Source organism: Rhizobium phaseoli, assembly GCF_003985125.1.
Classification (GTDB): domain Bacteria; phylum Pseudomonadota; class Alphaproteobacteria; order Rhizobiales; family Rhizobiaceae; genus Rhizobium; species Rhizobium phaseoli.
On record NZ_ML133566.1, the window covers coordinates 1 to 53,873 of the forward strand.

The window sequence follows — 53,873 nt, forward strand, 5'->3', positions numbered from 1 at the left end:
GTGTTCCCTATCAGAGCCGTGGAAGACGACCACGTTGATAGGCCGGGTGTGGAAGTGCGGCAACGCATGAAGCTTACCGGTACTAATAGCTCGATCGGCTTGATCGTTCTCATTGACTGTGCTCATCCCCCGGCGACCGCATAGCGGTCGTCCGGATGATGCTTGACCTTTGTCCTGACGCGCCAATGGCGCTGCGGACGGCCCGCCAAACGATTGGCGACGGCCTCTGGCCTGTATGGGTGCCACAAGCGCCCTCGGGTGGAAAAGATCGAAGACGTGTTTAAACAAGCAGGCCTTCGGCCTGCACCAGCTTCTCAAACAAAAGTTGCGCTTTGCCGACCTGGTGGTTATGGCGGGGTGGCTGCACCCGTTCCCTTTCCGAACACGGCCGTGAAACGCCCCTGCGCCCATGGTACTTCGTCTTAAGACGCGGGAGAGTAGGTCGCTGCCAGGTCTGCAAAACGCAACTTCTTCAAAATCTTCTCAGCACATCCAACGGCCAAAAGCCGTCAAAAGGCCGCCCACAAAGCGGCCTTTCGTGTTACAATATCCCGCGGGGTGGAGCAGCCCGGTAGCTCGTCAGGCTCATAACCTGAAGGCCGCAGGTTCAAATCCTGCCCCCGCAACCAAACTTCCCCTTCCTCCATATCTCCGAAAACACAGATAGCAGTTATCGCTGGCGTGAAAGCTTCGCTTCCACTGGCGATGGTAGCTCGTCGTCCTGCGGACCATAACCTGAAGGCCGCAGGTTCAAATCCTGCCCCCGCAACCAAATCTCAAAAAAAGCCCGCCGCAAGCGGGCTTTTTCGATTCCAAAGCACGTCTGTGCGAGCACTCAGTTCCAGAGGACCGGGTTCGGATCCCTGACGTCGAGCGCATTCCGTGCCAGGAATTCCGCGGTCCGGACCGTCTCCAGAGCGCTCGCCGCCTCCCTGAAATATGGCAGGGTTTGCCAAAGCGCATGATCGCCGACGATGTAGAAGCGGCGCTTGGCGCGCGTGAGCGCCACGTTCAGGAGGTTTGGCTTGGAGGCGGCCCAGCTCGCCGCTCCACGATGATCGGCGTCGGCGCCGAGTACCATGAAAACGATATCCTCTTCCTTGCCCTGGAACGTATGCACGGTGCCTATCCGATCCTGAAGCCACTTCTGCAGTTTCGGCGGAGATGCGCCCGTATATCCGTCTTGCTCGATCCAGCGCGCCTGGGCCAAAGCCCGTCTCAGGCTGTTCTTCACTTCCTTGAACGGCGAGATGATGTAGAGGTCCGGCAATGCACCGGACCGGCGCCAGGTCGCGGTGAGGAGATCGACGATGAAGTTCGTCTGCTCCGCAACGGCCTGTTTGCCCGACACCTTGCCCTTGACGTCGATCCAGGCGCTGTCGCCATAGAAGGGCGGCGCGTCGCCGGCCGGGCGGCGCTCTGCCAGCCCGAAAATCATCTTGTTCTGGTAAGCGATCTGGTTGGCAAGGCTGAACATCGGATCGATGCAGCGTCGATGCACTCTGAGGGGGCTGCCGATCCAGAGTCCATCTGCTTCCTCGTCTTGAAGCGTTGTTCCGTAGCGATTGGCGGCATCGGCCAGCATCTGCACCGACACCCTGTTCGGCGAATATTGGCCTTGCGCCGTGTGAGGTGAGAGAGCCGATGCGGCGCCGATCAGTGCGCTCGGAAGGGTAAAGACCGGTTCGATCTGCTGGGGATCGCCGATCACCATGACGTGATGCGCCCGCAACAAAGCCCCGACGGCCGCCTGCGGCGCAGCCTGACCGGCTTCATCGATGAAGACCCAGCCGATCGAGCCGGCGTCGAGCCCGCGGAACTGCCGAGCGAAGGAGGCGAATGTCGTCGAGACGACGGGAACGACCATGAAGAGGCTTTGCCAGATCGATGCGATGTGTTTGTCATCGACGGGATTGTTGTTGGAAAGCAGCTTGCTGATGGCAACGATATTTCCACCGAAACCTCCGCCCTTCCGGCCGACCTCAGCCAGCCACGCTTCATGCAGCGTCAACGCTGCTTCGAACAATGCCGAACGCAGAGCCGCCAGTTCGTCGCCATGCCAGAGGCCGTCAATCTGCACCTGATCACCGTCGAGGTCGGCGAGGTGTTCCGGCGCGGCCGGATGATCGAGAATTTCTCCCAGCCGCTCGAGTTCTTCTGTCTTTGCAATCCAGATTTTTCGTCGCGACCGCAATGCCCGTTCGGCTTGGTCATGCGCCCGCAAAGCGCGTTCCAGCACGGGTTTCTCCGCCTTCGCGAGCCGATATTCGCATTCTGCCAGCGCCTTGCGCAGGTCCAGCTGCTTGCGCGCATTGGCGACGACTTCTTGCCGATGCTGCCGGGCAGGGTTGGTCGCGAGCATTCTCTTCCATCGCGCAGGCGCGCTGCGGTCGAGCAACTGTTTCTCCTCCTTCAAAAAAGACAAACTGTCCTTGATCCGGCCCATTTCGGCCACGACTTCGTCGCATCGGTGTTGTGCATGGCGAAGGTCGCCAGCGGCGGCAGCCAGCTTTTCCAGCGTTTCCCGGCAGAATGCATCCTGCGTCACCAGCGCAATTTCATCGCGGAGATCGGCATAGCGCGCATATTGGCCGATCTTGTCGCGAACCACGTCGTCAGCGGCATGGAAGGCGGCCGATGCTTCGGCGAAGGTCGGTCCCTCATAGCTCTTCAGCCATTCCCAGATGGTCTGGGGTTTTTCGGCGCCCGACCAGCCGGGTTTCGGCCTGTCGGGGATCTCCATGAAGGCGAAACGCTCCTTGAACGCTCGGCGATTCCTGGAATTGCCGAGCGCGCAGGCGATCAATCCCCAAGGGCGATCGCCGTCGGAGAGTTTGATCACGCCGCCATTGTCCTTCTGGCAGGCGACTTTATGAGCGACCGTCTGCAGATAGTGGAAGGACGACGTTTGCGAAATCGAGCTCTGCTTGGGAAGGTCGCGGGAGATGTTCTCGACGGCGGCGTTGTTGGAGGAAGCGACGATCATTTCGAATCCGGCGAGCGCCGGGATCAGCACCGATATCGAGGCTGTGCTGCGGTCGGCAAAAGTGATGCGGCGCGGCGCACCATCAAAGGCATCGCGTGCCGTCTCGAGGCGTCCCAAGATCCGGGCGCGCCGAACGATATTATCCGCGAACATGTCGCGCAGCAGGGTGGTCTTTCCGGTGCCGGGCGGACCGTTGACCGAGAACAGCCCAGTTTCCGACCGGTCGCCGATGGCTGAATTGATCGCGAACTGTTGCATGAGGCTCATTGTGTGGTGAGATTCGCTCAGCCAGCGTCCGCGATTGAGATTGGCGGGATGCAGGGCCCGAACGATTGCGGCGCGCCCATCCTGCGAATAGAGGTCGATGCGCTTTTCACGGGCCAGCGGGGTGAGATATCGCCTGAGCGGCTCCGGGACATTGCCCTGCTTGACGCGGACCATCGCCCGTTCGATGTCCTCGACGAAGAAGCTGTTCAGGATGCCGATGTCTTCTTCAACGTCTGCACTCTCGTCTTCCGCGTCGTCGGCATTGGGGGCGTTGTCCTCCAGTTGCGGCTGTAGCGAGATGAGATCGGGTCTCTCCGCTTTGTCCCGGTAGCGTATTTCGACGGCGGCAACCGGCATTTCCTGGCGCGAGGCAAAACCCGCCCAATCGCAGAGCATTTCGTGCAGCGCCAGAATTTCGGCGGCATCGATCGGCTGATCGGTGCTGGCCTCGAAGGATGAGGATGCCAGCTGTCGCTGCGCCCGAAAGTTTTGAAGCAATTCCGCCAGCTGCCGTTTGCTGTCGGCAAATGCCTCATGGCTGAGCGAGGCGAGCCCGGATTTCTGCACGCGGCCAAGAGCCCATGGAAGCGTGGAAACCGCAAAGGTTTCGAACATCGGCTGTCCCGGGGGAGTGAGCTGCAGGCTGGCAAAGCAGGTATCGCCGTCCAGATCGCTGCGTTCGGCATCCTCGTATTCGGCAATATCAGCCGCAACGCCATCGAAATGCCTGCGGATATCGGCAATTTCGGATTTGCTGAAAACGCCGAGGAACAAGGTAAAGCCGGTAATCTGCTTCTCCTCGGGTATTACAGGACGGCTGAGTGCAGCACCATCCTGCAACAGCGTTTTTGCGTGCAGCCAGAAAACGGTCCGCCCTTCCGCTGGGACAAGACGACGGGAGAGATCGTAAGGGATGAAAAACTCGATTTTGTGCCAGAAATCGAGAATGGCCAGAAGCCGTTCCCGTTCCGCCCTGTCTGCATCAGTCTGCATGACGTCTCGCTGAGGAGTTACGAAGTGGCTCTCTCCTGTTTTAGCAATGATTGCAGCTGAAAATCAAAGCATTCGGCCTCCGACCGACGCTTCCGCCTCTTGGCGCGGGGTGAGAAACAACTTGCGAGGGATTATCCGCCTTCACACACGTATAGCAAAGATGATATAAATATTACAATTGTACTGAAACACTACATTCCTTTGATTATCTATAGTGAGAGCAAATATAATCCTATAGTAACATCATAAACAAAATACAACCAAGGCGCGGTAATGTATCGCTTTTCGCCCCCCAATACTAATCACTTTGGGCCATTTCCTTCCTTCTCAATCCGTATTAACATAATTAAGAAATGTCTAAAGAAGACGGCGGTGACATCATGGGGGCGGCATTTCATACTATCTTATACCCGCCATCGCCTCACGTTTGAGTAAAGTGTAACGCTAGGGGAGGCGTATATGTTGATGACAGGCTCAGCAATGGAGAATACCGACCAGGTAATAAAGTCTAGCGCTTCCAGAGATAATATCGTTGTAGTTGCCAAGGCGGATCTTTTTTCAGAATGCATGGTAGAAGCGCTGGCAAAAAAATTCCCAAATTGTGACGTGCCAAGCATATCAAATACGAATCCGATGCTGGAAAAGGATACCAGCGATCTGAAGCTCGTTTTATTCTATCACATTCCGCAGCCTGAGCTTCAGGGGGCGTTGAAGGCGGTACGGGAAAATCACCCGGAGGCCTCGATCGGACTTGTGGTCGAGGCCATCGACATGTTGGAACCCTATGTCAGCCGTTTGGTGGAGGGAAGGATCATTGACGGTGTCCTGCCGCTCAACCTTCGGCTTGATGTCTTCATGGCTGCGGTGGATCTGCTGATGAAGGGCGGGGAGCATTTTCCTTCGGCGCTTCTCAATCGTCTCGCCAACAAGAACGCCCAGCTGGAGCCGTCACTCTATCAGACGAAATCGGTCGATGTTGCGCGCAACAACGCGCTCAAGCTGAGGCGCGACAGCATCTCCGCTTTGACGACCCGCGAGGTTCAGATCCTCGATCTCATCTGCAAGGGGACGCAGAACAAGATCATCGCCGACAAGCTGCATCTTTCCGAAAACACCGTGAAGGTTCATGTGCGCAACATCTATAAGAAGATGAACGTCCGAAACCGCACGGAAGCTGCGTCTCGCTTCTTCAATGAACATCCCGCCGGCGATGACGAGATGTCCAGCCGCTGGCGCAACTGATCGGCAGCGCAGCGCCTCTATTCAGACGCACAAGGGACGCTGCGCACGTTGAACCGCGCGATCATTTTATCCTTGCACTGGAGCCGATTCCGAGGATTCTCTTCAGATCGACGGACGCGCGAAGCAGCGCGACTTCTGTCCGAAGCCACTCGGAGAGCAGATATACGGGGCTGATCCGTGATAGGCGACGACGCCGGCCGGCGCCGCGGCCGGCCGTACGGCCCGGTTTTCCGGGTAGGCGTATGCCTTCGAGACGCGTGGCGCCTCGACGACGACGACATTCTTCTTCGCGACGGCGGCTATGTCCTCGTTAACGACCGCACAGGCTGTCGGTCCGACCGCAAGAAGCATCGTTCCCCAAGCAAACATCGCCATATGAAATAGACGCCGGCCTTTCGGCTGCGCTGCAGCTTGTTTTTTCGACATGGCCAACCCCTCGCATATGGCGCTTTCGGATGCAAGACCGGCCATACAGTTCCGCGCGGCCAGCCTTCAGTTCTTTTGTATCCCTTCTTTATTGAGCAAAGCTTGAGTGACGTGTGGATTCCCGTTCTACGTGAAAAAATATAGAAAATGATTAATCATTTGTTAGTTAAAAGAACAATTGTGTAGCTATATTGGATTGATGCTATTTTTAAAGTTGACCACGCTAACAATCTTAATATCATTAAAATAGTAATTCGGTTATCGAAAGAATAACTATAAAGTTATTCAAGATAAGATACTCGACAAGCCGAATATATATCAGGGTAATGAAGGTGCTCGGCGCCTGAATAAAATCAAAAGACTAAAATATGGGAAGGGGTTTGTAATGCGTAGTTTCGTTCCCGGCGCAGGCTATTCTGAAGTAGAAGACGTGCCGGTGCTCAAGAATCTGGGCACTGCTCTCGTCAATGGCGGAGCCGGTTTTCTTGGCTCGCATCTCTGCGAAAGGCTTTTGCTACGCGGTCACAGCGTCATATGCCTCGATAATTTTTCGACCGGCCGCCGTGTGAATGTCGATCATCTCCAGTCGAACCCCCGCTTCCGCATCATCGAGCACGATGTCCGTCAGCCTTTCGATATCGCAGCGTCGCTCATCTTCAATTTTGCCTCGCCCGCCTCTCCGCCCGATTATCAGCGGGATCCGGTGGGCACCTTGCTCACCAATGTGCTTGGTGCCGTCAACACCCTGGACTGTGCGCGAAAGACCGGCGCGATCGTCGTTCAATCGTCGACCTCGGAGGTTTATGGCGATCCGACCCAGAGCCCGCAGCGCGAAACCTATTGCGGCAATGTCAATCCGATCGGGCCGCGCGCCTGCTACGACGAAGGCAAGCGCAGCGCCGAAACCCTGTTCTTCGACTACCACAGGACCTACGGTCTCGACATCAAGGTCGGCCGCATCTTCAACACCTATGGACCGCGCATGCGCTTGGATGACGGCCGGGTTGTCTCCAATTTCATCGTGCAGGCGCTGCGCAATGCCGACCTGACGATCTACGGCGACGGCCAGCAGACCCGCTCTTTCTGCTATGTCGACGATCTGGTCGAAGGTTTTCTGCGTTTCTCGGCAGCCGGCAGCGCATGCCACGGCCCGATCAATCTCGGCAATCCGGGCGAATTCACCGTCCGGCGCCTGGCGGAAATCATCCGCGATCTCACGAATTCGCGTTCCCGCATCGTTCATTTGCCGGCTGTCGTCGATGATCCGCGCCAGCGGCGGCCGGATATTTCCCGGGCCATGACCGAACTGGGGTGGCAGCCTCAAATCGAGCTCGAAGCCGGCCTGGCGCGCACCGTCGAATATTTCGACGGCCTGCTTGCCCGGACAGAGAGGGCGGAGGCCGTATGAGATGTCCCGCTACATTCTCGTTACCGGCGGGGCCGGTTTCATAGGCAGTCATATCTGCAAAGCGCTGTCGCGCGCCGGGATGATCCCGGTGACTTACGATAACCTGTCGACCGGACATGCCGACAGCGTGCGCTGGGGCCCGCTCATCCGGGGCGAGCTTGGCGATGCGGTCGCGCTGCGCCGGACGATGGCCGAATTTTCGCCCGATTGCGTTATCCATTGCGGCGCCAACGCCTATGTCGGCGAATCCGTCGAGATGCCGAGGAAATATTACCGCAACAACGTCGTCGGCAGCCTGACGCTGCTCGAAGCCTGCCTCGATCAGGATATTGACCGGATCGTCTTTTCGAGCACTTGCGCCACCTATGGCGTTCCCGCCTCGTTGCCGATACGCGAAGAAACCCCGCAGCAGCCGGTCAATCCCTATGGCCGCACCAAGCTGATCTTCGAGATGGCGCTCGAGGATTTTGCCGCGGCCTATGGCATCCGCTTCGCCGCGTTGCGTTATTTCAACGCCGCCGGCGCCGATCCGGATGGCGAGCTTGCCGAGCGTCACGAGCCCGAGACCCATCTCATTCCCCGCGCCCTTCTCGCCGCCGCCGGCAGGCTGGAGCGGCTCGATATCTTCGGCACCGATTATTCGACCGCGGATGGAACCTGCGTTCGCGACTATATCCATGTCAGCGACCTCGCGCAGGCGCATTTGGCCGCCGTCAATCACCTGATGGCAGGCGGCGACTCGCTCAGCGTCAATCTCGGTTCCGGCCGCGGCACTTCGGTGCGCGAGATCCTAGCAGCCATCCATCGCACGACCGGCCGTGAAGTGCCGGTGCGCTATCGCTCCCGCCGCGCCGGCGACCCGCCGATCCTTTTCGCCAACACGGCAAGGGCAAAGGCGGAACTTGGCTTTGCGCCGACGCTCTCGGATATCGATACGATCATCCGCACCGCCGGTCCCACCTTCGGGCTGCAGGTGACGGCATGAGCGGCGCTTCGCCTATCGGCTATGGCCTCGCGCCGGCGAAAGCCGCCACCAGCACGCAAGCATTCGATCCGGTTTTCACCGGCCACAAACGCGTCGCCTATGGTTTCGGCATCCTCTGCTGGCTGGCCGCGCTCGGGTTTTTCTGGATCTGGTGGTGCCAGTCCGCCCATATCATTTCCTGGACTGCCTTCGCGCTCATCACTGCCGTGCTCGCCTGGATCACGCTCGTCCCGGCCTATTTCATTCTGATCTTCCTCGATGCAAGGACGATCAGTTCGCGCGTACGGCCGCCGGAAGGGCGGGTGGCGATGGTCGTCACCAAGGCGCCGTCCGAGCCCTTTGCCGTCGTCCGCGCCACGCTGCAGGCGATGCTCGATCAGGTCGGCGTCGAGTTCGATGTCTGGCTGGCCGACGAGGATCCCTCTGCGGAAACAAGGCGTTGGTGCGGGGAGCACGGCGTGCTGATCTCCACGCGAAAGGGCGTAGCGGAATATCATCGCACGATCTGGCCGCGCCGGACCCGGTGCAAGGAAGGCAATCTTGCCTATTTCTACGACCATTTCGGCTATGCGCGTTACGATTTCGTCGCCCAATTCGACGCCGACCATGTACCGACGCCGACTTATCTGCGGGAAGTCCTGCGCCCCTTTGCCGATCCTGACGTCGGTTATGTCTCCGCGCCCAGCATCTGTGACGCGAATGCGGCGGCAAGCTGGGCGGCGCGCGGCAGGCTCTATGCGGAGGCAAGTCTGCATGGTTCGTTGCAGACCGGCTACAACAATGGCTGGGCGCCCCTTTGCATCGGCTCCCACTATGCGGTTCGCACATCAGCGCTTCGTGAGATCGGCGGCCTCGGCCCCGAACTTGCCGAAGATCATTCGACGACGCTGATGCTGAATGCCGGCGGCTGGCGCGGCGTCCATGCGGTCGATGCGATCGCTCACGGCGACGGTCCGGCGAATTTCGTCGATCTCGCCGTCCAGGAATTTCAATGGTCGCGCAGCCTCGTCACCATCCTGCTACAGCATTCCCGTCGCTACCTCACCCACCTACCCTGGCGGCTGAAATTCCAGTTCGTGTTTTCGCAACTGTGGTACCCGCTTTTCTCCGCCGCCATGGCCGTGACGTTCCTGTTGCCGGTTGCCGCCTTGCTGACAGGTCATGTGTTCGTCAACGTAACCTATCCGGATTTCCTCCTGCATTTCGCGCCGATATCGATTGTGCTGACGCTGTTTGCCTTCTTCTGGCGGGCGACGGCAACCTTCAGGCCGCATGATGCGAAGCTGTTCGGCTGGGAGGGACTTGCCTTCATCTTCCTGCGTTGGCCGTGGTCGCTCGCCGGCAGCCTGGCAGCTGTTCGCGACCATATCTTCGGCTCTTTCGTCGACTTTCGCATCACGCCGAAAGGCCAGCAGCAACAGCAGTATTTGCCGCTGCGTATTGTGGCGCCCTATATCGGCCTCGCCGGTCTTTGCGCCGCCGCCATGGTGTTTGCCACCGATGTCGCCGCCGCCCAGGGCTTTTATATTTTCGCCGCGATGAATCTTTCGATCTATCTGCTGCTGACCGTGCTCATCGTCCTTCGCCATGCAATCGAGAACGGCCTGCCGCTGCTGCCGCAGTCTCGCGGGCTATGGTTGGCGACGGCGACGGGGCTCGCGATCTGCATCACCGGCGGCATGCAGGCTGGCAGCCATGGACTGCGCAGTCTCGAGGCTCTTTCTCACGGTCAGTCGTTCATCAGCTTCAGCCAATCGCAATATGCCGTAGCCGGGGCCGGTCTCGGTGGCGGCAAAACCCGGATCGTCAAATTCCGCCTGAGGTGGAATGGATTCGGACGAATGGGACGGGACGAACAGGGTGTTTGAGCCGGGAAACCGGCCAGTGTCGAGGAGGATGTCATGCGTATCGGATCGAGACTCTATGGGGCGGCCCTTGCTCTCAGCCTGTGCCTGCCATTGGCAGCGCAGGCTGCCGAGATCGCGAAGAAGAATGAGCCCACGCCGCTCAGCGCCTATGAGCTCTATCGGATCTATGGCGACAGGACCTGGACCTGGGACACCGGCGGCGGGCGCTTCATCGAGGATGGGCGGCGGTTTGTCGCCTGGGTGAACGACAAGGGCAAACAGTCCTTCGCCGAAGGCAAATGGGTCGTTGACGATCTCGGTCAGCTCTGCATGCGCGCCACCTGGACGAATGCCGAGGGTGCCGCGCGCGCCAGCACCTGTTTCGGTCACCGCAAGATCGGCAACACGATCTATCAACGGCGCCAACCGAACGGCAACTGGTACGTCTTTCGTCATTCATCGGTGCATCAGGATGACGAATTCCGCAAGCTTGTTGCGGCGGATACGGTCAGCGCCAAGGCACACGATCTGAAGCAGCTCCTGTTGGACCAGGAACTTGCCCGAAAAGGAGGGTGAGCCATGAAGAAGCTAAAGAAAAACCACCTCTCGACCGCCGCGATCGCGCTGCTGCTAGTGTGCCTCGCGGATCTGCCGGGCCGAAGCGAGGTGCAATATGCCGGCATTGCCCCAAATCAGGCATCCAGCATGCGAGAGATCATCGACAAGCGTCCGGTGGTTCATGCCGACGGCATCAAGTTCGGCGCCTATGACCCGCATGGGGATTTCGGCGCCCAGACGAATGTGACGACCGAAGCCCTGTTCCTGCCATGGGAAGACGTTGACCTGGAGACGCTGCGTGTCGCCGATGCCTATGCGCAGGCCAGAGGCCGCAATCTGCTGATAACCGTCGAGCCGTGGTCCTGGGACGTCGACTGGCGGCTGACCTCCGATCAGCTTCGCCGCAAGGTGCTGCGGGGCGATTACGACGTCAACATGCGGGCAATCGCGCAGATGATCTCTCAGCTGAAGAGTCCCGTCATCCTTCGTTGGGGCCAGGAGATGGAGGACAAGTCGGGCCGCTTTTCATGGTCCGGCTGGAATCCGGCCGATTACATCGCAGCCTACAAGCGGATGATGGATATCGTTCGCGACGAGGCGCCCGCCACCGAGCTCATGTGGTCGCCGAAGGGGGAGCCTGGCCTTGATGCCTATTATCCCGGCGATGATTACGTCGATCTCGTCGGTCTCTCGGTTTTCGGGCTCCAGCGCTATGACGAGCTTGCCTATAAGAAACATCGGACCTTTTCGGAGGCGTTGAAGCAGGGCTATGATCTTGTCGTCGGCTATGGAAAGCCCATCTGGGTCGCCGAGCTCGGCTACGAAGGCGGCGACGCCTATATGAGACCCTGGATCGAAACCGCGACGCTGAAACAAAGCGCCTTCCCGAACCTTCGGGAGGTGGTCTATTTCAATGACCGCGACGTGCATGCCTGGCCCTTCAATTTGGGCCGGCCGGACTGGCGCGTAGTCGAAAGCCTGGCAGCCAATTGAAGCATCTGAAGCGCTAATCCTTAAGATCGCACCGCGCTTCAATCAGGAGACCAGAAAGGCCCGCCGGGGTTTTGCGGGCCTCTCCATCCAGAGCACGATGCCGAAAAGTGTAAACGGTTTTCGGACGATATCATGCTCTAATCCTTTGATTGTGAATAGGATTCAGATTTTAGGCCAACCAGGCCTGAGATCATCCTGTTGTGGGGCAGGCGATCGATCATCCCTTGATCGTCGCTTTACCTTCTTCGACGAGCCGGGCCGCCGCATCGGCCGGCGAGGTCCGTTCGAAGGCGAGTTCGTCGCAGATCGGCCGCAGCACGCGCTGGTCGAACTGGGTCGCACCCATCGGCACCGGCGGCGGATATTCGCCGACCTGATCCTTGAGAAGATTGACGTATTTGACCGTTTCCTGCTCGGTCGGGTTCAGCTGCGGCAGAATGGCTTCCCGCACAGTCGGCGACATCGGCACGCCGCGCTCGACGCCGAGAATTTTGCCGGCCTCGATGTCGTTGACGAAGAAGTCGATAAATTTCGCCGCCGCTTCGCCGTTCTTCGTCGTGGCGCCGACACTCCAGATCAGCGCCGGGCGATAGTAGTGGCCCGAAGGTCCACCTTTCTTTTCGCGCGGCAGCATGGTGATGCCGAGTTTGTTCTTGATGATCAGCTGGTAGCCGATCATCTGGTTGGAATAGGCCATGCCGATGACCGACTTGCCGAGGCCAAGCGCATTGGTGTCGATGGTGTTTTGATCGAGCGTCTGGACGTCGGCTGCAACCGTGCCCCCCGCCTTGCGCAGCTTCTCCCAGTAATCGAACCATTCCGTGGCATCGTCGGCCGTGAAACCGAGCCCGGCACCTTCCCTCGCAAAAAGGCTCTTGCCGCGCTGGCGCAGCCAGGCGTCGAACACATAGGCGTAGCGGGCCGCATAGGGGCCTCCGCTCTTGCCGGAGGACTTGGCGAGTTCCACGGCGAGCTTGGCATATTCATCCCAGGTGAGATCAGGCGTCGGCAGTGGAATGCCTGCCTTTTCGAACTCGACCGTGTCGAAGAACATCGAGAAGGAGTTGAGGCCGAGTCCGACTCCATAGAGTTTGCCGTCGATGGTGGTCAGTTTCAGCATGTCGGCGCCGAAGGACTGAACCTTCAATGCCGAAGGGACGAACTCGTCAAGCGGCATACAGGCACCACGCTTGGAATAGTCGGAGATCGTTCCCGGCTCGAGCTGGAAGACGTCGGCGATCGAGCGGCCGGCCATCTGTGTGGCGAGCTTCGTCCAGTAGCCGTCACCGGAGAGCGATTCACCAACGATCGTGACGCCGGGTGTTTTCGACTGGTAGAGTTTGGCGACATCGAGTGTGCGCTTGGCGCGGTCATTGGACCCCCACCACATGGCGCGCAGCGACGTGTCCGCGGCAAAAGCCGGAATGGCGCTTCCCGCGCCGAAGGCCAGGCCGGCGGCAGCACCGGCTGAACCCATCAGGAATGAACGGCGGTTGACCTGCATGCTATCCTCCTTTTCCCCATCTGCCCGCTGCCATCCTCCAACGGCGTATCTGTCGGGCATTTCGCAGGCAGACTACGCAAAAAAATAATTATTGCAAGGAAAACACGACAGTCTTGCAAATTTGTGTAATTTGCATAAGCTTTGCCCATGAGTGATGAGAAAATCAGACGGCCGCGTCAGGCCGATATCGCCACACTGGCCGGCGTTTCCGTCTCCACGGTGTCGCGTGTGCTCGCCAACGAGCCCGGCATCAGTGAAACCGTTCGCCGCCAGATCCTGAAGGTCGCGGCCGAGCACGGTTACCCGGTCAAGCCTACTACCGAGGCCGTTGCCGGCGGATTGGCGCTGATCGCCAGCGACGGCGTTACGGGCGGCCTCAGCGTCTTTTACGAGGCGATCGTCGAGGGTCTGCGCGCCGGCGCCGCCGAAGCAGGCATGCCGTTCGAAGTCCGGATGGTCCGGGAGGATCGCATCACGCCGGACACCGCGCGCGAGTACATGCAGGCCGCAGCCGCCGAAGGCCTCTTTCTCGTCGGCATCGATCCGAACGAGATGCTGCGCGACTGGCTGCAGGACGCCATGATGCCGACCGTGCTTGTCAATGGCACCGACCCCGGAATGCGTTTCGATGGGGTTTCGCCGGCCAATTTCTTCGGCGCCTATCAGGCGACCGGCCGGCTGACAAAGGCCGGCCATCGCCGCATCCTGCATCTGAGCGGCTCTCATCGCCAGACGATCCGTGAGCGTATCCGCGGTTTCGAGGCGGCGATTGCCGCTGTCCCTGGCGCCGAAGGTCGTTTCGTATCCATGACGCTGCAGGGCAGCGCCAGCCGCGAGGCCCATGAGCGCACGGCGGCGATCCTCGCCGAGGATGCCGGCTTCACTGCCGCCTTCTGCATGAATGATTTCATCGCTGTCGGGGTGCTTGAGGCTGTAATCGAAGCGGGCCTGCGTGTGCCGGAGGATTTCGCGATCGTCGGCTTCGATGATCTGCCCTGTGCGCTGATGACCAATCCGCAGCTTTCCACCATGCGCGTCGACCGCGCCGCCCTCGGCCGCGAGGCCATTTCGCTGATGCTGTCCCGTTTCCGCAACAGGACGGCGCCGGCGCGCCACATCTGCCAAGCTGTCGTTCCCGTTGCGGGAGGGACCGTTGTGAACATCGAACCCCATGAGTGATCCGATGACCTATGATCCCGCCAGCGCCAATCCGCTCGCCGGCAACCCGCTCGAAACCCGCGCCGACATGAGCCGCGCCGTGCTTGATCTCTTCGATCCGCTGCTTGCCTGCTTTTCGAAAGGCAATGCCCGCGTCAGGCTGAGCGGTGCTGCCGCCCATTTCGACCGGGCGGCGGCCGATCTCGAAGGTTTCGCCCGGCCGCTCTGGGGATTGGTGCCGCTTGGCGCGGGCAATGGCGATTTCGCCCACTGGCATCGTTTTGCCGAAGGCCTCGCCAACGGCACCGACCCCGCCCATCCCGAATATTGGGGAACGGTCAATGGCCGCGATCAGCGGATGGTCGAGCTTGCCGCTCTCGGTTTTGCCCTGGCGCTGGTGCCGGAAAAGATCTGGGAGCCGCTCGATGGGCGCGCCCGCGGCAATGTCATCGCCTATCTCAAGCAGGTCCGACAGTTCGACTATGCCGACAACAACTGGAAATTCTTCCGGATTTTCGTCGACATCGCCCTCGATCGCCTCGGCGCCGATTTCGACCGCAGCCTGACGCGGCAATATCTGGAGGAACTCGAAGGCTTCTATATTGGCGACGGCTGGTATCGCGACGGAAACGTGCGCCGAATCGATCACTACATTCCCTTCGCCATGCATTTTTATGGCTTGATCTATTCGAAGCTCGTCGACGACGATTACGCCAGGCGCTACCGCGAACGCGCCATTCTGTTCGCCCGGGATTTCCGCCACTGGTTTGCTGCCGATGGGGCGACCATTCCCTTCGGTCGCAGCCTGACCTATCGCTTCGCCTGCGCCGGCTTCTGGTCGGCACTCGCCTTTGCCGGTGTCGAGGCCTTGCCGTGGGGCGAGGTCAAACACCTCTGCCTGCAGCATCTGCGCTGGTGGAGGGACAAGCCGATCGCCGATCGGGACGGCGTGCTGTCGATCGGTTTCGGCTATCCGAACCTCTTGATGTCGGAGAGCTACAATTCCGCCGGCTCGCCCTATTGGGCGTTGAAGGCCTTTCTGCCGCTGGCGATCCCGCAGGATCATCCGTTCTGGACCGCTGAGGAGAAGGCGCCGGAGCCGTCGTCAGCAGCCGTCCCCCAGCGCCATCCCGGCATGCTGATCATGCGGGCGGGCGGCGACGTCATGGCCCTGTCCTCTGGCCAGGAAAACCTGCAGATGCGTTTCGGCACGGAAAAATACGCGAAATTCGCCTATTCCGCCCGATACGGCTTCAGCGTCGAATCCGATGAGCGCGGCTTTGCGCTGGCGGCTTTCGATTCGATGCTGGCCTTCAGTGATGACGGGCTGCACTACCGCGTGCGCGAGACGAATGAGGAAGCCAGGCTCGCGGGTGATGTGCTTTATGCGAAATGGTCACCTTTCCCCGATGTCAGCGTCGAAAGCTGGCTGGCGCCCGCGGCCCCCTGGCATATCCGTCTCCACCGGATCAGGGCGGCCCGGCCGCTGAGGGTCGCCGAAGGCGGCTTTGCCATCGCTCGCCGGGACTTCGAACTGGACACGCTGTCGGCGTCGGATGGGGCTGCCTATGCGATCGGAGAAACCGATTTCAGCGGTATTCTCGACTTGGGTTCGTCGCTCGAACGTGTCGGGCTCGCGCAGAAGGCCCAACCCAACACCAATGTGATCGTCGCCAAGACCATCGTGCCGCAGCTGCGCGGCCAGATTCCGGCCGGCGAAACAATTCTGATAACCGCGGTGCTGGCGCTCGACGATCCCGCCGCCGTCGCCTCCGCCTGGACCCGGCCGCCGAAAGCGCCTGATCTTGCGGCGCTGGAGGCACTGGTGCGGGAAAAGGGCGTGACGGTCAGCGCCATCGAAGCGCCGGGTCAAATGCCATGAGCCGTCCGGCAATCGTCCTTGCCATGGAGCCGTCGCGCACGGAGCACGTCCTGCCCGACGCGATCCTGCGCCGGCTCGATACGGTCGGCCGCCTGCTGGATCGCGAGCCGCTCCAGCGCCTCGACGACGCACGCGCAAGACGGCTGCTTTCCGAAGCCGAAATCCTGATCACCGGTTGGGGCGCAGCCTATGTCGGGCCGGAGATTGCCGCTGCCGCGCCGCGGCTACGCCTCATCGTCCATGCGGCGGGCACGGTGAAGGGCATCATCGACGAGGCCATCTTCGACGCCGGCATAACAGTCAGCCATTCGGCCGAGGCCAATGCCGTGCCGGTCGCCGAATTCACCCTTGCCGCGATCCTCTTCGCCGGCAAGCGCGCCTTCCGGTTCCGCGACCTCTACGTCGCCGACCGCAACCGCGATCGCACCTATCCGATGCAGCGCGAGGCGATCGGCAACTATGGCCGCACCCTCGGCATTATCGGCGCCTCGCGCATCGGCCGGCGGGTGATCGAGCTGTTGAAACCCTTCGAATACAGGCTGCTGCTGTTCGATCCCATGGTCGATGCCGCCGAGGCAGCCGGGCTGGGAGCTGAAAAGGTCGAGCTCGAGGCACTGATGCGGCGCGCCGACATCGTTTCCCTGCACGCGCCGTCGCTGCCCTCGACGCAGCATATGATCGATGCATCAAGACTATCGCTGATGAAGGACGGCGCGACGCTAATCAACACCGCGCGTGGCATCCTCATCGATGAGGCGGCCCTGCTTTCCGAGCTGAAAACCGGCCGCATCGACGCCGTCATCGATGTCACCGATCCGGAAATTCCGGAGATGGGTTCTGCCTTTTACGACCTGCCGAACGTTTTCCTGACGCCGCACATTGCCGGCGCCATCGGCCTGGAACGGGCGCGTCTCGGCGAAATGGCGGCCGATGAGGTCGAGCGTTTTACGACCGGCCGGCCGCTGCTCTACCAGATCCGCCGGCAGGATCTCGAAAACATGGCCTGACGCGTCCAGCGCTTAGCGTCAGCGCGCTGTCCTCGACGAATTGGGCGAGCCGTCATTGGCAAGCTCGGGCATCAGCTCGGCGATTTCGACCACCTTGCCGGTGCGCGAGCTCGTCAGCGCGGCGATGCCGCAGAGCACGGACATGGCGCCCGCCCTTGTGCCGGCGCGCTGGCCGAGCCTGTCTTCCATGTCGGGCTTGAAGATCATGTTGCGCATGCGGTCGTCGCCGCCGTAATGGCCGCCCGTGAAATGCGGGACGACAATGCGCTCGACAGCTTCCTTCCCGTTCGGGAAATTGCGGATGAGGAGGATCGTATCTTCTTTCGGCTCTTCCCAGGGCTGGGCCTCATACTGGCGAATTTCGATGCGCCCCTTGGTCCCGTTGAAGGCAAGGTGATGGCCTTCGATCGGCTGGAAGGTGTTCAGCGAATAGGAGACATGGACGTTGTTGCGGTAGCGCAGGCTGACCACCATCGTATCGGGAATGTCGATGTCTTCGCGGAAGACGCAGCCGTCGCGGAAATAACCGTCGATCTTCGAAGGCTCCTCGTAGAGCTGATCGAGGAAGGGATCTTTTTCGAGATCGAGATAATAATCGCATTCATGCGCGTGCGGACAGAGCTTGCAGCGCGGCCCGCGGAACGGACCCTTGCGGCCGTAGTTCTGCAGATCGGCGAAGGAGGTGACGGCCTCGGGATCGCTGTCGAGATACCAGTTCAGAAGATCGAAATGGTGGGTGGCCTTGTGAACGAACAGGCTGCCGGAATTTTCCGTATAGGCATGCCAGCGGCGGAAGTAGTCGGCGCCGTGTTTGGTGTTGAGGTACCAGTGGAAGTCGACCGAGGTCACCCGGCCGATCTCGCCGGCATTGAGCAGTTCCTTGATCTTGGCGGCCGTCGGCGCATAGCGATAGTTGAAGGAGACGTCGACCCGGCGGCCGGTGCGCTTCTCGGCGTCGAGAATCCGGCGAATTTTCTCGATCGAGGTGGTCATCGGTTTTTCGGTGATGACGTCGATGCCGGACTCCAGCGCCCGCACGATGATATCGTCGTGCGTCTGGTCGGGTGTGCAGACGATGACCAGGTCCGGCTTCTGCTCGGCGAGCATGGAATCGATGTTTTCATAGAGTGGCGCGTTGCTGCCGATCATGTTGCGGGCGCGCTCGCCGCGCAGCGAATTCTTCTCGACGATGGCTGTGAGGTCGACATGTTCACGCCAGCCGGCAAGCAGATCCTTGCCCCACATGGTGGTGCCGCGGTTCCCGGTGCCGATCAGGGCAAAACGGCGTTTCTCCATCGATGATCCTCCTGCATGCGTGATGAAACGAATATTGAAACTTAGATCTGGCAGCAGCTCCGGAAGCGCTCGACGCAAGTGGCGATCACCTGGTCGGCCGGGCGTTTCCACCAGGTCTCGGCCGAAAAGATCTCCACCTCCTGCGCGCCGAAGAAGCCGGCCGCCTCGATCATCCGTCTTATGCCCTTGAGATCGATGACGCCATCGCCCATCATGCCGCGGTCGAGCAGCATGTCTTTGGTCGGCACCAGCCAGTCGCAGATGTGGTGGGCAAAGATCCGTTTCATGCGCCCGGCGCGAGCGATCTGGTTGGCAAGATCGGGGTCCCACCAGACATGGTAGACATCGATCGCGACGCCGACATCCTCGCCGAGCGGTTCGCACATGTCGAGCGCCTGAGCGAGCGTGTTCACGCAGGAGCGGTCGGCGGCATACATCGGATGCAGCGGCTCGATAGCGAGTTTTACGCCTGATGCCTGCGCATGCGGCAGCACGGCGGCGATCCCGTCGAACACCATCTGGCGGGCCGCGACGATATCCCTCGAAGCGCCCGGCAACCCGCCGACGACCAGCACGAGGCAATCGGCGGAAAACGCGGCCGCTTCGTCGATGGCGCGCCTGTTGTCGTCGAGGTTCTTCTGCCAGTCGGCCTCGTTTGCCGCCGGAAAGAAGCCGCCGCGGCAGAGGCCGGTCAGCTTGATCCCATTCGACTTGACGATCCTGACCGCCTCGTCGAGGCCGGCCTTGGCGACCTGATCGCGCCAGGGCGCGATCGAGGTGATGCCGTGTTTCAGGCAGATGTCGACCGCTTCGGCAAAGCCGCATTGCTCGCGGATCGTCGCCAGATTGATCGAAAGTCCTTCGACCTGCATCTCATTCCTCCCTTGCCATGCCTGAGATCAGTGGACGCCGTGAACGGCAAGCACTTGCTTCATGCGCGCCGTTGCGAGTTCCGGATCGGCGAGCACCCGCGCCTTGTCGGCCAGGCGGAAAAGTTCGGCCAGATGGGTGAGCGAGCGCGTGCTCTGCTGGCCGCCGACCATGGCGAAATGGTCCTGCAGGCCGTTGAGGTAGGCGAGGAAGACGACGCCGGTCTTGTAGAAGCGGGTCGGCGCCTTGAAGATGTGGCGTGACAGCGGCACGGTCGGCTCGAGCAGATCGAAGAATTCGTGATTGCTCTTGCGGCCGAGCGCGTCGAGCGCAGCCGACGCTGCCGGCGCGATCGCATCGAAAATGCCGAGCAGTGCGTCGGAATGGCCCTCTTCGTCGCCGGCGATCAGTTCGGCATAGTTGAAATCGTCGCCGGTATACATGCGCACGGCTTTCGGCAGCTGCCGGCGCATGGTCACTTCCTTCTCCTTGGAAAGGAGCGAGATCTTGATGCCGTCGACCTTGGCGGCATTGGCTTCGATTACCTCAAGGCAGGTTTCCATCGCCTTCAGGTGGTCGCCATTGCCCCAATATCCATCGAGTGCCGGGTCGAACATCTCTCCCAGCCAATGGATGATGACGGGTTCCTTGACCTGGCGGAGGATGCGGTCGTAAACCCTGACATAATCGTCCGGGCTCCTGGCGACGACGGCAAGCGCCCGGCTTGCCATTAGAATGATGCGCCCGCCGGCTGCCTCGACCGTTTCGATCTGCTCTTCATAGGCCTTGAGGATCGTGTCGATGGTCACTTCAGGCCCAGGGATCAGGTGGTCGGTGCCGGCGCCGCAGGCAATCAATGCATCCTTGCGGCCGGCTGCTTCGGCAAGCGCCCGGCGGATGAGGTCACGCGCTTCCGGCCAGCCGAGGCCCATGCCGCGCTGCGCCGTATCCATGGCTTCGGCGACCCCGAGGCCGAGATCCCAGAGCCGGTGGCGGAAGGCGAGCGTCCGCTCCCAGTCGATCGCCGGCGTCAGCCAGGGGTCGTTGTCGGCAAGCGGGTCGGCGACGACATGGGCGGCGGCAAAGGCGATGCGCGGAAAGGCCTTGGCGTCGCGCTTCTTCAGTTCGATTGGCGTGCCGGTCAGCGCATAGGGGACGATCTTGCCGTCGAGGGGGAGATTGATCGTCGTCACAGGTCAGAACTCCAGTGCGGGAACGTCGAGCCAGCGGCGCTCGGCCCAGGATTTCAGGCCGAGTTCGGCCAGCTGCACGCCCTTGGCGCCGGCTTCGAGGCCATAGGGCCACGGCGCATCTTCGACGACATGGCGGATGAACATTTCCCACTGCGCCTTGAAGCCGTTGTCGAAGGCCTGGGTATCCGGAACCTCGTCCCAGGTCTTGTAGAAGTCGATCGTCTGCGGCTGGTCGGGGTTCCACACCGGCTTCGGCGTGTTGACGCGGTGCTGGCTCCAGCATTTCGTCAGGCCGGCGACGGCCGAACCATGCGTGCCGTCGACCTGGAAGGTGACGAGATCGTCGCGGCGCACGCGCACCGCCCAGGAGGAATTGACCTGCGCGATCACGCCGCCCTCAAGTTCGAAGGTCGCATAGGCCGCATCGTCGGTATCGCAGTCATAGGGCTTGCCCTGCTCGTCGATGCGGCGCGGAATATGCGTGGCGCCGAGGCAGGAGACGGCCCTGACCTCGCCGAACAGATTGTCGAGCACGTAGCGCCAGTGGCAGAGCATGTCGAGGATGATGCCGCCGCCGTCGCCCTTGCGGTAGTTCCAGGAAGGGCGCTGGGCGGGCACGCCCCAATCGCCTTCGAACACCCAGTAGCCGAATTCGCCGCGCACCGAGAGGATCTTGCCGAAGAAGCCGGAATCCTTGAGCAGCGCCAGCTTGCGCAGACCGGGCAGGAAGAGCTTGTCCTGCACGACGCCATGCTTGAGCCCGGAGCGCCGCGCCTTGCGGGCGAGATCGATCGCCACCTGCAGATCGTCGGAAATCGGCTTTTCGCAATAGACGTGCTTGCCGGCGTCGAGCGCCCTGGACAGAAGCTCGGCGCGCATCAGCGTCGTGCCGGCGTCGAAGAAGACCGTGTCGTCGGGATTGGCCAGCGCAGCATCGAGATCGGTCGACCAGCGCTTGATGTTGTGCTTCTTCGCCAGCTCTTCCATCTTGGCGCCATTGCGGCCGACGATGATCGGGTCGATTTCGAGTTTTTCGCCGGATTTCAGCGTGATGCCGCCTTGGTCGCGGAAGGCCAGAATCGACCGCACCAGGTGCTGGTTGTAACCCATGCGGCCGGTGACGCCGTGCAAGATGATCCCCAAGCGTGCCATGTTTTCCTCCCTGCAATCTTTTCGGCGGGAGCGGGCATGTCAGCCCGGCCCTCCCAAGCCGGTAACTAAACAGTTACTTGATGACAGAAGAGCGGCGAGCCTGTCAAGAGTCGAATCTGATTTTCGAGACTCAGCGCTTGATCGAGGCGAGCGTGACGTGGACGATATGGCTTTCCCAGGCGTTGAGATTGGCCGGCTCGATCAGGTCGCGGCCGAAGATTGTCGAAAGCGTGTACTGGTTGGAGAGATAGAAATAGCCGAGCGAGGCGATCGTCAGGTAGACGTGCAACGGATCGGCCGTCTCGACGAAGACGCCTTGTTTCTTCCCCTGCTCGAGCACCTCGGATAGCTCGCCGATCAGATGCGAATGCAGTTCCTTGAGTCGGACGGATTGGCGCAGCCACCGGGCGCGATGCAAGTTTTCCGTGCCGAGCAGACTGAGGAATTCCGGGTGCTGAAGGAAATAACGCCAGGTGAAGAGCGCCAGCTCGCTGATGCCTTCCTCCGGGCTGCGGTCGCCGATGTGCAGCGCCCGCTCGGCCGTGCGGATGCCGACATAGGCTTCCTCGAGCACTTTCAGGTAGAGCTGCTCCTTGTCGCCGAAATAATGATAGAGCATGCGCTTGTTGGTGCCGGCCCGTTCGGCGATGGCGTCGACGCGGGCGCCGCCCATGCCGTTTTCGGCGAATTCCCGGGTCGCCGCTTCGAGGATCGCGGCGCGCGTCCGCTCCGGATCGCGCTGGGCCGTCCGTTCCGTCGACGGCCGTCGGGCCTGCTTCTTTCCGTTGTTTCCCCCGCTATCGTTCATCGCTCCACCCCTGTCGTCACATGTTGCGCTCATAAGCCTTCGGTGCGAAATTGTAAAAACCGAATTTGGAAGGGCGGTCCGCCGCAACAGAAGGGTCGGAGCATGACGTCGCCTGAAACCGCCGACGCTTTTCGCCACCATGCTCTGACCGACACCGCTTGACAGGCTTGCCGCTTTGCTCGTAGCTTGTAACCAATTAGTTATTTGCGCAAGCAAAACTAGTTTGGAAGCGTGTGGAGGCGCTTCCCTTTGGAGGAGGAAAAAATGACCTTGCGTGTTAACAGACGTAATTTCGTGGCCGGAGGCGCAGCACTTCTGTCGCTCTCGGCGCTCGGCACAAGCGCCTTGGCAGAGGAAACGCGCCTGCGTCTCCTGTGGTGGGGCTCGCAACCGCGCGCCGACCGCACCAACAAGGTGTCGGAGCTTTACAAGACAAAGAATGCCGGCACTTCCATCACCGGTGAGTTTCTCGGCTGGGCTGATTACTGGCCGCGTCTCGCCACCCAAGTCGCCGGCCGCAATGCCCCAGACATTATCCAGATGGACTACCGCTACATCGTCGAATATGCCCGGCGCGGCGCGCTTGCCCCCCTTGAATCCTACATGCCATCGAAGCTGCAGCTCGATGATTTCGATCCTGCGCAGATCGAAGGTGGTAAGGTTGATGGCCATTTTTACGGCGTCAGCCTTGGCGCCAACTCGGCCGCAACCGTATTGAACAGCGCGGCCTTCAAGGAAGCCGGCATCGACATGCCGACGCAGAAGACCACGTGGGAGGAGTTCGGCAAGATCGGCGCCGAGATGACCAAGGCCGGCAAGCGCAAGGGCTATTTCGGCTTTGCCGACGGCAGCGGTGTCGAACCGGCGCTCGAAAACTATCTCCGCCAGCGCGGAAAGGCGCTCTACACGGCGGATGCCAAGATCGCTTTCGGTGCTGAGGAAGCGACGGAATGGTTCGACATGTGGGCCAAGTTCCGCGAAGCTGGCGCTTGCGTGACGCCGGATATCCAGGCCCTTTACAAGGATACGATCGATACCAGCCCCCTCACCCTCGGCAAGGCCGCTTGCGACTACGCGCACAGCAACCAGTTCGTCGGCTATCAGGCCATGGTCAAGGACAAGCTGGCCCTGACCAACTACATGCGCATCACACCGGATTCGAAGGGCGGCCATTACCGCAAACCGTCGATGTTCTTCTCCGTCTCGGCGCAGTCGAAAGTGATGGATCAGGCGGTCGATTACATCAATTTCTTCGTCAAGAACCCCGATGCCGCGATGATCCTTGACGTCGAACGCGGCATTCCGGAATCGAAGGCGATGCGCGATGTCGTCGCAACCAAGCTCGACGAAACGGGCAAGGTGCCGCTCGACTATGTCGCAGGCCTCGGTGATCTGGCCGGCCCGCTGCCGCCCCCGCCGCCGACCGGCGCAGGAGAAAGCACCCTTATTCTGCGCAACATCGCCGAGCAGATCGCCTTTGGACAGATCTCTCCTGCTGACGGCGGCAAACAGCTTGTCGACGGCATCACGCAGATTCTCGCACGAGGCTGATCCCGTATGAGCAATGCGATGCGCACGCCCGCAGGGGCCATACCGGTGGAAAGATATCAGGGGGCCGTGGCCGAGGGACGCTTCCGGCGTCTCTGGAACGCCAATGCGCCCGGCTATCTCTTCCTCCTGCCGTGGCTCATCGGCTTTTTCGGGCTGACGCTCGGGCCGGCCCTGATTTCGCTCTACCTCTCCTTCACCGACTTCGACATGCTGCGGTCGCCGAGTTGGGTGGGAACGGCGAATTACGTGCGCATCGCCACGGCGGATCCGAAGTTCTCGGCCGCCATGCACGTCACCCTGACCTATGTCGTCTTCTCGGTGCCGTTCAAGCTGACCTTCGCCCTGCTGGTCGCCATGGCGTTGAACCGCGGTCTGCGCGGTCTGCCGATTTATCGCGCCATCTTCTACCTGCCGTCGCTGCTCGGCGGCAGCGTGGCGATCGCCGTGCTGTGGCGCCAGCTTTTCGCCAGCGACGGTCTCGTCAATGCCGCGCTCTTGCATTTCGGCATCGAAGGCCCGAGCTGGATCTCGCATCCGAACTATTCGATCTATACGCTGGTGGCGCTGTCGGTCTGGCAGTTCGGCTCGCCGATGATCATCTTTCTCGCCGGCCTGCGCCAAATCCCGCAGGACATGTATGAGGCAGCAAGCCTCGACGGCGCCTCGAAATTCCGGCAATTCCACAAGATCACGCTGCCGCTGTTGACGCCGGTGATCTTCTTCAATGCCGTCGTCCAGACGATCGAAGCCTTCAAAGCCTTCACGCCGGCCTTCATCATATCGGGCGGCACCGGCGGGCCGATCAATTCGACGCTGTTCTACACACTCTACCTCTATCAGGAAGCCTTCGGCAATTTCCGCATGGGCTATGCCTCGGCGCTCGCCTGGATCCTGGTGGTGATCATCGCGATCTTCACCGCCTTCTCCTTCCTGACCTCGCGTTATTGGGTGCATTACGATGACTGAGATGACCGCTTCCGTCACTGCGGCCAGGCCGCCATCGGACATTACCAAACGCAGCCTGCCGGCGTCGCTCATCATCCACGCCCTGTTGATCGCCGCTTCGCTTTTGATGCTCTATCCGCTGTTGTGGATGGTCTCGGCGTCGGTTCGACCGGAAAACGAGATCTTCTCGTCGACCTCGCTGATCCCGTCCGCGGTCGATTTCTCGTCTTATGTCCGCGGCTGGACTGGTCTCGATGTCAGCTTCGGCCGCTTCTTCTGGAATTCGCTCGTCATCTCGCTGCTGGTCGTGACCGGCAATGTCATCGCCTGTTCGCTGACGGCCTACGCCTTTGCGCGGCTGCGTTTTGCCGGCCGGAACTTCTGGTTTGCGATCATGCTCGGCACGCTGATGATCCCCTATCACGTGACGCTGATCCCGCAATATGTGCTGTTCCTCGATCTCGGCTGGGTCAACACCATCCTGCCGCTCGTCGTGCCGAAGTTCCTGGCAAGCGACGCCTTCTTCATCTTCCTGATGGTGCAGTTCTTCCGCGGCATCCCGCGTGAACTCGACGAGGCGGCGATGATGGACGGCTGCAGCGCCTGGCGCATCTATTGGAAGATCATGCTGCCGCTGTCGCTGCCGGTGCTGGCAACCGCCGCCATCTTCTCTTTCATCTGGACCTGGGACGATTTCTTCGGGCCGCTGATCTACCTGAACGACATGAACACCTATACGATCCAGCTCGGCCTGCGCACTTTCGTGGATTCGACCAGCGCCTCGGATTGGGGCGGTCTCTTCGCCATGTCGACTTTGACGCTCGTGCCGGTCTTCTTCTTCTTCCTGTTCTTCCAGCGCCTGCTGATCGAGGGCATCGCCACGACGGGCATGAAACGCTGATGGCGGCAGTGGAAAAGAGTGTCATGAGCATCAAGACGGTCGGGATCGTTGGCTGCGGCATCGGCCGCTCGCATATCGTCGAGGGCTATCTGCCGCATGCCGACAAGTTCAAGGTCGTGGCGATCTGCGATTTGAACGGAGAGCGTCTGCAGGCAGTCGGCGATGAGTTCGGCATCGAGCGCCGCACCACCTCTTTTGCGGAACTGCTCGCCGACGAGACGATCGACATCATCGATATCTGCACGCCTCCCGGGGTGCATCTGGAGCAAGTGGTGGCTGCCCTTGCCGCCGGGAAACATGTCGTTTGCGAAAAGCCGCTGACCGGCTCGCTCGCTGGCGTCGATCGGATTATGGAAGCGGAAAGGAGCGCCAAAGGCGTGCTGATGCCGATCTTCCAGTATCGCTATGGCGACGGCATCCAGAAGGCCAAGCGGATCATCGACGCCGGTATTGCCGGCAAAGCCTATACGGCTTCGGTCGAAACCTTCTGGCTGCGCAAACCGGAATATTACGCCGTGCCTTGGCGCGGCAAATGGGCCACCGAACTCGGCGGCGTGCTCGTCACCCACGCGCTGCATCTGCACGACATGATGATGCATCTGATGGGACCGGCGGCGAGAGTTTTCGGCCGCGTCGCCACCCGCGTCAACGATATCGAGGTCGAGGATTGCGCCTCCGCCAGCCTGCTGATGGAAAGCGGCGCCATCGTCTCGCTGTCCTGCACGCTGGGTTCGCAGGAACAGTTGAGCCGGCTGAGGCTGCACTTCGAGAATGTCACTTTCGAAAGCAGCCATGAGCCCTACACACCAGGCAAGGATCCCTGGAAGATTATCGCCGCCAATGACGACATCAGGGAGAAGATCGACCGGGTGATTGCCGACTGGCAGCCGGTCGCGCCGCGGTTCACCACCCAGATGGGCCAGTTCCACGCCTTCCTCAGCGGTCATGGGCCGCTGCCGGTGACGACGGTGGATGCTCGCCGCGCGCTGGAACTCGTCACCGCCATCTACCAGTCTTCCGACAGCGGCGCCGAAGTGCCGCTGCCGGTCGGTCCCGATAGTCCGAAATACGCCGATTGGCGCGCAAGAACCAGGTAACCGGCCAAAGTGACCGGCAAGAGAGGGGTTTGAGACGATGGCAACCAGTGTCGTTCTTCAGAAGGTCGAGAAGCGCTACGGCGCGATGGATGTGATCCACGGCATAGACCTGACGATCGATCCCGGCGAATTCGTCGTTTTCGTCGGTCCCTCGGGATGCGGAAAATCGACCCTTCTGCGCATGATCGCCGGTCTCGAGGAAATATCGGGCGGCGGGCTGCTGCTCGACAACGAGCGCATGAACGAGGTGGCGCCCGCCAAGCGCGGCATCGCCATGGTCTTCCAGTCCTATGCCCTTTACCCGCATATGTCGGTCTACAAGAACCTCGCCTTCGGCTTGGAGACGGCGGGTTACAAGAAGGCCGAGATCCAGCCGAAGGTGAAACGCGCCGCCGAAATTCTGCAGATCGAGAAGCTCCTGGAGCGCAAGCCGAAGGCGCTCTCGGGCGGCCAGCGCCAGCGCGTGGCCATCGGTCGCGCCATCGTGCGCGAGCCGCGCATCTTCCTGTTCGACGAACCGCTGTCGAACCTCGATGCCGAACTGCGTGTGCAGATGCGCGTCGAGATCTCCCGCCTGCACCGGCAGCTCGGCAACACCATGATCTACGTCACCCATGACCAGGTCGAGGCGATGACGATGGCCGACAAGATCGTCGTCTTGAATTCCGGCCGCATCGAACAGGTCGGCGCGCCGCTCGATCTCTATAACAATCCGGCCAACCGCTTCGTCGCCGGCTTTATCGGCAGCCCGAAGATGAACTTTCTGCAGGCGCGCATCGAAGAGGTCGGTGCGGCCGAAACCAGCATTCATGTCTGCGGCAATTCCGTCCGCCTGCCGCGCCGGCTGAAAGGCGAGGCCGGCGAGGCCGTCACCTTCGGCATCCGCCCCGAGCATCTCTCCCTCACGCAGGGCGCCATCACGCTTTCGACCGTCAATGTCGATCTCGTCGAAAATCTCGGCGGCGCCACCATGCTCTACACGACGACGCCGGACGGCCAGCTGCTGACGGTCGCCCTCGACGGTCAGCAGAAGGTCGAGCCCGGCGCCAATGTGAAGACCTTGTTCGATCCGGCCCGCTGCCACGTCTTCGACGCCGCCGGCAAGACGATCTGACCCTATAGCGCCCGTTGCGCGTCCGGAAGGACGCGCGACGCTGCTTGACAGCCTATCCTGCTCTGCCCCATCATTTTGCCAGCGCCGCAAGGGGGATAGCATGACGCCTGAGGATAGGATTCATGCGCTTGGCATCTGGCAGGGTCCGATTGAAATTTCGCCGATATCTGGCGGCATCACCAACAGGAACTATCTGGTCAGCGATGCTGTCGCGCGTTGCGTGGTGAGACTCGGCACCGACATCCCGATCCACCACATCATCAGGCAGAACGAGCTTGCCGCAAGCCGCGCGGCGCATGCCGCTGGCCTGTCGCCTGCCGTCATCCACCATTCGCCCGGCGTGCTGGTGCTCGACTATATCGAGGCGCGGGCGCTGTCGCCCGAGGATATCAGGACGCCGGAAATGCTGGCCCGGGTCGTGCCGCTGGTGCGCGCCTGCCACCATGACATCGCGCGGCATTTCCGCGGCCCGGCGATGATCTTCTGGGTCTTCCACGTCATCCGCGACTATGTCGCCAGTCTGAAGGAATCGGGCAGCCCTCACCTTCCGCTGCTGCCGGCGTTGATCGCCAAGGCCGAGAGGCTGGAAGCAGCGGCAGCCCCGTTCGAGATCGCCTTCGGCCATAACGATCTGCTGGCCGCCAATTTTCTCGATGACGGCAAGCGGCTCTGGCTGATCGACTGGGATTATGCCGGCTTCAACACGCCGCTATTCGATCTCGGCGGATTGGCTTCCAACAATGAGTTCTCGCAAGCTACCGAGCAGATGATGCTCGAGACCTATTTCGACCGGCCGCTGACCGCTGAGCTCAGCTGCCGCTACGGCGCGATGAAATGCGCCTCGCTGCTGCGTGAGACGCTGTGGAGCATGATTTCGGAAATCCATTCCACCATCCAATTCGACTATGCCGCCTATACCGCCGAAAATCTCGGGCGCTTCGAACGCGCCTATCAAGCCTTTGAACAGGAACGATAAATGACGAAACAACTACCGAAGACGGCAAAAGCCGTGGTCATCGGCGGCGGCATCATCGGCTGCTCGACAGCCTATCATCTCGGCAAGCTCGGCTGGACCGATACTGTTCTCCTGGAGCGCAAGAAGCTGACGTCGGGCACCACCTTCCATGCCGCCGGCCTCGTCGGCCAGCTGCGCAGCAGCGCCAACATCACCCAGCTGCTCGGTTATTCCGTCGATCTCTACAAGCGGCTGGAAGATGAAACCGGCCTCGGCACCGGCTGGAAGATGAATGGCGGCCTGCGTCTTGCCTGCAATGAGGAGCGCTGGACGGAGGTCAAGCGTCAGGCAACGACGGCGCAGTCCTTCGGCCTCGAAATGCAGTTGCTGACGCCGCAGGAGGCCTTCGATCTCTGGCCGCTGATGACCATAGACGATCTCGTCGGCGCCGCCTTCCTTCCCACAGACGGCCAGGCCAATCCCTCCGACATAACCCAGGCGCTGGCGAAGGGCGCCCGCATGGCGGGCGTTTCGATTTTCGAGGATACCGAAGTCGTCGATCTCGACATCGACAAGGGCAGGATCCGTGCCGTCATTACCGCTGAGGGCCGTATCGAGTGCGAGCGCGTCGTCGTCTGCGCCGGCCAATGGACGCGCGCCTTCGCTGCCCGCTTCGGCGTCAACGTGCCGCTGGTCTCGGTCGAGCATCAATATATCATCACCGAATCTTTCGGTGTGCCCTCCAACCTGCCGACCCTGCGCGATCCCGATCGCCTGACCTACTACAAGGAGGAGGTCGGCGGCATCGTCATGGGCGGTTATGAGCCCAATCCCATTCCCTGGGCGAAGCAAGGCATCCCCGAAGGTTTCCACTACACGCTGCTGGACAGCAATTTCGACCATTTCGAACAGATCATGGAACAGGCGCTCGGCCGGGTTCCGGCGCTGGAGAATGTCGGCGTCAAGCAACTGCTGAACGGCCCGGAAAGTTTCACGCCGGATGGCAACTTCATTCTCGGCGAGGCGCCGGAGCTGAAGAACTTCTTCGTCGGCGCCGGTTTCAACGCCTTCGGCATCGCTTCGGCCGGCGGCGCCGGCATGGCGCTCGCCGAATGGGTGACGAAGGGCGAGCCGCCCTATGATCTCTGGCCAGTCGATATCCGCCGTTTCGGCCGTCCGCACTTCGATACCGACTGGGTGCGCACCCGCACGCTCGAAGCCTATGGCAAACACTACACCATGGCCTGGCCCTTCGAGGAGCATGCAAGCGGCCGCCCCTGCCGCAAGTCGCCGCTCTATGACCGGCTGAAGGCGCAGGGCGCCTGTTTCGGCGAAAAGCTCGGCTGGGAGCGGCCGAACTGGTTTGCCGATCTCTTCGCCGATGAGGAGCCGAAGGATATCTACAGCTACGGCAGGCCGAACTGGTTCGAGGCGGTCGGGCGCGAGCACAAGGCGGTGCGCGAGGCGGCCGTCATCTTCGACCAGACCTCCTTCGCCAAATTTGTGCTGAAGGGCAGGGATGCCGAGGTGGCCCTCTCCTGGATCGCCGCTAACGATGTCGCAAGGCCTGTCGGATCGCTCATTTACACGCAGATGCTGAACGACAAGGGCGGCATCGAGTGCGACCTGACCGTCGCCCGCATCGCCGAGAACGAATATTACATCGTCACCGGCACCGGTTTCGCCACCCACGATTTCGATTGGATTGCTCGCAATATTCCGACGGAGATGCATGCCGAACTGGTCGACGTCACCTCGGCCTATTCCGTGCTGTCACTGATGGGACCGAATGCACGCGCGGTGCTGGAGAAAGTGACCGGCAGCGATGTCTCGAATACAGCTTTCCCCTTCGGCCAGGTCAGAACCATCGGCATATCGGGGTGCCCGGTGCGGGCATTGCGCATCACCTATGTCGGCGAGCTCGGCTACGAACTGCATGTTCCCATTGAATATGCGACCACGGTCTATGACGCGTTGATGGCATCAGGCGGTGAGCTTGGCTTGGCCAATGCCGGCTACCGCGCCATCGAAAGCTGCCGCTTGGAAAAAGGCTATCGCGCCTGGGGCTCCGATATCGGTCCCGATCACACGCCCGTTGAGGCCGGCCTCGGCTGGGCGGTGAAGACCAGAAAAAACATTCCCTTCCGCGGCCGCGAGGCGATCGAACGGCAGCTTGCCGACGGCGTCAAGAAGCGCCTCGCCTGCTTCGTGCCCGACGATCCTGATATCGTGCTGCTCGGCCGCGAAACCATCTATCGCGACGGCAAGCGCGCCGGCTGGCTGTCAAGCGGCGGCTTCGGCTACACGCTCGGCAAACCGATCGGCTACGGCTATGTCCGCAATCCCGACGGCGTCACGGAGGATTTCATCCTCTCCGGCACTTATGAGCTCGATGTCGCCAGGGAACGCATCCCATGCAAGGTGTCGCTGGCGCCGCTCTACGATCCGGACATGGTGCGGGTGAAGGCGTGACCACGCAGTGCGGGTTTGCGCCTCCGCGGCAAAGGGAGGCGGTCGAGACTTGGCTCCCTCTTCTCCCCAGCGGGGAGAAGGTGGCCCGAAGGGTCGGATGAGGGGGCCACACGGCACATCCTATCTATTGCCCTTCGCTTGCGCTCAGGGCATTCGCGGCTTTCGCCGCTCACCCCCTCATCCGCCTGCCGGCGCCTTCTCCCCGCTGGGGAGAAGAGACGTGTAGCACGCGTCTCGCTATCTCGCAGTCAGAGCAAGGAGAGTCGGAGGAAAGAGACAAAACCTCAAAACAGCGGCAACCGATCGTCCTGGATCAAGATCTCCAGCTTGTCCGACACATCCTGCGCCCACGCCCGATGTTCCGTCAAAGCCTTCGGGAAAAGGCCGGGCAGGGTGAAAAGCGCCGCCGAAATCGCTGGACCCGTGCGTGGAACATCGGCGATCAGCGCTTCGATTTCCGCGGCTCGGGGGTCGCGCAGCTCGTAGCGCTCGCCATTGCCGTGTTCGCCGATCGCATAGCGCATCCAGGCCGCCACCGCGATCGCATAGGTTTCCGCCCTGTCGCCATGCGCCAGCGCCTCGCATGCTGGTTCCAGCAGCCGCTGCGGCAGCTTCTGCGTGCCGTCCATGGCGATCTGATAGGTGCGATGCGCGATCGCCTTGTTTGCAAAGCGCGCTATCAATTCATTGGCATAGTCATCGAGGTTGATGCCGGGCACCGGATCGAGCGTCCTCGCCGCGGCATGCATGTGGCGATAGGCCAGCGCCGCCAGGGCGGCATCGTCCATCACCTCGCGGATGAATTCATAGCCGCCGATATAACCGAGATAAGCGAGCAGCGAATGGGCGCCGTTCAACATCCGGAGCTTCATCTTCTCATAGGCCGAGACGTCTTCGACCATCAGCGCGCCGCGCACCTTTTCCCAGGCCGGCCGGCCATTGGCGAAGTGGTCCTCGATCACCCATTGCGTAAAGGGCTCGGTCTCGATCGCCGCCATATCCGTGCGGCCCGTCAGCCGCGCGGCATCGGCATAGGTCGCGTCGGTGCTGGCCGGCGTGATGCGGTCGACCATCGTCGAGGGGAAGGGCACATTCGCTTCGATCCAGCGATGCAGATCGGCATCGATGCGGGAGGTGAATTCGAGCACCAGGCGCTTCAGCACGGCGCCGTTGCTCGGCAGGTTGTCGCAGCTGAGCGGCGTAAACGGGGCGATCCCCTTCTGCCGGCGGCGTGCAAGGCCTTCGACGAGATAGCCGATGACGCCGCGCGGCGCATGCCGGTTGGCGAGGTCCGCGACGATATCGGGATGTTTGAGGTCGAGGCCGCCGGTTGCCGGATCGAAACCATAGGCTTTTTCCGTCACTGTCATGCTGACGATGCGGATCGCGGGATCTTCGAGCCGCGCCAGCAGCCCGGCCGGATCGCGCGGCGCCACATGCGCCTTCAGGATCGAGCCGATCACTTCGGCCGTCGTGCCCGAGGTGTCGCGGATCAGCGTCGTATAAAGCCCGTCCTGGGCACTCAGATTGTCGGCGACATCGGGCGTGCGCAGGCTCGCCACCTCGATGCCCCAGTCGCCGCCGGCGGCGGCAAGCGCGCCATCGGTGAACGGCGCAAAATGGGCGCGAAAAAAGGCGCCGGGGCCCAGATGCAGGATGCCGCTTTTCAGCTGGCTGCGGTCATAGGCGGGAAGCTTCGCCGTCGGGGCGAGGCCGGAAAGGGTCTGCAGTCGTTCGGTCACAGCTTATAGGCCTTCTTCGCGTTGCCATAGGAGAGTTCGCCCGCCACGATCTCGGCGTCCCTCTTGGAAATCCGGTGCTCGGCGGCGAGCCCGGCGAGGAAGCGGCAGACTTCGCGGCGCCAGACATCATGGCGCGCCGGGATTGAAAGCAGCGCCCGCGTGTCGTCGTTGAACCCGGCCATATTGGCGAAGCCGGCCGTCTCCACCACCTGGTCGAGATAGCGGCGAATGCCGAGCGGGCTGTCGTGGAACCACCAGGGCGGACCGATCATCAGGCAGGGCCAATGGCCGGCCATCGGCGCCAACTCGCGCGCATAGGTCGTCTCGTCGAGGGTGAAGAGCAGCACCCGCAGCCCCGGCGCATGGCCATACTTGGAGAGCAGCGCATTCAGGCCGCCGACCCAGTCCGTTCGCGTCGGAATATCGGCGCCCATATTCGGGCCGCGCGTCGCAAACAACCCGCTGTCGGTATTGCGCCGCGAGCCGGCATGGATCTGCATGACCATGCCGTCCTCGGCCGAAAGTCCGGCCATCTCGGTCATCATCTGGCCGCGGAAAAGCTCTGCGTCGGCAGCCGAAAGCGGCCCCTTCAGCGCCTTGTCGAGCAGCGCCTGTTTTTCGACAAGCGGCAGGTCGGCGGTGAAGGCGGTCGGCACGCCGTGATCGGTCGCGGTGGCGCCGAACTGGCGGAAATAGGCGCGCCGGCGCCGGTGCGCCTCGATCAGGCCGTCCCAGCGCGTCACATCAGCGCCGGTGATCTCTCCGAATTTTATCAGATTGTCGCGGAAGCCGACGGCATCGGGATCGGTGACGCTGTCCGGCCGGTAGGTGGTGCGCACCCTGCCGATCCAGCCGTCGGCCGCCAGCTTCTGGTGATGGGCCAGCGGGTCGAGCGCGCCCTCGGTCGTCGCGATCGTTTCGATGCCGAATCGCTGATGCAGCGCTCGCGGCCGGAATCCCGGAAGGGCGAGCTGGGCATTGATGTGATCGTAGAGCGCATCGGCATTATCAGCCGTCAGCGGCTCGGTGCAGCCGAGCACGGCCGACATGGCGTGGTCGACCCAGAGGCTCGACGGCGTTCCGCGGAAAAGATGGTAATGCCTGGCAAAGGTCTGCCAGATCGCGCGGCCTGCAGCCACCGGCTTGCCGTCGAGCCGCGGTACGCCGAGCGCGTCCAGGGGAACGCCGACGCTGTGCAGCATGCGGAAGAGATAATGATCGGGAATGACCAGCAGCGAAGCCGCATCTTCGAAGGGCTTGTCGTCGGCGAACCAGGACGGTTCGGTATGCCCGTGCGGGCTGACGATCGGAAGATTGCGCACCGTCTCGTAGAGGTCGCGCGCAATAGTCCGTGTTGCCGGGTCGGCCGGAAAGAGCCGGTCCGGATGAAGAAAGCCGTTTCCTGCATCCATCAGTATTCCTCCCTGATGGGAAAGGGCCTATCCCACAACACAAGGCACGGCAAGGTCTTTTAGTAACCAAACGGTTCAGTTTTGCGCGCGGTTGCGCCGGCCATCGAAAACATTGACGAGGTGGCCTATTTCCGCTTTGGGAGAACCATCTGTTCTGCCGGTGTCGGCAAAGGAGGATCGATGTCCGACGAGACGAACCGCATCACCCGGCTGGAGGAAATGCTGGCCTATCAGGCAAAAACGATCGAGGAGCTGTCCGATCAGCTTGCCGAACAATGGACGGTCGTGGAGCAGATGCGCACCAAGCTCGACCGGCTAACCGAACGCTTCCTGTCGCTAGAGGAACAGTCGCTGGAGGCGCCTGCCGTCACCCGTCCGCCGCATTATTGACGGCACGCGGCGAGAGGCCGCGTGCCCGCGTCTTGCGGCTGGCGGATCAGACGCCGCCGATGCAGAGATATTTCATTTCCAGATAATCGTCGGCGCCGTGGCTTGAACCCTCGCGGCCGAGGCCGGATTGCTTGATGCCGCCGAACGGTGCGGTCTCGGATGACATCAGGCCGGTATTGATGCCGACCATGCCGTATTCCAGCGCTTCCGCCACCCGCCAGACTTTCTTCAGGTCGCCGGCGTAGAAATAGGCGGCAAGGCCGAATTCCGTGTCATTGGCTTGAGCGATGACATCCTCGGCGGTCTCGAAGCGGAAGAGCGGCGCCACCGGTCCGAAGGTTTCCTCGCGCGCCACCTTCATGCCGCGCGCCACGCCGGTCAGCACCGTCGGGGCAAAGAAGGTGCCGGCGCCGTCGATGCGTTTGCCGCCGGTCAGCACCTTGGCGCCCTTGGCAAGCGCATCGCTGACATGGTCTTCCACCTTGGCAAGGCCCTGCTCGTCGATCAGCGGCCCGATCTCGACACCCGCGGTGAAGCCGTCGCCGACCGGCATTGCGGCGACCCTGGCGGCGAGCTTGGCCGCGAAGGCGTCATAGACGCCCGACTGGATGTAGAGGCGGTTGGCGCAAACGCAGGTCTGGCCGGCATTGCGGTATTTGGAGGCGATCGCGCCCTCGACGGCGGCGTCGAGATCGGCATCATCAAAGACAATGAACGGCGCGTTGCCGCCGAGCTCCAGGCTGACCTTCTTGATCTGGTCGGCGCACTGCCGCATCAGGATGCGGCCGACTTCGGTCGAGCCGGTGAAGCTGATCTTGCGCACCTTGTCGTTGCCGCAGAGCTCGCGGCCGATTGCCGGACCGTCGATGCCGACGATGAGATTGAAGACGCCGGCCGGGATACCGGCCTGTTCGGCGAGCACGGCCAGCGCGATCGCCGTCAGCGGCGTCTGTTCGGCGGGCTTCGACACGACCGTACAGCCGACGGCCAGCGCCGGCGCGATCTTGCGGGCAATCATCGCCGCCGGGAAATTCCACGGCGTGATGGTGCCGACGACGCCGACCGGCTGCTTGATGACGATCATCCGCTTGTCCTGGGACGGTGCCGGGATCGTCTCGCCATAGATGCGCTTGGCTTCTTCGGCGTACCATTCGACATAAGAGGCGGCATACAGGATCTCGCCGCGCGCTTCCGGGAAGGGCTTGCCCATTTCGGCGGTCAGGATCGCGGCGAGTTCGTCGGCATTGGCGACCATCAGGTCGAACCATTTGCGCAGGATCGCGCTGCGCTCCTTGGCCGGGCGGGCAGCCCAGGCAGGCTGGGCGGCATAGGCGGCGTCGATCGCCGCCCGCGTCTCGGCTGCCCCCATGTCGGGCAGCGAAGCCAGCAGTTCGCCGGTTGCCGGATTGAGCACGTCGAAGGTCTTGGCGGCATCGCCCGATGTCCAGACGCCGTTGATATAGCCGGCGGCGCGCAGGAACGGCGAAGAGAAGGGAACGTGCCTCGTCAGGGCGGTGGTGAAAGCCATCTCATGTCTCCTTGGGAGCGGCTGCCGGTCACCGGCAGCCATTGAAATCCGGATCGGTTACTTGGCCGCGCTGGCTTCCAGCATCGAGGCCTCGAGTATGTCGAGCGCCTCGCCGAGAACCTCGTCCTGGATGGTGATCGGCGCGAGAAAGCGGATGACATTGCCGTGGACGCCGCAGGTGAGCAGGATCAAGCCCTTGTCGAGCGCGATCAGCCGCACCCGGTTGGCGAATTCGGCGCTCGGCAAACCGGTCTTCCGGTCGTTGAATTCGACCGCATTCATGAAGCCCGGCCCGCGGATGTCGGCGATCTCCGGCACCGTCTCGCGCAGCGATTCCAGCCGTTGTTTCAGCCGACTGCCGAGCTGGTTGGCACGATCGCAGAGATCCTCCTCCTTGATGACGTCGAGGACGGCATGCGCAGCGGCGATGCCGAGCGGATTGCCGCCATATGTGCCGCCGAGACCGCCCGGTCCGGGCGCGTCCATGATCTCGGCGCGGCCGGTGACCGCGGCGAGCGGAAAGCCGCCGGCAAGGCTCTTTGCCATCGTTGTCAGGTCGGCCGCCACCTCGTGATGATCCATCGCGAACATCCGGCCGGTGCGGGCAAAACCGGTCTGCACCTCGTCGGCGATCAGCAGGATGCCGTGCTGGTCGCAGAGTTCGCGCAGCGCCTTCATGAAGGCGGCCGGCGCCGGGTAGAAGCCGCCTTCGCCCTGCACCGGCTCGATGATGATGGCGGCGACCCGCTGCGGATCGACATCAGCGGCAAAAAGCTTCTTCAGCGCCGCCAGCGACTGATCGGCGGTGACGCCATGCAGCTCGACCGGGAAGGGAACGTGGAACACGTCGCCCGGCATCGCGCCGAACCCGACCTTGTAGGGCACCACCTTGCCGGTCAGCGCCATGCCCATGAAGGTGCGGCCGTGAAACCCGCCGCCGAAGGCGATGACGGCCGAGCGGCCGGTTGCCGCACGCGCGATCTTGACGGCATTTTCCACCGCCTCAGCGCCGGTCGTCACGAAGATCGTCTTCTTCTCGAAGTCACCCGGCAGCAGCGCGTTCAACCGTTCGGCAAGGCTGACATAGCTTTCGTAGGGAACAACCTGGTGGCAGGTATGGGTGAAATGGTCGAGCTGATCCTTGACCGCCGCGATGACTTTGGGGTGACGGTGGCCGGTGTTGAGAACGGCGATGCCGGCGGCGAAATCGATATAGCGGCGCCCCTCCTTGTCCCAGATCTCGGCATTCTCTGCCCGGTCCGCGTAGATCTGGGTGGTCATGCCGACGCCGCGCGAAATCGCGGCGTTCTTCCGGTCCGTAAGGCTTGTCGCGGTCATCGAACTGCTCCATATCGAGGGTTTGGGATTATCTTGCATAACTTCTGCAAGATATTCTGGAAATTCCTACATTTTTCCTGCAAGAAAACAAGAGACATTTTTTGCTTCAAACATCAGGCGATTTGATCAATGCTCGCGCAACGAGAATCGGGGAAAGTAGCGGATGAACGATAACGGGCCTGTGCGCTACAAGGTGGCGGAGGCCGCGCGGCTGGCGGGCGTTTCCGCCTCGACGCTGCGCCTTTGGGAAAGCCAGGGTCTGGTGGTTCCCGGCCGCTCCGAAACCGGTCATCGGCAATATAGCGCCGACGACGTGGCGCGCCTGAAGCGCATTTCCTGGTATCGGGTCGAGCGCGGCCTCAATCCCGCGGCCATCCGCGAGGCGCTGGAGGGCGAGGATCCCGCGGCTGAGGGCGAAGCAAGCCAGGATTCCGGCCTCGGCCGCCGGCTGCGCAGCCTGCGCCATGCCGCCGGCAAGACGCTGGAACAGGTGGCCGGCGACAACGGCATCACCGCTTCGACGCTTTCGACGCTGGAGCGCACCTCGCAGGGCGTCGGCTTCAAGACGCTGCACGATCTCGCCGATTATTACGGCACCACCGTCTCACGCCTCTCCGGTGAAGAAAGCGGCGAGGTGCCGGTCCTCGTGCGCGCCGGCGAATGGCGCAGCTGGCCGGAAACGACGCCTGGCGTCACCGTTCAGCTGCTTGCCGAAGGCCCCAGGATGATGGACTGCCATCGTTTCGTGCTGACGCCGGGTGCCGCCAGCGAGGGCGCCTACCGCCACGAGGGCGAGGAATTCATGCATGTTCTGTCCGGCCGGCTCGAGCTGGTGCTCGACGGCGATCAGTTTTTCGATCTCGGTCCGGGCGATTCGCTGTATTTCGAAAGCCGCCGTTACCATTCCTGGCGCAACCGTCACGACGGCGAAACCGTGCTCCTCTGGATCAACACGCCGCCGACATTCTGAACCACCCGCAGAGGAAGCGGTTTCGCATATTGCGGCTTTGCGCTATAGGGCTAAAACACGATCCCAGGCGGGTTCAGCCTGACGTCCCGAACGAAAGACAGTCTCATGGCCGCCACCATACGTTATCACGAAGGCGATATATCAGCGGCCGACGCCGCCCGTTATACCGGTGCTGTCGCCATCGACACCGAAACGCTCGGCTTGGTGCCGCGGCGCGATCGACTCTGCGTCGTCCAGCTTTCGCCGGGTGACGGCACCGCTGACGTCATCCGCATCGCCGCCGGCCAGAAAGAGGCGCCCAATCTCGTCGCTTTGCTCGAAGATCCGACCCACCAGAAGATCTTTCATTATGGCCGCTTCGATATTGCCGTGCTGTTTCACACCTTCGGCGTCACGACGAACCCGGTCTTCTGCACCAAGATCGCCTCGCGCCTGAGCCGGACCTACACCGATCGCCATGGCCTGAAGGACAATCTCAAGGAGATGCTCGACGTCGATATCTCCAAGACGCAGCAATCGTCCGACTGGGCGGCTGAAACGCTGTCTCAGGCCCAGCTCGAATATGCCGCTTCCGACGTGCTGTATCTGCATGCCTTGCGTGACAAGCTGACTGCCCGCCTGATCCGCGATGGCCGCTTCGACCATGCCACCGCTTGCTTCGCATTCCTGCCGACCCGCGCCAAGCTCGACCTGCTCGGCTGGGAAGAGGCCGATATCTTCGCCCATAGCTGAGCGAAAGGCCCGGGGAACGCTGGCACCAGCCCGTGCGCCTCCGCGGCTGCAAGGCGAACACCTGAGCGCGCCCAGCGAATTCGAAAGATCGCGACGCGCTTTAGCATTTCGTTAAGGTCTCTTTCCTAAAATTCTCATTAATTTTTATGCATTCGATGACGCAGGAATCGCGTCATGCGGACAGGAGGATCTGCTGGGATGCAGAGGGATCGGATGAGCACGGTCCTTTTATAGAGCCTGCTTTCATCGTCACTTTGCGAAAGGAGCATGCCATGTTGACTCCCGTTCGTGTAGCGTCCAATGCGAGCTTTTCGTCTCAAGGCCAGACCGCCGCGATCGTCGCCAGCGGCCTCGATCGTTCGGTGATCGCCCCGGCGCCGGTCAACGCGGTCGAAGCTGCAGACCTCAATTCCGCCATTGCCGGCAAGCTCAACATTCTGCTCCTTGCCGCGCGTGAGCGCATGGTCGAAGCCCTTTTGGATGTCCTCGATGCAGCCGGCCGCGCCATATCGCTGGATCGCGGCGACGACGAAACCAATCTCGCCTTCGCCTCCCGGCTTGCCGATGCCATCCGGCGCCTGCCGGCCGCCAGCATCGACGAGGTCGAGCGCCAGCTTGCCGGTGAGGGCCATAGCCTGCCGCTCAGGATGATCGCCGAAGCCTTGAAAAATCCGACAGGTCCGCAAGCCGCGCGGATCGTCGCTTATCTCGAAATCGTCCGCTACAAGGACCGTGATCTCGCCGCCCGCGCCGTGGTGCGTTCGTATGGCCAGAACGACGCTTCACCGATGCGCGCCGAGGCCCGCCCTGAAATCCAGCTGCATGAGGGCAGCCTGCCTGCCGCGATGCGCCAGCCGGCAGAAAAGGCGCCTGCGCCGGCCGATACCCATGTCGGGGCCGAAACGCTTATGACGGACGCGACGACGGTCGCCCCCGAAGCCGTGGAAGCAGCAGCCGGGCCGAAAACGCCGCAGCTTGAAAACAATGCCCGCTCCGCTCTCGCGACGGCAGAAGAACTCGCGCCGGAAAATCCGGTCGCCCCGGAGGCCGAAGCCGGGCAATCCATGGAGACGGCCGCGGCCAGCGACGGCAGGGAAACGGCCGAGCCGCCGGCCATCCAGCCGCGTGCGAATTCGGAAAAGGCCGATCCCGTCATTCCGAGAAACTGGACGGGCATCGTCGCCTCGATGACCGAAGAGGTCTCCGAGATGATCGCCACCATCATCCGCGAGCAGGACGTCGACACCGTACTGGTGGATGGTCCCGTCGAGGCGGCAGTGGAGATCGACACCATCCTCGATGACGCCGTCATCAGCGACGCGGCCGAGACCCTGGCGAGGCAGCCGGTGGAAGTTCCGGAACCCGACCTGCGCCAGACCGCAGCACTCCATCCCGTTCCGACCGAGGGCGAGGTCGCTGCGGCGGCTGACCGTCAGCCGAAAGAAATCGCCGCGCAGCCGCAAATACTGCCGGCCCCTGAAGCCGTTGAACCCTCCTATGTGCCGCTTGCGGCACGGATGCCGGATGGTGTTGCCTATACCCAGCTGCCTTATCAGTTCGCCAAGGACATGCCGTCGAACGAGACGGCGGGGGAAACGCACCACCAGCCTCAGCACGAGCGCGACGACGCTCCCGAGGATCAGCAGCAGGAAGATCAAAAGGCGCAGTCAGGCGAGGAGGCCGAGCCAGATCCCGCGGCGACCGACGCCGCACCAGCGCGAAGGACGCCGCGCATGATCGATGCCGATCCGGCGCCCCAGCCGGCCGGCGCGGTCGCCGACCCGGTCTATGCGCTCTACCAGCGCATGGTCGGCTGGGAATGACCTTTTTCATCGCCTGAAAATGCAGAACCCGCCGGATCGCTCCGGCGGGTTCTTCAATTCTAGCGAAGGATGCGGGGCTTATTCGCCGCCGCGGTTCTTCAGGGCTGCGCCCAGGATGTCGCCGAGCGAAGCACCCGAGTCGGACGAACCGAACTGAGCAACGGCTTCCTTCTCTTCCGCAATCTCCAGAGCCTTGATGGACAGCATGATCTTGCGGTCCTTCTTGGAGAAGTTGGTGACGCGGGCGTCGACGACCTGGCCGACCGAGAAGCGCTCAGGACGCTGCTCGTCGCGGTCGCGGGCGAGATCGGCGCGACGGATGAAGGAAGTGATGTCCTCGTGGTTGACGAGCTTCACTTCGACGCCGCCATCATTGATCGCGATGATTTCGCAGGAAACGACGGCGTTCTTGCGCAGATCGCCCGAAGCAGCAGCGTCGCCGACTGCATCCTTGCCGAGCTGCTTGATGCCGAGCGAGATGCGTTCCTTCTCGACATCGACGTCGAGAACGACAGCCTTGACGACGTCGCCCTTGTTGAACTCCTCGATGACTTGTTCGCCCGGACGGTTCCAGTCGAGGTCGGAGAGGTGCACCATGCCGTCGACATCGCCGTCGAGGCCGATGAACAGGCCGAATTCGGTCTTGTTCTTGACTTCGCCTTCGACTTCAGTGCCGGCCGGATGGCTGCGGGCGAATGCTGCCCACGGGTTTTCCAGCGTCTGCTTGAGGCCGAGCGAGATACGGCGCTTGGACGGATCGACTTCGAGAACGACGACTTCGACTTCCTGGCTGGTCGACAGGATCTTGCCGGGGTGAACGTTCTTCTTGGTCCAGGACATTTCCGAGATGTGGATCAGGCCTTCGATGCCCGGCTCCAGCTCGACGAATGCACCGTAGTCGGTGATATTCGTGACGGTACCGGAAATCTTCTTGCCTTCCGGATACTTGGCCTGGATGCCATCCCACGGATCGGACTCGAGCTGCTTCATGCCGAGCGAGATGCGGTGGGTTTCCTGGTTGATGCGGATGATCTGAACCTTGACCTGCTGGCCGATGTTCAGGATTTCCGACGGATGGTTCACACGGCGCCATGCCATGTCGGTGACGTGCAGCAGGCCGTCGATGCCGCCGAGGTCGACGAACGCACCGTAATCGGTGATGTTCTTGACGACGCCGTCAACCACCTGGCCTTCTTCGAGGTTCTGAACGATTTCAGAACGCTGCTCGGCACGGGATTCTTCCAGAACCGTCCGGCGCGATACGACGATGTTGCCGCGGCGCTTGTCCATCTTGAGGATTTCGAAGGGCTGCGGGTTGTGCATGAGGGGCGTAACGTCGCGGATCGGGCGGATATCGACCTGCGAACGCGGCAGGAAGGCGATCGCGCCGTCGAGGTCGACCGTGAAGCCGCCCTTGACCTGGTTGAAGATCACGCCTTCGACGCGCTCGCCGGCTTCGAACTTGGCTTCGAGCTTGATCCAGCTTTCTTCGCGGCGAGCCTTCTCGCGCGACAGAACGGCTTCGCCAAGCGCGTTTTCGATGCGCTCGACATAGACTTCGACTTCGTCGCCGACCTTCAGCGAACCGTCCTTGGCGCGTGCGCCAAATTCCTTGAGCGCGATGCGGCCTTCAACCTTGAGGCCGACGTCGACAACGGCGACGTCCTTCTCGATGCCCGTGACGATGCCCTTGGTGACATAGCCTTCTGCGAGGTCGTTCTTTGCGAAAGACTCTTCGAGAAGAGCTGCGAAATCCTCGCGGGAGGGAGTTGCTACTGACATAAAATCTCCTGGCGTATCCGGCTTTCCGGATGCGTACGCGCCGGTTGGTTCGTGTTGAACGGGCCTGAACCCAGTCCGCCCTCTCTCACGAAGGCAATCCGGCGCTTGGACGGAATTTCAGGCTGCTGTCTTAAAAGCGACGTGGGGCTCTTGGCACGCAAAATCGCTTCAATTTAGGCATTTCGGCTCAAGACCGCATCGATGATCGATTGAGCGGCTTGAAACGCGGCCTCTATACTCATTTCCGACGTATCAAGCAAGTGCGCATCGACCGCTGGTTTCAACGGGCTGTCGGCCCGTCCCATGTCGCGTTCGTCGCGCCGCTTGACGTCCTCGAAGATCGCGTCCAAATCCGCCGTCGCACCTCGGCTGACGATCTCGTCGTAACGGCGTTTTGCGCGCACCTCCGGCGACGCCGTCACATAGAGCTTCACCGGCGCATCCGGGCAGACAACCGTGCCGATATCACGCCCGTCGAGCACCGTGCCCGGCGCCTTTTCCGAAAACCGCCGCTGCGCCTCGACGAGTGCCCGGCGCACCGCCGGCATGACGGCGATCTTCGAGGCGGCTTCGCCGATTTCGTGTTGCGAAAGCATATCGCGATCGAGATTGCCAAGTTCAACCTCCCGCGCGATCTTTTCCGCCACCGCCTCGTCGTCAAGCGGCAGGCCGGCCTCGAGCAGCGCCTTGGCGGTGGCGCGGTAGGTCAGGCCGGTGTCGAGATGGTGGAAGCCATATTGCTCGGCGATACGGCGCGAAAGCGTCCCCTTGCCGGCCGCCGCCGGGCCGTCGATGGCGATGGTGAAAGTCTTCGTCGTCATGGGATCCATCCTGGAGCACGGCGCTTAGGGGGCCCCTAAGCGGAGCCACACGTGGCATAATGCTTTGTAAAGGCGCGGCATTTCCTTCGCAAGCCTGCCATTTGCGGCGACCGCCGCCGCCCGTTCCCGCGGCCGCCGCGCCTCGCTGCGAGAGACCCGCCAGCCGGGCATCTGCCAGAACCTGAAATACCCGGCACTCCGATCGTAAAGTTTGGCTTTGACATGGGAAGCCGCAGCGATTAAGGGGACCGGCTTATAAATTCCGATGGAACGCCGGCTTGAACGGCATTTTGCCGAATCGCGGATTCGGCCATTCTCACGAGGCTTATAGTGGCGAAAGCGGAACTTGGAACCAAGCGCACCGATCCGGAAACCGGCAAGAAGTTCTATGATCTGAACCGGGATCCGATCGTTTCTCCTTATACCGGCAAGTCCTACCCCCTGTCCTTCTTCGAGGAAACCTCGGCGATCGCCGATGCCGCTGAAGAGGACGAGGTCGCGGAAGTCGATACCGAAAACACCGAAGTCGAACTGGTTTCGCTGGAAGATGCCGATGACGCCGCCGGCGGCGACGACATTCCGGATATGGGCGACGACGATGTCGAGATCGAAGGCGACGACGACGACGATACCTTCCTCACACCCGACGAAGACGATGACGATGACGACATGAGCGACATCATCGGCGTGACCGGCGACGAAGACGAAGTCTGACGACTGCATTTCGGCCCGGTGAGGAAAAAATTCTCCGGGCCGGTTTTTTTAGGCTTGCCATCTCCGAAAACCGGAAGTAATAAGCCGCCACTCCAGAGGCAACGCCCTCCGGAGTATCCCAGGACCGGCGCTCAGCCGGACAACCTTGATGGGGCTATAGCTCAGCTGGGAGAGCGCTTGCATGGCATGCAAGAGGTCAGCGGTTCGATCCCGCTTAGCTCCACCAAATTTCTTCAATGATTATAAAGCTTTAGGTGGCCGGTCGCCGCGCCAATCTCTTGCTTAATCCGTGGGGGAAGCACCAGGGAAGCGCCGCTATTTCATACTGATCATTTTCAGCCGATCTGTGATGAGCGATTTCAGCTCGCCACTTAAGGCTTCGCAATGACCCACGGCAATCGTGAGTGCGGTGACGTGAGTTAGGTTCAGTCGCCCGATAACTTCGGCTTCGCTTATGTCGCTCGCGTACAGCCGAATCAACTGCTGAAGCTCGACGTAGCTGTCGTGATCAAGGAAGTTCGTCGTGACGGCTCTGATCATCAGATGCGGAGGGAATAGAGCCTTTGAGTTTATGCGCAGGAAGAGTTGGCCGTCAGGACATATACAGATATGTCGCTTTTCTTTAGGCGGTTTAGTCCACCTATCCCAAACCCGAATCACATCGCCGATCTGAAGTGCCATCTTCAAAAGATAGCATAGCGGGCAGTCTCTTCAATCAAACTGGTCTTTTCGACCTTGTCCGGGTCCGACTCGTCAAGGAAATCTCTATAGTCCATCGGACCGCCGCCGGCGTTTATGTAGGCCGGATCGTCGTGCGTTTCTCGGTAGATGTCGTCGAATGTACGGTTCTTAACATGATCGACCCCGAACTGGAGGGCTTCGACGTCCGTGCCCGACAACATCCTTCCATTCGCTTCACGTGCGGCCCTGACCTTGTGGCGTTGATCAACTTCGAACGGAAGGTCGCCGTTGCTTTTCAGCGCTATCATCTCGATGGGGTCGCGTCGAAGAAGATTATAAACAACGGTAGCCAGCGGCCCAAACGGAGCGGCCTGATACGTGTCACCGCTTATCGGACGTCCGTAGTGCGAGAGATGGTATTTATCCGCAAAGAAAGCGGACTTTACTAATTGGTACACGTCGAATCCCGGACTTGCGTTTGCAATCCACAGGATGACTTCCATTGCCTTGGAAGCGTTCGGAATGTATCTGGGGGTCGGTGCCATAGGGGAAAATATAGGTTGAAAAACAAATTGAATCAATAGTTTACTTAAGCTGTTGATTTGAATCGCTTTCTTGAGTCGCTCGGCCGAATCTTCGAGTGTTCTGCGTAAGCCTATGGGCGGCCGCTTCACGAATGGGATCAGTTGGACGGATTGGCATAGCGAATAGAACCACCGTCCAGATAAAGGCCCGTCTCATGTTCGCGGCCTCTTCGCACCCATTCGCGGGCAATTTTAGCTGGGACAATCGAGTAGACGTTCCCCTTAGATACGCTGGTAGCATCCATGTCGGCCTTCTTTGCGAACTCGACGAGTGTTTGTCGATCTGAGCCGGCGCGACGCCGAATTGCATAGAACATTTCGTTACCTCCACATTTTGCAGCCCTTGCCACGTTTTTCTAACTTCCGAAAACCTACATTATCGGAACTCACGATCAGTTGAGCGGTCATCCGTCTCATAGGGCGAAGTCATCATCTGGCTTTTGGCGGCGCTTACCTGGCTTCTTCGCTTTCGGCTTGGGCTTAGGCTTCTGCATTCGTGCGGCCGCATTTTCACTGCGCTGCTTCTCGATCACCCGGAGCCCGTCAAACATCTCGGACTCACCAGCGCGTTGCTGGGTGTTCTGCCCCAGCAGTTGCGATGCCGCCACCTGCAGACCCCCAGCCACCATCTGATGTATGGCGTCTTCCCACTCCCAGGCTCGATCAGTCTTCGCTCGATATTCGCGATGACGGATGGATAGCGTGTCCCCGATGAGATAGGAGCTTGGCCATTCGCCAAGCGCTTCATGGTAGTCGCGATAGGCTTGCACGACATCCGCGCATTGGCGCCCAAGTTCCTCAGGGCGGCCGGCGCCTCGGACTATGCGAATGACGTTGGCAGCCAATCGTTTCAAGGGCCAATGCAGATCTAACTCGGCATTGCGCCGATCCAGTTCGCGTTGATCGTTTTCGACTGCAAGACGGATATGCGGCGGCTTCTGGTCTTCAGACATTCGTTCCTCTCAGTGCCGCCAACCAGAAGCTGAACGGAAAGGAACGAGTCGTCAATACCGCGATGGCGGGAGCGACCCCGAAGAGCCGCCCCCCAATTTCACTTTGCGGCCTTCATGGCTTTAATCTCTTCGAGGATTTCCCTCAGCTTTTCCGGAGAGGTCTGTTCAAGGATGGCGAGCAGCTTTGAAGCCCTCATGATGATTGCTCCTGCTCCACGACAGTGCGCGGGCGCGCATCGCCCACGACTAGAACAAACGAATGCTCGGAATCGATGGCTTTTCGCCATTTGCGGTCCGGGCTCATTTCTGCCATTGCGTCGCAAAGGGCGTTGGCATGAAACTCCGCACGCTCCATGGCGGACATCTCTTTGACTGCCGCGGCAGCCGCTGTGACCGGAACTGCGGCGGCGGCAATTCCACCCAGGAAAGTTCTACGCTGCATCACGCGGCCTCCCTTGCCTGCACTGGGTTGCTGGCGACCAGCGCGGCGTGCGTTCGCTGAATCACCTCCGCCGCCTGCCAGCGCTCGACGAGCTGCTCGCGGGTGCATTCCGTGTATTTCGGATACGCGGCGTCGAACCTCTCCAAAAGCTGCTGGAGAGAAGTCTTGCTCATCGAGATCCAGGCGCCGCGGCCGGTGTCGATCAGGAGGTCGAACTTGCCGTCAGTCTCGTGGGGAAGAATATTCATCATGCTACCACCCCTTCGAGGCCTTCCAGATACTTCAGCGCAGCCAGTCGCAACGTCTGAGCGAGTGTGCCGTCAGAGCGGAAATCCCCTTCGAAGACGTCGATCTCGGTAAAAAGCTTCAGCGCCTCAATTGCGCCTTCTCGGCTCGGAGCGGCGCCTTTCCATTCCCGCAGCGCGTCTTCATGTTTCTCGTACATATCCGCCGCGATTTGATCTTCATTTTCCTTCGTGAAGGTTTCGATTGGCAACTCGCGGAAAGCCCTTAGGCCATCTCGATAGGCGATAATTTTGTCGCGCAACGCATCAGGCTTTGTGAAGCCGGGAATCTTGTACATCGTGTGGATGCCGTGCTCATTGAGCGCGACCTGAGCGATTTGCAGATCTTCGTTTGCGCGCAAAAGAGCGGCAGCTTCAGAAAGCAATCCATCCAATTTCAGCACTGCTTCCGGACGTGGATCGTGTGTCGGCTTACTTGATTCCTGCTCCTCGTCTCGCGGTAGTTGGGATAGATACCCGCCAGCCATGGCGTACTTATTGACGGTGTTCATAAAGCCGACTTTATGACCGCGTGTGGCGCCCGCCTCCATATCGAGCATGATCGAGCCGAGCAGCGAGGCGTTGCCGACGTTATGGTGCTTGCCGATGAAGGCGATGAATTCCTCCGCGAGGCGCCGCCCGAGGTCCGCATCGGCGCTGTAGTTGCCGCTGCGGGGTACATCGGCCCAATAGTCGTAGCCTCCTCCGTCTTCACGCTTCTTCTTGATGAAGGAAGGACCCTCGTGGAGCGGAGGCGACCCAACTAAGCATGGTTCCTCGTTCTCGCACGTCGGGGCAGAGCGCCCGAAGTCGGAAACGGTTTTTTTGCGAAGGGTTTTGGTTGCCATCTCAGGCGCTCCTTTTCACGATTGCGATTTGGTCGAGAATGTCGGCTCGGTCTGCGCTGGTCCGCATCCGCCAGGGGCGAGCATCGATGCGCATCAATTCGATGTTCAGTTCCAGCACGCGGTCGGCTGCGCGTTGCTGAAGGGTCTTTAAGGTTTCAGCGACCTTCCATTTCGCAGTCATCCATGCGGACTTGAGGCAGCGCGAGAGTGACTTGCGACGGGCTTGGGCATTGGCCGGGCGGGCGTTCGCCCAGTCTCGGCGGTAGAGCTTCCACGCATGGGACATGATGGCGGCGCGGTCAAATTTAGGCATGCCTTCGGCGGCGGCCAGAATCACACTGTCCTGCATCGCTCAATCTCCAGTGTTTCTTTCAGTTGGTGAAGTCGCCAGCTTTCCAGACGCCGCGGTCCAAGCCCCACTGCTCATCTTCCAGGATGGCCTGTACAAGTTCGGCGAGGACAAATGCCTCTTTCGATGACCTGTCGTCGTCGAGGACGGCCTTCGACAAGCCCAGCAACTTTGCTCTGTCTTCCGGATATGCGCTGAAGGGTTTCACTTCGCTCCGTCCATCTTGTTCAAACATTACACTTTTGATATAAGCTTATCACAGGCGCCAAGTCAACACTTTTGATGTAAGGTTATTTATTTTGTGTCTCTCTGCAGCTCAATGCCGCGCAGCTCGTGCCCTTTTGGGATGGTCGCAGGATCAACTCTCCGTGGCGTCGAAGGTAGCGAAAGCGACGATAGCGAACTTTGAGGCCGGGAAGAGGGCGCCCTATGAAAGGACCCTGGTCGACCTCCGGGAGAGCCTCGAAGCGGCCGGTGTCGCGTTCATTGCCCAGAACGGCGGCGGGGCGGGAGTTCGTCTAGCTAAGCCGGAATGATGGCGGCTCACGCATTTTACAGAAGCTCATCCGACTTGGACTCCTCGGCAGCCAGAACCTCGTTCATGAGGCGATATTCGTGGAGAGCCCCATACAGCAAACTTGCGGCGCCAATTATGGGAATCGAGCTGAGAGCATAGCATATGACCGCTTTGCCAAGCCTGAGGCCAAATATCGTCGGGCTCGCAAGTAGTAAGCCGCAGAAGATGACGCATGCGATACCCGTCGCCACTGTCATTGGCAGCCAGTCATTCATCATGATTAGTCGGCGGTGTTTGATGCTGAGCTGTCTGTCTTTGTTGTAGCCGGACAAAACAGTATCGCGCCGCTCATTCAGCGCCTGGGATGCGACAAACACCACGTTTGTTGCCGCCCACAGTCCCGCAACAATCGCAAATACTGGCTGAGCTTCGATGCCAGTCTCCATCTTACATCCCCATTGGTGGGCATAGCTTAGCAAGGAATGACAGAAACTGACAATCCGATGCTGCAATTAGACGCTTTATCACCCACATCCCCCGCCCAACCAAGCTGACAAAACCGACTTTACTGACAAAACTAGCGTTTTGTCGGTTTTGTCAGTTTAGTCACTCAGACTTATTTTCAACCTCCCATGATTTCCTCTTGCCAAAATGCAACCGAATCTTAGGCTGGCCGAAGAAGTTAGGGGGAGACTTATGAGGCTATCGATATTGCTCGCGCTGGCAGCCGGCGCCCTGTCATCGTGTGCGGCGTCCAGTTCGATGCGTACTGCTCAGAACGAAATCATCATCAAAACGCGAGCGGCGCCGATCTGTGGCGATACGGGCGCAATGAAGGTCGCCGGGAAACAGGCTGCGATTGAGACAATCAAAGCTGGATATGACCGTTACATCATCGTTGGCCAAGCAGGCGCTGATACAACGCGGGTTGTTCAGATGCCTGGTTCCTATTCGACGACCGGAACGGCAACGGTCTATGGAAACACGGGGTACTACAGCGGCAATACGGTCTACAATCCTGGCCCAACGTTCGTGACTGGCGGGCACAATCAGGATCTTGCCGTTCGAATGTTCAAGGAAGGCGAGCCTGGAAGCCAGAATGCGCTTTCTGCAAGGGATACCCTCGGGCCGAAGTGGGCGCTGATTGTCCGCGACGGCATCAACACCTGTGCAGGGTAGCGACCGGAGGGGACTGTGAGAACCTTTGTTATCTGGTCGTTCTACATCTTCATCGACCTTGTGGTTGCTTGCCTTGCCACCTTACTAAATGATCAGCAGCCATCCGTGCCGTTCCTTGCCACACTCGCCATTCTTTGGATTGGGCTCCCGCTCGTGGGGCTCCTGTCGCTCCTCAAATTCTGGCTGGCCTACTGGCTCTTCTTACGCACTCGGATGATGCGCTTCTACAAAGCCGAGATGTACAAATTCAAATTCCCTTCAACCAATGGCCACTTCGCGTGGAACCAATACCTGGAATATGTGATGACCGACGCTTCAGCGAAAAAGGAAGCCGCTGTGAAAGCAGGTGTGTTCGTAGGAGAAATAGAGGGATTCCGGACGACACGTCCTTTCACGATGTTCATCGCAGCGCAATCCAGCTTTGAACAGGCCATGAGCGAATATCAGGCGCCGCCATCGACGAGTGGGCTGTTCGAACGCGCGAGGCACGTTGAGTGACAACCGCAATCGCGGCGCCGCGGGCTGGTTCAAGGGTAACCGACAAAACCGACTTTACTGACTAAACCGGTTTCCCGGCTGTGTCGGTTACTCACTGAAGCGATCGACGACGGCAATCGTACCGTTCTCGACGAGCGGCGTGACATTGAGCGTCTTGCCCTCGGTGACAATGGCGTCACCTTGCCGAACCGGCGCCACGGTGTGCAGGACGTACTCAATCTTCTGACCGTTAGGATGATTTACGGATGGGCGAGAATTTTGGACGCCAGCGAAGTCCCCCGGCTGCAGTCTCACTCCCTCCACCTCGCAGTCCTGCACCGCTCTCAGCCTTACGCTCACTTCTGCCATGTTGGGCTCCTACCTTGCGTCTGATTGACGGACTTAGAGTCAGCCGAATTCAGCAAGGGGACGCATGAAAAACTCGTAGCCGGCGCTGACAAAACTGACTTTACCGACAGAACCCGTTCTGTCGGTTTTGTCGGTTTAGTCAGTGCAACATCCAGCCTTTTCAGGTGTGGCGTCGATCGGCATCCGCCGTCATGATGGAGGCTGAAACGGGCCGCCGACATCTTGCGCGGAGCCAAGCCTGGAGACGCATTATGACCGTTATCGACACCGCCACACTGCTCGAAGACGCTGCCAATCGAATCGCAGATGTTTCCCGGCCGGACCTGCAGATCATGCTCCGTCGCACCGCGCTACTGTTGCGAAACTCCGGATCGATCGCATTTGACGACGACATGGAAGAAGCTCTGCGGGATCTGTCCGGCGAATTCGGCAAGACGCGCAATGACATGATCAGGTTTATCGTCAGGGAGTGGATGGAGAAGAACACCTATCTGCCGGTGCACGAGTTGGACGAAGATGGCGATGTTGATGGGAGTGCCTGAGCCGCGCTATCCTCGGAGCACCCGTCGTGCGAACCCGAAATGGAGCATCAGCATGCCAACCCTCCCGCAGATGACCGGTTCACTGCATATCCACAATTTCTATATCGGAAAGCTGAAGGCTAAGCAGGAACAACTTTTCGACAGCGACCCCGACCTCGCGATGCTTCTCGACAACGTAGCGGCTATTCTGTCTGAGCACGCTGAAGTATTGGCTGAGGACATCGCGGACATGGAAGATGACGACACGTGAGATCTGAGAGGGCGGGCGCTTGCGCAATCTCATAAACCGCCTCGTCGTCCTGCTCCTCCCTCAGCCCCTTATATGAGGGTTGTCCCGCCATGCGTCCAGCCCTCCGTATTGGATCTCGGCAACAAGCCTCGGATCGATGCAGATTGCGCCCGTTACCATGCGAGCTAGAGGGCATCGAACGCCGGCGAGGAGCGGATTTCGCTGAAACCTAAATAGCTGCGGCGGCAACAGTGCTGCACACCTCAAGGAGCAATCTTATGATTCACAAAATCACTATCACCGGCCCGGCTGGCACTCTCACCTACGAATATCCGGCACATGTTGTTTCTGCGGCCACTCGGCATGCGTTCGACCTGTACCGACTTCACTTCGGCCCCCTGTTCGAGGCTACGACGACTTGGTCGCGCTGATCGCGGCGTTAATGCAGAATGGCGCCAAACGGCGCCGTTCTTTCGTCACGACTGATTTTCCTGTGCTAACCCATATTAACGTGCTGTAGGACAAACGCCTTTCGCACTGGGTTGTCATTCGGCTATCTCGTGACGCGACCTTCTAATGCTTCGATGCGCTCCAACAGATCCGTTGTCTCGACGGCCTTTCGTTGGGCCTCGATGATAGCAACGACGCTCTGAGCCTCGGATGGCGATATTTCCCCTTCCGTCACCGCCTTCAAGACTCCAGCGATGGCTCCGGGCATGTCCTTGGCCGTGTCGATTGTCGGAAGCTGGAACTGAACCGCACGAGGCGTCGGCGCCGGTCGAGGATGGATAAACGCGGCGGCCTTCTCGGCAGCCCAGTCCCGGCGCTTCTGGTCGGCGTTCTCATCCACCATTACCTCCAGCAGATATTCGAGGGGTGATTTCCCGGATCCGAGGATGTCAGCAGCCATCTCCGCCGAACGCTGATTGAGCGTTCCCGGCTTCCGGCCTGCTCCTTCTCGTGCTCCACCTTTTGGCATAAGTCGATTTTCTCTGATTGTTTTCTATTTGTGCTTCGTCTGAAGCCGCATTCATTTGCTGCGGGTCTTCCCGTTGACAGCCGCCAGAAGCGCGGAGACATGCTCGTTCGCAATTGCGGTCATTGCCGGGTCTTTACTCGCCCGCCGTTGAGGCGACGCTCCGATAAGGCGGATGATGAGGATGTCCTTGCTCTCGGGGCTCGTATCCAAGCCCATCTCCGCAGCCCGTCTATAAGCGTCCTGTTCCTCGTCCTCATTCACGACGAGACGCACGACCTTCGGATACTGCTTCTTGGGGCCAGCGATCAGCTCCAGTTTGTTCAGGCGGGGGAGAAGGCTACTGGCCATGGAGGCTCCTCGTGGTCGCTACATTGCGAAATGATCCGATCAGGCTCTGGATTTCCACCTTCGTCATCCCGTTAGGGAGAGGCTCACCTGCGCTCAAAGCGTCGGACAGCGCTTCAGCGTAGTCTGCGAGTCCCATGCCGACTACGGCCTCGATCGTCGCCGCAAGCGCGGCAAGCCTTGCGTCCAATTCCTCGTCAGTGAGGTATTCGTAAGGTCTGACGGGATTGTGG

Annotated in this window: 53 protein-coding genes, 2 tRNA genes, 2 rRNA genes and 1 pseudogene (1 of these 58 running past the window's edge); 30 read left to right on the forward strand and 28 right to left on the reverse strand. The window is 60.8% G+C overall.

Annotated elements, in window-relative coordinates; translation table 11 throughout:
- The 3 genes from EFD56_RS03045 to EFD56_RS03055 form a co-directional block, all read left to right on the forward strand.
- Positions 1-107, forward strand: a 23S ribosomal RNA gene (locus tag EFD56_RS03045); the annotation flags it as partial.
- Positions 108-339: 232 nt separating this feature from the next.
- A 5S ribosomal RNA gene (gene rrf / locus EFD56_RS03050) occupies positions 340-454 on the forward strand.
- Positions 455-552: 98 nt separating this feature from the next.
- Positions 553-629 (forward strand) — tRNA-Met (locus EFD56_RS03055).
- Between the two features lie 206 nt (positions 630-835).
- On the opposite strand, the gene EFD56_RS03060 is transcribed toward EFD56_RS03055, so the two are convergent.
- Positions 836-4,246, reverse strand: coding sequence for a DEAD/DEAH box helicase (locus tag EFD56_RS03060; protein WP_126904605.1), 3,411 nt, complete (start codon positions 4,244-4,246; stop codon positions 836-838).
- Positions 4,247-4,705: 459 nt separating this feature from the next.
- Here EFD56_RS03060 and EFD56_RS03065 point away from each other — a divergent pair, with 459 nt between their 5' ends.
- Positions 4,706-5,488: a helix-turn-helix transcriptional regulator gene (locus EFD56_RS03065; protein WP_126904606.1), complete on the forward strand. Its 783-nt coding sequence runs from the start codon at positions 4,706-4,708 to the stop codon at positions 5,486-5,488.
- 102 nt (positions 5,489-5,590) lie between these two features.
- On the opposite strand, the gene EFD56_RS03070 is transcribed toward EFD56_RS03065, so the two are convergent.
- Positions 5,591-5,914, reverse strand: coding sequence for a hypothetical protein (locus tag EFD56_RS03070; RefSeq protein ID WP_126904607.1), 324 nt, complete (start codon positions 5,912-5,914; stop codon positions 5,591-5,593).
- Between the two features lie 385 nt (positions 5,915-6,299).
- On the opposite strand from EFD56_RS03070, the gene EFD56_RS03075 reads away from it, so the two are divergent.
- The 5 genes from EFD56_RS03075 to EFD56_RS03095 are packed head-to-tail and all read left to right on the forward strand — an operon-like array spanning position 6,300 to position 11,705.
- Positions 6,300-7,322: a UDP-glucuronic acid decarboxylase family protein gene (locus tag EFD56_RS03075; protein ID WP_037142516.1), complete on the forward strand. Its 1,023-nt coding sequence runs from the start codon at positions 6,300-6,302 to the stop codon at positions 7,320-7,322.
- A 1-nt stretch (position 7,323) separates the two neighbouring features.
- A complete protein-coding gene (galE, locus tag EFD56_RS03080) occupies positions 7,324-8,307 on the forward strand; it encodes a UDP-glucose 4-epimerase GalE (protein ID WP_126904608.1) in 984 nt (327 codons plus the stop codon).
- Positions 8,304-10,175: a glycosyltransferase family 2 protein gene (locus EFD56_RS03085; protein WP_126904609.1), complete on the forward strand. Its 1,872-nt coding sequence runs from the start codon at positions 8,304-8,306 to the stop codon at positions 10,173-10,175. The genes galE and EFD56_RS03085 overlap by 4 nt, the downstream gene beginning before the upstream one ends.
- A gap of 33 nt (positions 10,176-10,208) precedes the next feature.
- Positions 10,209-10,730 (forward strand): DUF995 domain-containing protein, encoded by a 522-nt coding sequence (locus EFD56_RS03090; RefSeq protein ID WP_126904610.1) that lies wholly within the window; start codon positions 10,209-10,211, stop codon positions 10,728-10,730.
- A gap of 3 nt (positions 10,731-10,733) precedes the next feature.
- Positions 10,734-11,705 carry a glycoside hydrolase family 26 protein gene (locus tag EFD56_RS03095; RefSeq protein WP_064824635.1) on the forward strand — a complete coding sequence of 324 codons (972 nt, stop codon included), beginning with the start codon at positions 10,734-10,736 and terminating at the stop codon, positions 11,703-11,705.
- A 217-nt stretch (positions 11,706-11,922) separates the two neighbouring features.
- Here EFD56_RS03095 and EFD56_RS03100 read toward each other — a convergent pair whose 3' ends face one another.
- Positions 11,923-13,209 carry an ABC transporter substrate-binding protein gene (locus EFD56_RS03100; protein ID WP_126904611.1) on the reverse strand — a complete coding sequence of 429 codons (1,287 nt, stop codon included), beginning with the start codon at positions 13,207-13,209 and terminating at the stop codon, positions 11,923-11,925.
- Positions 13,210-13,356: 147 nt separating this feature from the next.
- Between EFD56_RS03100 and EFD56_RS03105 the strand changes: the two genes are divergently transcribed.
- The 3 genes from EFD56_RS03105 to EFD56_RS03115 are packed head-to-tail and all read left to right on the forward strand — an operon-like array spanning position 13,357 to position 17,256.
- Positions 13,357-14,388, forward strand: a complete 1,032-nt coding sequence (locus EFD56_RS03105; RefSeq protein WP_126904612.1) for a LacI family DNA-binding transcriptional regulator — start codon at positions 13,357-13,359, stop codon at positions 14,386-14,388.
- Between the two features lie 4 nt (positions 14,389-14,392).
- Positions 14,393-16,249 carry a DUF2264 domain-containing protein gene (locus EFD56_RS03110; protein ID WP_126904613.1) on the forward strand — a complete coding sequence of 619 codons (1,857 nt, stop codon included), beginning with the start codon at positions 14,393-14,395 and terminating at the stop codon, positions 16,247-16,249.
- The gene (locus tag EFD56_RS03115) at positions 16,246-17,256 is read left to right on the forward strand and encodes a hydroxyacid dehydrogenase (RefSeq protein ID WP_126904614.1); all 1,011 of its coding nucleotides are present in this window, start codon (positions 16,246-16,248) and stop codon (positions 17,254-17,256) included. The genes EFD56_RS03110 and EFD56_RS03115 overlap by 4 nt, the downstream gene beginning before the upstream one ends.
- An 18-nt stretch (positions 17,257-17,274) precedes the next feature.
- On the opposite strand, the gene EFD56_RS03120 is transcribed toward EFD56_RS03115, so the two are convergent.
- The 5 genes from EFD56_RS03120 to EFD56_RS03140 form a co-directional block, all read right to left on the reverse strand.
- On the reverse strand, positions 17,275-18,552 hold the full coding sequence (locus tag EFD56_RS03120) for a Gfo/Idh/MocA family protein (RefSeq protein ID WP_004677607.1): 1,278 nt from the start codon (positions 18,550-18,552) through the stop codon (positions 17,275-17,277).
- A gap of 41 nt (positions 18,553-18,593) precedes the next feature.
- A complete protein-coding gene (locus EFD56_RS03125) occupies positions 18,594-19,424 on the reverse strand; it encodes a sugar phosphate isomerase/epimerase family protein (RefSeq protein ID WP_012482145.1) in 831 nt (276 codons plus the stop codon).
- A 27-nt stretch (positions 19,425-19,451) separates the two neighbouring features.
- Positions 19,452-20,615: a dihydrodipicolinate synthase family protein gene (locus tag EFD56_RS03130; RefSeq protein ID WP_126904615.1), complete on the reverse strand. Its 1,164-nt coding sequence runs from the start codon at positions 20,613-20,615 to the stop codon at positions 19,452-19,454.
- Positions 20,616-20,618: 3 nt separating this feature from the next.
- Positions 20,619-21,767 (reverse strand): Gfo/Idh/MocA family protein, encoded by a 1,149-nt coding sequence (locus tag EFD56_RS03135; protein WP_085741485.1) that lies wholly within the window; start codon positions 21,765-21,767, stop codon positions 20,619-20,621.
- Positions 21,768-21,897: 130 nt separating this feature from the next.
- Positions 21,898-22,575, reverse strand: coding sequence for a TetR/AcrR family transcriptional regulator (locus tag EFD56_RS03140; RefSeq protein WP_085741486.1), 678 nt, complete (start codon positions 22,573-22,575; stop codon positions 21,898-21,900).
- A gap of 264 nt (positions 22,576-22,839) precedes the next feature.
- Between EFD56_RS03140 and EFD56_RS03145 the strand changes: the two genes are divergently transcribed.
- From EFD56_RS03145 to EFD56_RS03175, 7 genes are all read left to right on the forward strand, one after another.
- Positions 22,840-24,126, forward strand: coding sequence for an ABC transporter substrate-binding protein (locus tag EFD56_RS03145; protein WP_004677599.1), 1,287 nt, complete (start codon positions 22,840-22,842; stop codon positions 24,124-24,126).
- A gap of 6 nt (positions 24,127-24,132) precedes the next feature.
- Positions 24,133-25,092 (forward strand): carbohydrate ABC transporter permease, encoded by a 960-nt coding sequence (locus EFD56_RS03150; protein ID WP_004677598.1) that lies wholly within the window; start codon positions 24,133-24,135, stop codon positions 25,090-25,092.
- Positions 25,085-25,972 (forward strand): carbohydrate ABC transporter permease, encoded by an 888-nt coding sequence (locus EFD56_RS03155; protein WP_012482150.1) that lies wholly within the window; start codon positions 25,085-25,087, stop codon positions 25,970-25,972. Before EFD56_RS03150 ends, EFD56_RS03155 begins: the two co-directional genes overlap by 8 nt.
- Positions 25,972-27,069, forward strand: coding sequence for a Gfo/Idh/MocA family protein (locus EFD56_RS03160; RefSeq protein WP_184332175.1), 1,098 nt, complete (start codon positions 25,972-25,974; stop codon positions 27,067-27,069). The genes EFD56_RS03155 and EFD56_RS03160 overlap by 1 nt, the downstream gene beginning before the upstream one ends.
- Before the next feature lie 37 nt (positions 27,070-27,106).
- The gene (locus EFD56_RS03165) at positions 27,107-28,183 is read left to right on the forward strand and encodes an ABC transporter ATP-binding protein (RefSeq protein ID WP_126904617.1); all 1,077 of its coding nucleotides are present in this window, start codon (positions 27,107-27,109) and stop codon (positions 28,181-28,183) included.
- A gap of 100 nt (positions 28,184-28,283) precedes the next feature.
- Positions 28,284-29,159 carry a choline/ethanolamine kinase family protein gene (locus EFD56_RS03170; RefSeq protein WP_126904618.1) on the forward strand — a complete coding sequence of 292 codons (876 nt, stop codon included), beginning with the start codon at positions 28,284-28,286 and terminating at the stop codon, positions 29,157-29,159.
- Positions 29,160-31,610 (forward strand): GcvT family protein, encoded by a 2,451-nt coding sequence (locus EFD56_RS03175; protein ID WP_126904619.1) that lies wholly within the window; start codon positions 29,160-29,162, stop codon positions 31,608-31,610.
- Positions 31,611-31,894: 284 nt separating this feature from the next.
- Here the strand turns inward: EFD56_RS03175 and EFD56_RS03180 are convergent, their stop codons facing one another.
- Both EFD56_RS03180 and uxaC read right to left on the reverse strand, forming a co-directional pair.
- On the reverse strand, positions 31,895-33,352 hold the full coding sequence (locus tag EFD56_RS03180; RefSeq protein WP_126904620.1) for a mannitol dehydrogenase family protein: 1,458 nt from the start codon (positions 33,350-33,352) through the stop codon (positions 31,895-31,897).
- Positions 33,349-34,764: a glucuronate isomerase gene (uxaC, locus tag EFD56_RS03185; protein ID WP_126904621.1), complete on the reverse strand. Its 1,416-nt coding sequence runs from the start codon at positions 34,762-34,764 to the stop codon at positions 33,349-33,351. The genes EFD56_RS03180 and uxaC overlap by 4 nt, the downstream gene beginning before the upstream one ends.
- 180 nt (positions 34,765-34,944) lie before the next feature.
- Here uxaC and EFD56_RS03190 point away from each other — a divergent pair, with 180 nt between their 5' ends.
- The gene (locus tag EFD56_RS03190) at positions 34,945-35,154 is read left to right on the forward strand and encodes a SlyX family protein (protein ID WP_126904622.1); all 210 of its coding nucleotides are present in this window, start codon (positions 34,945-34,947) and stop codon (positions 35,152-35,154) included.
- 46 nt (positions 35,155-35,200) lie between these two features.
- Here EFD56_RS03190 and EFD56_RS03195 read toward each other — a convergent pair whose 3' ends face one another.
- Both EFD56_RS03195 and EFD56_RS03200 read right to left on the reverse strand, forming a co-directional pair.
- A complete protein-coding gene (locus EFD56_RS03195) occupies positions 35,201-36,682 on the reverse strand; it encodes an NAD-dependent succinate-semialdehyde dehydrogenase (RefSeq protein ID WP_126904623.1) in 1,482 nt (493 codons plus the stop codon).
- 57 nt (positions 36,683-36,739) lie between these two features.
- Positions 36,740-38,020 (reverse strand): 4-aminobutyrate--2-oxoglutarate transaminase, encoded by a 1,281-nt coding sequence (locus tag EFD56_RS03200; protein WP_016735201.1) that lies wholly within the window; start codon positions 38,018-38,020, stop codon positions 36,740-36,742.
- A 163-nt stretch (positions 38,021-38,183) separates the two neighbouring features.
- On the opposite strand from EFD56_RS03200, the gene EFD56_RS03205 reads away from it, so the two are divergent.
- The 3 genes from EFD56_RS03205 to EFD56_RS03215 all read left to right on the forward strand — a co-directional run bounded on the left by EFD56_RS03205 (position 38,184) and on the right by EFD56_RS03215 (position 41,545).
- Positions 38,184-38,990: a MerR family transcriptional regulator gene (locus EFD56_RS03205; protein ID WP_126904624.1), complete on the forward strand. Its 807-nt coding sequence runs from the start codon at positions 38,184-38,186 to the stop codon at positions 38,988-38,990.
- Positions 38,991-39,095: 105 nt separating this feature from the next.
- Positions 39,096-39,722, forward strand: a complete 627-nt coding sequence (locus tag EFD56_RS03210; RefSeq protein ID WP_064821073.1) for a ribonuclease D — start codon at positions 39,096-39,098, stop codon at positions 39,720-39,722.
- 272 nt (positions 39,723-39,994) lie between these two features.
- On the forward strand, positions 39,995-41,545 hold the full coding sequence (locus EFD56_RS03215; RefSeq protein WP_126904625.1) for a hypothetical protein: 1,551 nt from the start codon (positions 39,995-39,997) through the stop codon (positions 41,543-41,545).
- A gap of 78 nt (positions 41,546-41,623) precedes the next feature.
- Here the strand turns inward: EFD56_RS03215 and rpsA are convergent, their stop codons facing one another.
- Together rpsA and cmk are read right to left on the reverse strand one after the other, a co-directional pair.
- Positions 41,624-43,327, reverse strand: a complete 1,704-nt coding sequence (gene rpsA, locus EFD56_RS03220; protein ID WP_012482163.1) for a 30S ribosomal protein S1 — start codon at positions 43,325-43,327, stop codon at positions 41,624-41,626.
- Between the two features lie 173 nt (positions 43,328-43,500).
- A complete protein-coding gene (gene cmk / locus EFD56_RS03225; RefSeq protein WP_126904626.1) occupies positions 43,501-44,148 on the reverse strand; it encodes a (d)CMP kinase in 648 nt (215 codons plus the stop codon).
- A gap of 330 nt (positions 44,149-44,478) precedes the next feature.
- Between cmk and EFD56_RS03230 the strand changes: the two genes are divergently transcribed.
- Together EFD56_RS03230 and EFD56_RS03235 are read left to right on the forward strand one after the other, a co-directional pair.
- A complete protein-coding gene (locus EFD56_RS03230; RefSeq protein ID WP_012482165.1) occupies positions 44,479-44,862 on the forward strand; it encodes a TIGR02300 family protein in 384 nt (127 codons plus the stop codon).
- Between the two features lie 150 nt (positions 44,863-45,012).
- A tRNA-Ala gene (locus tag EFD56_RS03235) sits at positions 45,013-45,088 on the forward strand.
- Positions 45,089-45,177: 89 nt separating this feature from the next.
- Here the strand turns inward: EFD56_RS03235 and EFD56_RS03240 are convergent.
- The 9 genes from EFD56_RS03240 to EFD56_RS03280 all read right to left on the reverse strand — a co-directional run bounded on the left by EFD56_RS03240 (position 45,178) and on the right by EFD56_RS03280 (position 49,238).
- Positions 45,178-45,543, reverse strand: a complete 366-nt coding sequence (locus EFD56_RS03240) for a hypothetical protein (protein WP_126904627.1) — start codon at positions 45,541-45,543, stop codon at positions 45,178-45,180.
- Positions 45,544-45,545: 2 nt separating this feature from the next.
- Positions 45,546-46,217 (reverse strand): Panacea domain-containing protein, encoded by a 672-nt coding sequence (locus EFD56_RS03245; RefSeq protein WP_126904628.1) that lies wholly within the window; start codon positions 46,215-46,217, stop codon positions 45,546-45,548.
- Positions 46,218-46,225: 8 nt separating this feature from the next.
- Positions 46,226-46,444: a hypothetical protein gene (locus EFD56_RS03250; RefSeq protein WP_126904629.1), complete on the reverse strand. Its 219-nt coding sequence runs from the start codon at positions 46,442-46,444 to the stop codon at positions 46,226-46,228.
- Positions 46,445-46,540: 96 nt separating this feature from the next.
- Positions 46,541-47,080 (reverse strand): hypothetical protein, encoded by a 540-nt coding sequence (locus EFD56_RS03255; RefSeq protein WP_126904630.1) that lies wholly within the window; start codon positions 47,078-47,080, stop codon positions 46,541-46,543.
- A gap of 193 nt (positions 47,081-47,273) precedes the next feature.
- The gene (locus tag EFD56_RS03260; protein ID WP_126904631.1) at positions 47,274-47,522 is read right to left on the reverse strand and encodes a hypothetical protein; all 249 of its coding nucleotides are present in this window, start codon (positions 47,520-47,522) and stop codon (positions 47,274-47,276) included.
- On the reverse strand, positions 47,522-47,773 hold the full coding sequence (locus EFD56_RS03265) for a hypothetical protein (protein ID WP_126904632.1): 252 nt from the start codon (positions 47,771-47,773) through the stop codon (positions 47,522-47,524). The genes EFD56_RS03260 and EFD56_RS03265 overlap by 1 nt, the downstream gene beginning before the upstream one ends.
- Complete coding sequence (locus tag EFD56_RS03270) at positions 47,770-48,654, reverse strand: hypothetical protein (RefSeq protein ID WP_126904633.1); 885 nt, start codon at positions 48,652-48,654, stop codon at positions 47,770-47,772. Before EFD56_RS03270 ends, EFD56_RS03265 begins: the two co-directional genes overlap by 4 nt.
- A gap of 1 nt (position 48,655) precedes the next feature.
- Positions 48,656-49,003, reverse strand: a complete 348-nt coding sequence (locus EFD56_RS03275; protein ID WP_126904634.1) for a hypothetical protein — start codon at positions 49,001-49,003, stop codon at positions 48,656-48,658.
- Between the two features lie 22 nt (positions 49,004-49,025).
- Positions 49,026-49,238, reverse strand: a complete 213-nt coding sequence (locus EFD56_RS03280; RefSeq protein ID WP_126904635.1) for a hypothetical protein — start codon at positions 49,236-49,238, stop codon at positions 49,026-49,028.
- Between the two features lie 64 nt (positions 49,239-49,302).
- Between EFD56_RS03280 and EFD56_RS03285 the strand changes: the two are divergent.
- Positions 49,303-49,530, forward strand: a pseudogene (locus tag EFD56_RS03285) (helix-turn-helix domain-containing protein); the annotation flags it as partial.
- A gap of 25 nt (positions 49,531-49,555) precedes the next feature.
- Here the strand turns inward: EFD56_RS03285 and EFD56_RS03290 are convergent.
- Positions 49,556-49,966 (reverse strand): hypothetical protein, encoded by a 411-nt coding sequence (locus EFD56_RS03290; protein WP_126904637.1) that lies wholly within the window; start codon positions 49,964-49,966, stop codon positions 49,556-49,558.
- Between the two features lie 316 nt (positions 49,967-50,282).
- Between EFD56_RS03290 and EFD56_RS03295 the strand changes: the two genes are divergently transcribed.
- Complete coding sequence (locus tag EFD56_RS03295) at positions 50,283-50,699, forward strand: hypothetical protein (protein ID WP_245440564.1); 417 nt, start codon at positions 50,283-50,285, stop codon at positions 50,697-50,699.
- A gap of 15 nt (positions 50,700-50,714) precedes the next feature.
- Positions 50,715-51,197: a hypothetical protein gene (locus EFD56_RS03300; RefSeq protein ID WP_126904639.1), complete on the forward strand. Its 483-nt coding sequence runs from the start codon at positions 50,715-50,717 to the stop codon at positions 51,195-51,197.
- Between the two features lie 87 nt (positions 51,198-51,284).
- Here the strand turns inward: EFD56_RS03300 and EFD56_RS03305 are convergent, their stop codons facing one another.
- Positions 51,285-51,545 carry a hypothetical protein gene (locus tag EFD56_RS03305; RefSeq protein ID WP_126904640.1) on the reverse strand — a complete coding sequence of 87 codons (261 nt, stop codon included), beginning with the start codon at positions 51,543-51,545 and terminating at the stop codon, positions 51,285-51,287.
- A 251-nt stretch (positions 51,546-51,796) separates the two neighbouring features.
- Between EFD56_RS03305 and EFD56_RS03310 the strand changes: the two genes are divergently transcribed.
- Positions 51,797-52,087 carry a ribbon-helix-helix domain-containing protein gene (locus tag EFD56_RS03310; RefSeq protein WP_077990276.1) on the forward strand — a complete coding sequence of 97 codons (291 nt, stop codon included), beginning with the start codon at positions 51,797-51,799 and terminating at the stop codon, positions 52,085-52,087.
- Between the two features lie 52 nt (positions 52,088-52,139).
- A complete protein-coding gene (locus EFD56_RS03315; protein ID WP_126904641.1) occupies positions 52,140-52,337 on the forward strand; it encodes a hypothetical protein in 198 nt (65 codons plus the stop codon).
- 532 nt (positions 52,338-52,869) lie between these two features.
- Here the strand turns inward: EFD56_RS03315 and EFD56_RS03320 are convergent.
- The 3 genes from EFD56_RS03320 to EFD56_RS03330 all read right to left on the reverse strand — a co-directional run.
- A complete protein-coding gene (locus tag EFD56_RS03320) occupies positions 52,870-53,226 on the reverse strand; it encodes a hypothetical protein (RefSeq protein ID WP_077990279.1) in 357 nt (118 codons plus the stop codon).
- Positions 53,227-53,346: 120 nt separating this feature from the next.
- Complete coding sequence (locus tag EFD56_RS03325) at positions 53,347-53,643, reverse strand: hypothetical protein (RefSeq protein ID WP_126904642.1); 297 nt, start codon at positions 53,641-53,643, stop codon at positions 53,347-53,349.
- Positions 53,633-53,873 carry the 3' portion of a hypothetical protein gene (locus tag EFD56_RS03330; RefSeq protein WP_126904643.1) on the reverse strand. The gene runs 44 nt beyond the window's last position, so the window shows 241 of its 285 coding nt (coding positions 45-285); the start codon falls outside the window, past its right edge; it ends in the stop codon at positions 53,633-53,635. The genes EFD56_RS03325 and EFD56_RS03330 overlap by 11 nt, the downstream gene beginning before the upstream one ends.

What these genes read in the sequence shown, in the direction of transcription:
- EFD56_RS03065 (WP_126904606.1), top strand. Translation starts at nt 4,706, where the DNA reads ATGTTGATGACAGGCTCAGCAATGGAGAATACCGACCAGGTAATAAAG.
- EFD56_RS03195 (WP_126904623.1), bottom strand. Translation starts at nt 36,682, where the DNA reads ATGGCTTTCACCACCGCCCTGACGAGGCACGTTCCCTTCTCTTCGCCG.
- EFD56_RS03190 (WP_126904622.1), top strand. Translation starts at nt 34,945, where the DNA reads ATGTCCGACGAGACGAACCGCATCACCCGGCTGGAGGAAATGCTGGCC.
- EFD56_RS03095 (WP_064824635.1), top strand. Translation starts at nt 10,734, where the DNA reads ATGAAGAAGCTAAAGAAAAACCACCTCTCGACCGCCGCGATCGCGCTG.
- EFD56_RS03160 (WP_184332175.1), top strand. Translation starts at nt 25,972, where the DNA reads ATGGCGGCAGTGGAAAAGAGTGTCATGAGCATCAAGACGGTCGGGATC.
- EFD56_RS03145 (WP_004677599.1), top strand. Translation starts at nt 22,840, where the DNA reads ATGACCTTGCGTGTTAACAGACGTAATTTCGTGGCCGGAGGCGCAGCA.
- EFD56_RS03275 (WP_126904634.1), bottom strand. Translation starts at nt 49,003, where the DNA reads ATGCAGGACAGTGTGATTCTGGCCGCCGCCGAAGGCATGCCTAAATTT.
- EFD56_RS03305 (WP_126904640.1), bottom strand. Translation starts at nt 51,545, where the DNA reads ATGGCAGAAGTGAGCGTAAGGCTGAGAGCGGTGCAGGACTGCGAGGTG.
- EFD56_RS03170 (WP_126904618.1), top strand. Translation starts at nt 28,284, where the DNA reads ATGACGCCTGAGGATAGGATTCATGCGCTTGGCATCTGGCAGGGTCCG.
- EFD56_RS03210 (WP_064821073.1), top strand. Translation starts at nt 39,096, where the DNA reads ATGGCCGCCACCATACGTTATCACGAAGGCGATATATCAGCGGCCGAC.
- EFD56_RS03280 (WP_126904635.1), bottom strand. Translation starts at nt 49,238, where the DNA reads ATGTTTGAACAAGATGGACGGAGCGAAGTGAAACCCTTCAGCGCATAT.
- EFD56_RS03060 (WP_126904605.1), bottom strand. Translation starts at nt 4,246, where the DNA reads ATGCAGACTGATGCAGACAGGGCGGAACGGGAACGGCTTCTGGCCATT.
- rpsA (WP_012482163.1), bottom strand. Translation starts at nt 43,327, where the DNA reads ATGTCAGTAGCAACTCCCTCCCGCGAGGATTTCGCAGCTCTTCTCGAA.
- EFD56_RS03115 (WP_126904614.1), top strand. Translation starts at nt 16,246, where the DNA reads ATGAGCCGTCCGGCAATCGTCCTTGCCATGGAGCCGTCGCGCACGGAG.
- EFD56_RS03120 (WP_004677607.1), bottom strand. Translation starts at nt 18,552, where the DNA reads ATGGAGAAACGCCGTTTTGCCCTGATCGGCACCGGGAACCGCGGCACC.
- EFD56_RS03295 (WP_245440564.1), top strand. Translation starts at nt 50,283, where the DNA reads ATGCGTACTGCTCAGAACGAAATCATCATCAAAACGCGAGCGGCGCCG.
- EFD56_RS03105 (WP_126904612.1), top strand. Translation starts at nt 13,357, where the DNA reads ATGAGTGATGAGAAAATCAGACGGCCGCGTCAGGCCGATATCGCCACA.
- cmk (WP_126904626.1), bottom strand. Translation starts at nt 44,148, where the DNA reads ATGACGACGAAGACTTTCACCATCGCCATCGACGGCCCGGCGGCGGCC.
- EFD56_RS03155 (WP_012482150.1), top strand. Translation starts at nt 25,085, where the DNA reads ATGACTGAGATGACCGCTTCCGTCACTGCGGCCAGGCCGCCATCGGAC.
- EFD56_RS03100 (WP_126904611.1), bottom strand. Translation starts at nt 13,209, where the DNA reads ATGCAGGTCAACCGCCGTTCATTCCTGATGGGTTCAGCCGGTGCTGCC.
- EFD56_RS03175 (WP_126904619.1), top strand. Translation starts at nt 29,160, where the DNA reads ATGACGAAACAACTACCGAAGACGGCAAAAGCCGTGGTCATCGGCGGC.
- EFD56_RS03200 (WP_016735201.1), bottom strand. Translation starts at nt 38,020, where the DNA reads ATGACCGCGACAAGCCTTACGGACCGGAAGAACGCCGCGATTTCGCGC.
- EFD56_RS03125 (WP_012482145.1), bottom strand. Translation starts at nt 19,424, where the DNA reads ATGCAGGTCGAAGGACTTTCGATCAATCTGGCGACGATCCGCGAGCAA.
- EFD56_RS03290 (WP_126904637.1), bottom strand. Translation starts at nt 49,966, where the DNA reads ATGGAGACTGGCATCGAAGCTCAGCCAGTATTTGCGATTGTTGCGGGA.
- uxaC (WP_126904621.1), bottom strand. Translation starts at nt 34,764, where the DNA reads ATGGATGCAGGAAACGGCTTTCTTCATCCGGACCGGCTCTTTCCGGCC.
- EFD56_RS03310 (WP_077990276.1), top strand. Translation starts at nt 51,797, where the DNA reads ATGACCGTTATCGACACCGCCACACTGCTCGAAGACGCTGCCAATCGA.
- EFD56_RS03110 (WP_126904613.1), top strand. Translation starts at nt 14,393, where the DNA reads ATGACCTATGATCCCGCCAGCGCCAATCCGCTCGCCGGCAACCCGCTC.
- EFD56_RS03315 (WP_126904641.1), top strand. Translation starts at nt 52,140, where the DNA reads ATGCCAACCCTCCCGCAGATGACCGGTTCACTGCATATCCACAATTTC.
- EFD56_RS03320 (WP_077990279.1), bottom strand. Translation starts at nt 53,226, where the DNA reads ATGGCTGCTGACATCCTCGGATCCGGGAAATCACCCCTCGAATATCTG.
- EFD56_RS03325 (WP_126904642.1), bottom strand. Translation starts at nt 53,643, where the DNA reads ATGGCCAGTAGCCTTCTCCCCCGCCTGAACAAACTGGAGCTGATCGCT.
- EFD56_RS03150 (WP_004677598.1), top strand. Translation starts at nt 24,133, where the DNA reads ATGAGCAATGCGATGCGCACGCCCGCAGGGGCCATACCGGTGGAAAGA.
- EFD56_RS03215 (WP_126904625.1), top strand. Translation starts at nt 39,995, where the DNA reads ATGTTGACTCCCGTTCGTGTAGCGTCCAATGCGAGCTTTTCGTCTCAA.
- EFD56_RS03090 (WP_126904610.1), top strand. Translation starts at nt 10,209, where the DNA reads ATGCGTATCGGATCGAGACTCTATGGGGCGGCCCTTGCTCTCAGCCTG.
- EFD56_RS03070 (WP_126904607.1), bottom strand. Translation starts at nt 5,914, where the DNA reads ATGTCGAAAAAACAAGCTGCAGCGCAGCCGAAAGGCCGGCGTCTATTT.
- EFD56_RS03075 (WP_037142516.1), top strand. Translation starts at nt 6,300, where the DNA reads ATGCGTAGTTTCGTTCCCGGCGCAGGCTATTCTGAAGTAGAAGACGTG.
- galE (WP_126904608.1), top strand. Translation starts at nt 7,324, where the DNA reads ATGTCCCGCTACATTCTCGTTACCGGCGGGGCCGGTTTCATAGGCAGT.
- EFD56_RS03240 (WP_126904627.1), bottom strand. Translation starts at nt 45,543, where the DNA reads ATGGCACTTCAGATCGGCGATGTGATTCGGGTTTGGGATAGGTGGACT.
- EFD56_RS03165 (WP_126904617.1), top strand. Translation starts at nt 27,107, where the DNA reads ATGGCAACCAGTGTCGTTCTTCAGAAGGTCGAGAAGCGCTACGGCGCG.
- EFD56_RS03270 (WP_126904633.1), bottom strand. Translation starts at nt 48,654, where the DNA reads ATGGCAACCAAAACCCTTCGCAAAAAAACCGTTTCCGACTTCGGGCGC.
- EFD56_RS03260 (WP_126904631.1), bottom strand. Translation starts at nt 47,522, where the DNA reads ATGCAGCGTAGAACTTTCCTGGGTGGAATTGCCGCCGCCGCAGTTCCG.
- EFD56_RS03250 (WP_126904629.1), bottom strand. Translation starts at nt 46,444, where the DNA reads ATGTTCTATGCAATTCGGCGTCGCGCCGGCTCAGATCGACAAACACTC.
- EFD56_RS03265 (WP_126904632.1), bottom strand. Translation starts at nt 47,773, where the DNA reads ATGATGAATATTCTTCCCCACGAGACTGACGGCAAGTTCGACCTCCTG.
- EFD56_RS03205 (WP_126904624.1), top strand. Translation starts at nt 38,184, where the DNA reads ATGAACGATAACGGGCCTGTGCGCTACAAGGTGGCGGAGGCCGCGCGG.
- EFD56_RS03255 (WP_126904630.1), bottom strand. Translation starts at nt 47,080, where the DNA reads ATGTCTGAAGACCAGAAGCCGCCGCATATCCGTCTTGCAGTCGAAAAC.
- EFD56_RS03135 (WP_085741485.1), bottom strand. Translation starts at nt 21,767, where the DNA reads ATGGCACGCTTGGGGATCATCTTGCACGGCGTCACCGGCCGCATGGGT.
- EFD56_RS03140 (WP_085741486.1), bottom strand. Translation starts at nt 22,575, where the DNA reads ATGAACGATAGCGGGGGAAACAACGGAAAGAAGCAGGCCCGACGGCCG.
- EFD56_RS03085 (WP_126904609.1), top strand. Translation starts at nt 8,304, where the DNA reads ATGAGCGGCGCTTCGCCTATCGGCTATGGCCTCGCGCCGGCGAAAGCC.